General features: G+C 33.4%; 66 protein-coding genes and 1 other annotated feature (1 of these 67 running past the window's edge). Of the genes, 22 read left to right on the top strand and 44 right to left on the bottom strand.

Features of this window, described 5'->3' with window-relative positions:
* Positions 1-166: 166 nt before the first annotated feature.
* The 3 genes from CN946_RS04350 to CN946_RS04340 all read right to left on the bottom strand — a co-directional run bounded on the left by CN946_RS04350 (position 167) and on the right by CN946_RS04340 (position 2,531).
* The gene (locus tag CN946_RS04350) at positions 167-1,033 is read right to left on the bottom strand and encodes an alpha/beta fold hydrolase (protein ID WP_176547203.1); all 867 of its coding nucleotides are present in this window, start codon (positions 1,031-1,033) and stop codon (positions 167-169) included.
* Positions 1,034-1,217: 184 nt separating this feature from the next.
* On the bottom strand, positions 1,218-1,907 hold the full coding sequence (locus CN946_RS04345; RefSeq protein ID WP_098860054.1) for a DUF975 family protein: 690 nt from the start codon (positions 1,905-1,907) through the stop codon (positions 1,218-1,220).
* Positions 1,908-1,985: 78 nt separating this feature from the next.
* Positions 1,986-2,531, bottom strand: a complete 546-nt coding sequence (locus CN946_RS04340; protein WP_098860053.1) for an NUDIX domain-containing protein — start codon at positions 2,529-2,531, stop codon at positions 1,986-1,988.
* A gap of 90 nt (positions 2,532-2,621) precedes the next feature.
* On the opposite strand from CN946_RS04340, the gene mciZ reads away from it, so the two are divergent.
* Together mciZ and CN946_RS04335 are read left to right on the top strand one after the other, a co-directional pair.
* Complete coding sequence (mciZ, locus tag CN946_RS23115) at positions 2,622-2,771, top strand: Z-ring formation inhibitor MciZ (RefSeq protein ID WP_129688645.1); 150 nt, start codon at positions 2,622-2,624, stop codon at positions 2,769-2,771.
* A 37-nt stretch (positions 2,772-2,808) separates the two neighbouring features.
* Positions 2,809-3,720, top strand: a complete 912-nt coding sequence (locus CN946_RS04335) for an aldo/keto reductase (RefSeq protein WP_098860052.1) — start codon at positions 2,809-2,811, stop codon at positions 3,718-3,720.
* A gap of 28 nt (positions 3,721-3,748) precedes the next feature.
* Here CN946_RS04335 and CN946_RS04330 read toward each other — a convergent pair whose 3' ends face one another.
* On the bottom strand, positions 3,749-4,246 hold the full coding sequence (locus CN946_RS04330; RefSeq protein ID WP_098860051.1) for a GrpB family protein: 498 nt from the start codon (positions 4,244-4,246) through the stop codon (positions 3,749-3,751).
* Between the two features lie 361 nt (positions 4,247-4,607).
* Here CN946_RS04330 and CN946_RS04325 point away from each other — a divergent pair, with 361 nt between their 5' ends.
* From CN946_RS04325 to hcp, 4 genes are all read left to right on the top strand, one after another.
* Entirely contained in the window at positions 4,608-5,084 is a 477-nt protein-coding gene (locus CN946_RS04325; RefSeq protein WP_098860050.1) for a MarR family winged helix-turn-helix transcriptional regulator, read from the top strand.
* Positions 5,084-6,601: an MDR family MFS transporter gene (locus tag CN946_RS04320; RefSeq protein WP_098860049.1), complete on the top strand. Its 1,518-nt coding sequence runs from the start codon at positions 5,084-5,086 to the stop codon at positions 6,599-6,601. The genes CN946_RS04325 and CN946_RS04320 overlap by 1 nt, the downstream gene beginning before the upstream one ends.
* Positions 6,602-6,776: 175 nt before the next feature.
* Positions 6,777-7,856: a glycerophosphodiester phosphodiesterase gene (locus tag CN946_RS04315; RefSeq protein ID WP_286133812.1), complete on the top strand. Its 1,080-nt coding sequence runs from the start codon at positions 6,777-6,779 to the stop codon at positions 7,854-7,856.
* 303 nt (positions 7,857-8,159) lie between these two features.
* Entirely contained in the window at positions 8,160-9,449 is a 1,290-nt protein-coding gene (hcp, locus tag CN946_RS04310; protein ID WP_098860048.1) for a hydroxylamine reductase, read from the top strand.
* A gap of 175 nt (positions 9,450-9,624) precedes the next feature.
* On the opposite strand, the gene moaA is transcribed toward hcp, so the two are convergent.
* Positions 9,625-10,632 (bottom strand): GTP 3',8-cyclase MoaA, encoded by a 1,008-nt coding sequence (moaA, locus tag CN946_RS04305; RefSeq protein WP_098860047.1) that lies wholly within the window; start codon positions 10,630-10,632, stop codon positions 9,625-9,627.
* Between the two features lie 312 nt (positions 10,633-10,944).
* Between moaA and CN946_RS04300 the strand changes: the two genes are divergently transcribed.
* From CN946_RS04300 to CN946_RS04285, 4 genes are all read left to right on the top strand, one after another.
* Positions 10,945-11,661, top strand: coding sequence for a Crp/Fnr family transcriptional regulator (locus CN946_RS04300; protein WP_098860046.1), 717 nt, complete (start codon positions 10,945-10,947; stop codon positions 11,659-11,661).
* 298 nt (positions 11,662-11,959) lie between these two features.
* Positions 11,960-12,406 (top strand): hypothetical protein, encoded by a 447-nt coding sequence (locus tag CN946_RS04295; protein WP_098860045.1) that lies wholly within the window; start codon positions 11,960-11,962, stop codon positions 12,404-12,406.
* Positions 12,407-12,533: 127 nt separating this feature from the next.
* Positions 12,534-14,042: a nitrate/nitrite transporter gene (locus tag CN946_RS04290; RefSeq protein WP_098860044.1), complete on the top strand. Its 1,509-nt coding sequence runs from the start codon at positions 12,534-12,536 to the stop codon at positions 14,040-14,042.
* Positions 14,043-14,261: 219 nt separating this feature from the next.
* A complete protein-coding gene (locus CN946_RS04285; RefSeq protein WP_098860043.1) occupies positions 14,262-14,798 on the top strand; it encodes a hypothetical protein in 537 nt (178 codons plus the stop codon).
* Positions 14,799-15,113: 315 nt separating this feature from the next.
* Here CN946_RS04285 and CN946_RS04275 read toward each other — a convergent pair whose 3' ends face one another.
* From CN946_RS04275 to CN946_RS04260, 4 genes are read right to left on the bottom strand one after another with little or no spacing between them, the layout of a single operon-like run.
* Positions 15,114-15,647 carry a QcrA and Rieske domain-containing protein gene (locus CN946_RS04275; protein ID WP_098860041.1) on the bottom strand — a complete coding sequence of 178 codons (534 nt, stop codon included), beginning with the start codon at positions 15,645-15,647 and terminating at the stop codon, positions 15,114-15,116.
* Positions 15,648-15,676: 29 nt separating this feature from the next.
* Complete coding sequence (locus CN946_RS04270) at positions 15,677-16,219, bottom strand: 4Fe-4S dicluster domain-containing protein (protein ID WP_098860040.1); 543 nt, start codon at positions 16,217-16,219, stop codon at positions 15,677-15,679.
* Positions 16,220-16,241: 22 nt separating this feature from the next.
* Positions 16,242-18,368 carry a formate dehydrogenase subunit alpha gene (fdhF, locus tag CN946_RS04265; RefSeq protein ID WP_098860039.1) on the bottom strand — a complete coding sequence of 709 codons (2,127 nt, stop codon included), beginning with the start codon at positions 18,366-18,368 and terminating at the stop codon, positions 16,242-16,244.
* Entirely contained in the window at positions 18,365-19,543 is a 1,179-nt protein-coding gene (locus tag CN946_RS04260) for an MFS transporter (protein ID WP_176547202.1), read from the bottom strand. Before CN946_RS04260 ends, fdhF begins: the two co-directional genes overlap by 4 nt.
* A 171-nt stretch (positions 19,544-19,714) precedes the next feature.
* On the opposite strand from CN946_RS04260, the gene CN946_RS04255 reads away from it, so the two are divergent.
* Positions 19,715-20,455: an Mrp/NBP35 family ATP-binding protein gene (locus CN946_RS04255; protein ID WP_098860038.1), complete on the top strand. Its 741-nt coding sequence runs from the start codon at positions 19,715-19,717 to the stop codon at positions 20,453-20,455.
* Positions 20,456-20,543: 88 nt separating this feature from the next.
* On the opposite strand, the gene CN946_RS04250 is transcribed toward CN946_RS04255, so the two are convergent.
* The 14 genes from CN946_RS04250 to asnS form a co-directional block, all read right to left on the bottom strand.
* Positions 20,544-21,263: a YwiC-like family protein gene (locus tag CN946_RS04250; protein WP_098860037.1), complete on the bottom strand. Its 720-nt coding sequence runs from the start codon at positions 21,261-21,263 to the stop codon at positions 20,544-20,546.
* A 181-nt stretch (positions 21,264-21,444) separates the two neighbouring features.
* Complete coding sequence (locus tag CN946_RS04245) at positions 21,445-21,627, bottom strand: tautomerase family protein (RefSeq protein ID WP_098860036.1); 183 nt, start codon at positions 21,625-21,627, stop codon at positions 21,445-21,447.
* A gap of 6 nt (positions 21,628-21,633) precedes the next feature.
* Complete coding sequence (locus CN946_RS04240; RefSeq protein ID WP_098860035.1) at positions 21,634-22,404, bottom strand: 2-keto-4-pentenoate hydratase; 771 nt, start codon at positions 22,402-22,404, stop codon at positions 21,634-21,636.
* Positions 22,405-22,420: 16 nt separating this feature from the next.
* Positions 22,421-23,440, bottom strand: a complete 1,020-nt coding sequence (gene dmpG / locus CN946_RS04235) for a 4-hydroxy-2-oxovalerate aldolase (RefSeq protein ID WP_098860034.1) — start codon at positions 23,438-23,440, stop codon at positions 22,421-22,423.
* Positions 23,441-23,470: 30 nt separating this feature from the next.
* A complete protein-coding gene (locus CN946_RS04230) occupies positions 23,471-24,352 on the bottom strand; it encodes an acetaldehyde dehydrogenase (acetylating) (RefSeq protein WP_098860033.1) in 882 nt (293 codons plus the stop codon).
* A gap of 14 nt (positions 24,353-24,366) precedes the next feature.
* Complete coding sequence (locus CN946_RS04225; RefSeq protein WP_483295369.1) at positions 24,367-25,143, bottom strand: 2-keto-4-pentenoate hydratase; 777 nt, start codon at positions 25,141-25,143, stop codon at positions 24,367-24,369.
* A gap of 29 nt (positions 25,144-25,172) precedes the next feature.
* The gene (locus CN946_RS04220; RefSeq protein WP_098860031.1) at positions 25,173-26,645 is read right to left on the bottom strand and encodes an aldehyde dehydrogenase; all 1,473 of its coding nucleotides are present in this window, start codon (positions 26,643-26,645) and stop codon (positions 25,173-25,175) included.
* A 56-nt stretch (positions 26,646-26,701) separates the two neighbouring features.
* The gene (locus CN946_RS04215; RefSeq protein ID WP_098860030.1) at positions 26,702-27,163 is read right to left on the bottom strand and encodes a RidA family protein; all 462 of its coding nucleotides are present in this window, start codon (positions 27,161-27,163) and stop codon (positions 26,702-26,704) included.
* On the bottom strand, positions 27,132-28,169 hold the full coding sequence (locus CN946_RS04210) for an amidohydrolase family protein (RefSeq protein ID WP_176547201.1): 1,038 nt from the start codon (positions 28,167-28,169) through the stop codon (positions 27,132-27,134). The genes CN946_RS04215 and CN946_RS04210 overlap by 32 nt, the downstream gene beginning before the upstream one ends.
* Entirely contained in the window at positions 28,154-28,693 is a 540-nt protein-coding gene (locus tag CN946_RS04205) for a 3-hydroxyanthranilate 3,4-dioxygenase (RefSeq protein ID WP_098860121.1), read from the bottom strand. Before CN946_RS04205 ends, CN946_RS04210 begins: the two co-directional genes overlap by 16 nt.
* Before the next feature lie 52 nt (positions 28,694-28,745).
* Positions 28,746-29,492 (bottom strand): IclR family transcriptional regulator, encoded by a 747-nt coding sequence (locus CN946_RS04200; protein WP_098860029.1) that lies wholly within the window; start codon positions 29,490-29,492, stop codon positions 28,746-28,748.
* 59 nt (positions 29,493-29,551) lie between these two features.
* Entirely contained in the window at positions 29,552-31,051 is a 1,500-nt protein-coding gene (locus CN946_RS04195; protein WP_098860028.1) for a 4-hydroxyphenylacetate 3-hydroxylase family protein, read from the bottom strand.
* Between the two features lie 269 nt (positions 31,052-31,320).
* On the bottom strand, positions 31,321-31,575 hold the full coding sequence (locus tag CN946_RS04190) for a YqkE family protein (protein WP_098429303.1): 255 nt from the start codon (positions 31,573-31,575) through the stop codon (positions 31,321-31,323).
* A 179-nt stretch (positions 31,576-31,754) separates the two neighbouring features.
* On the bottom strand, positions 31,755-33,146 hold the full coding sequence (gene asnS, locus CN946_RS04185) for an asparagine--tRNA ligase (RefSeq protein ID WP_098860027.1): 1,392 nt from the start codon (positions 33,144-33,146) through the stop codon (positions 31,755-31,757).
* A gap of 51 nt (positions 33,147-33,197) precedes the next feature.
* Positions 33,198-33,436, bottom strand: a binding site (T-box leader).
* Between the two features lie 763 nt (positions 33,437-34,199).
* Here asnS and CN946_RS04175 point away from each other — a divergent pair.
* Both CN946_RS04175 and CN946_RS04170 read left to right on the top strand, forming a co-directional pair.
* Entirely contained in the window at positions 34,200-34,445 is a 246-nt protein-coding gene (locus CN946_RS04175; protein ID WP_097974694.1) for a zinc ribbon domain-containing protein, read from the top strand.
* 17 nt (positions 34,446-34,462) lie between these two features.
* A complete protein-coding gene (locus tag CN946_RS04170) occupies positions 34,463-35,383 on the top strand; it encodes an alpha/beta hydrolase (RefSeq protein WP_098860026.1) in 921 nt (306 codons plus the stop codon).
* Between the two features lie 38 nt (positions 35,384-35,421).
* Here CN946_RS04170 and CN946_RS04165 read toward each other — a convergent pair whose 3' ends face one another.
* Together CN946_RS04165 and CN946_RS04160 are read right to left on the bottom strand one after the other, a co-directional pair.
* Positions 35,422-36,585: an iron-containing alcohol dehydrogenase gene (locus CN946_RS04165; RefSeq protein ID WP_098429306.1), complete on the bottom strand. Its 1,164-nt coding sequence runs from the start codon at positions 36,583-36,585 to the stop codon at positions 35,422-35,424.
* Between the two features lie 58 nt (positions 36,586-36,643).
* Positions 36,644-37,231 carry a GNAT family N-acetyltransferase gene (locus CN946_RS04160; protein ID WP_098860025.1) on the bottom strand — a complete coding sequence of 196 codons (588 nt, stop codon included), beginning with the start codon at positions 37,229-37,231 and terminating at the stop codon, positions 36,644-36,646.
* Positions 37,232-37,427: 196 nt separating this feature from the next.
* Here CN946_RS04160 and CN946_RS04155 point away from each other — a divergent pair, with 196 nt between their 5' ends.
* The 3 genes from CN946_RS04155 (at position 37,428) to CN946_RS04145 (ending at position 39,467) form a co-directional block, all read left to right on the top strand.
* Positions 37,428-37,637: a CDGSH iron-sulfur domain-containing protein gene (locus tag CN946_RS04155; RefSeq protein ID WP_069033382.1), complete on the top strand. Its 210-nt coding sequence runs from the start codon at positions 37,428-37,430 to the stop codon at positions 37,635-37,637.
* Positions 37,638-37,778: 141 nt separating this feature from the next.
* Complete coding sequence (locus CN946_RS04150; RefSeq protein WP_098860024.1) at positions 37,779-38,843, top strand: processed acidic surface protein; 1,065 nt, start codon at positions 37,779-37,781, stop codon at positions 38,841-38,843.
* Between the two features lie 3 nt (positions 38,844-38,846).
* Positions 38,847-39,467 (top strand): class D sortase, encoded by a 621-nt coding sequence (locus CN946_RS04145; protein WP_098860023.1) that lies wholly within the window; start codon positions 38,847-38,849, stop codon positions 39,465-39,467.
* Positions 39,468-39,527: 60 nt separating this feature from the next.
* Here CN946_RS04145 and CN946_RS04140 read toward each other — a convergent pair whose 3' ends face one another.
* The 3 genes from CN946_RS04140 to CN946_RS04130 form a co-directional block, all read right to left on the bottom strand.
* Complete coding sequence (locus CN946_RS04140; RefSeq protein ID WP_176547200.1) at positions 39,528-40,427, bottom strand: aminoglycoside phosphotransferase family protein; 900 nt, start codon at positions 40,425-40,427, stop codon at positions 39,528-39,530.
* Between the two features lie 173 nt (positions 40,428-40,600).
* Positions 40,601-41,095, bottom strand: coding sequence for a DinB family protein (locus tag CN946_RS04135; RefSeq protein ID WP_098860021.1), 495 nt, complete (start codon positions 41,093-41,095; stop codon positions 40,601-40,603).
* A gap of 176 nt (positions 41,096-41,271) precedes the next feature.
* Positions 41,272-41,718 (bottom strand): BclA C-terminal domain-containing protein, encoded by a 447-nt coding sequence (locus tag CN946_RS04130; RefSeq protein WP_098860020.1) that lies wholly within the window; start codon positions 41,716-41,718, stop codon positions 41,272-41,274.
* Between the two features lie 704 nt (positions 41,719-42,422).
* Between CN946_RS04130 and CN946_RS04125 the strand changes: the two genes are divergently transcribed.
* Positions 42,423-42,719, top strand: coding sequence for an antibiotic biosynthesis monooxygenase family protein (locus tag CN946_RS04125; RefSeq protein WP_098860019.1), 297 nt, complete (start codon positions 42,423-42,425; stop codon positions 42,717-42,719).
* A 578-nt stretch (positions 42,720-43,297) separates the two neighbouring features.
* On the opposite strand, the gene CN946_RS04120 is transcribed toward CN946_RS04125, so the two are convergent.
* The 10 genes from CN946_RS04120 to CN946_RS04075 all read right to left on the bottom strand — a co-directional run bounded on the left by CN946_RS04120 (position 43,298) and on the right by CN946_RS04075 (position 50,657).
* The gene (locus CN946_RS04120) at positions 43,298-43,834 is read right to left on the bottom strand and encodes a hypothetical protein (RefSeq protein WP_098860018.1); all 537 of its coding nucleotides are present in this window, start codon (positions 43,832-43,834) and stop codon (positions 43,298-43,300) included.
* A 17-nt stretch (positions 43,835-43,851) separates the two neighbouring features.
* Positions 43,852-44,163: a hypothetical protein gene (locus tag CN946_RS04115; protein WP_098860017.1), complete on the bottom strand. Its 312-nt coding sequence runs from the start codon at positions 44,161-44,163 to the stop codon at positions 43,852-43,854.
* Between the two features lie 382 nt (positions 44,164-44,545).
* Entirely contained in the window at positions 44,546-45,019 is a 474-nt protein-coding gene (locus CN946_RS04110) for a DUF2975 domain-containing protein (protein WP_098860016.1), read from the bottom strand.
* A gap of 793 nt (positions 45,020-45,812) precedes the next feature.
* Positions 45,813-46,223, bottom strand: a complete 411-nt coding sequence (locus CN946_RS04105; RefSeq protein WP_286133811.1) for a hypothetical protein — start codon at positions 46,221-46,223, stop codon at positions 45,813-45,815.
* Positions 46,224-46,644: 421 nt separating this feature from the next.
* The gene (locus tag CN946_RS04100) at positions 46,645-47,046 is read right to left on the bottom strand and encodes a nucleoside 2-deoxyribosyltransferase (protein ID WP_098860015.1); all 402 of its coding nucleotides are present in this window, start codon (positions 47,044-47,046) and stop codon (positions 46,645-46,647) included.
* Between the two features lie 206 nt (positions 47,047-47,252).
* Entirely contained in the window at positions 47,253-48,092 is an 840-nt protein-coding gene (locus tag CN946_RS04095; protein WP_098860014.1) for a Cof-type HAD-IIB family hydrolase, read from the bottom strand.
* A 347-nt stretch (positions 48,093-48,439) separates the two neighbouring features.
* Positions 48,440-48,655 (bottom strand): DUF2922 domain-containing protein, encoded by a 216-nt coding sequence (locus tag CN946_RS04090; protein WP_056475532.1) that lies wholly within the window; start codon positions 48,653-48,655, stop codon positions 48,440-48,442.
* 17 nt (positions 48,656-48,672) lie between these two features.
* Complete coding sequence (locus tag CN946_RS04085; RefSeq protein WP_098860013.1) at positions 48,673-48,897, bottom strand: DUF1659 domain-containing protein; 225 nt, start codon at positions 48,895-48,897, stop codon at positions 48,673-48,675.
* Between the two features lie 79 nt (positions 48,898-48,976).
* Positions 48,977-49,309, bottom strand: a complete 333-nt coding sequence (locus tag CN946_RS04080; RefSeq protein ID WP_056475525.1) for a YolD-like family protein — start codon at positions 49,307-49,309, stop codon at positions 48,977-48,979.
* 85 nt (positions 49,310-49,394) lie between these two features.
* Positions 49,395-50,657, bottom strand: coding sequence for a Y-family DNA polymerase (locus tag CN946_RS04075; protein WP_098429314.1), 1,263 nt, complete (start codon positions 50,655-50,657; stop codon positions 49,395-49,397).
* Between the two features lie 164 nt (positions 50,658-50,821).
* On the opposite strand from CN946_RS04075, the gene CN946_RS04070 reads away from it, so the two are divergent.
* Entirely contained in the window at positions 50,822-51,016 is a 195-nt protein-coding gene (locus tag CN946_RS04070; RefSeq protein WP_098860012.1) for a YqzH family protein, read from the top strand.
* A 46-nt stretch (positions 51,017-51,062) separates the two neighbouring features.
* Here CN946_RS04070 and CN946_RS04065 read toward each other — a convergent pair whose 3' ends face one another.
* From CN946_RS04065 to CN946_RS04055, 3 genes are all read right to left on the bottom strand, one after another.
* On the bottom strand, positions 51,063-51,362 hold the full coding sequence (locus tag CN946_RS04065) for a DUF2653 family protein (RefSeq protein WP_098860011.1): 300 nt from the start codon (positions 51,360-51,362) through the stop codon (positions 51,063-51,065).
* 22 nt (positions 51,363-51,384) lie between these two features.
* Entirely contained in the window at positions 51,385-51,813 is a 429-nt protein-coding gene (locus CN946_RS04060; RefSeq protein ID WP_098860010.1) for a hypothetical protein, read from the bottom strand.
* Positions 51,814-51,890: 77 nt separating this feature from the next.
* Positions 51,891-52,493, bottom strand: coding sequence for a metal-dependent hydrolase (locus CN946_RS04055; RefSeq protein ID WP_176547199.1), 603 nt, complete (start codon positions 52,491-52,493; stop codon positions 51,891-51,893).
* A gap of 333 nt (positions 52,494-52,826) precedes the next feature.
* Between CN946_RS04055 and tatC the strand changes: the two genes are divergently transcribed.
* Entirely contained in the window at positions 52,827-53,555 is a 729-nt protein-coding gene (gene tatC / locus CN946_RS04050; RefSeq protein ID WP_069033400.1) for a twin-arginine translocase subunit TatC, read from the top strand.
* Positions 53,556-53,610: 55 nt separating this feature from the next.
* On the opposite strand, the gene CN946_RS04045 is transcribed toward tatC, so the two are convergent.
* Both CN946_RS04045 and CN946_RS04040 read right to left on the bottom strand, forming a co-directional pair.
* Positions 53,611-53,928 (bottom strand): hypothetical protein, encoded by a 318-nt coding sequence (locus tag CN946_RS04045; protein WP_056475504.1) that lies wholly within the window; start codon positions 53,926-53,928, stop codon positions 53,611-53,613.
* Positions 53,929-54,217: 289 nt separating this feature from the next.
* Positions 54,218-54,607: an FtsB family cell division protein gene (locus tag CN946_RS04040; RefSeq protein ID WP_098860008.1), complete on the bottom strand. Its 390-nt coding sequence runs from the start codon at positions 54,605-54,607 to the stop codon at positions 54,218-54,220.
* 429 nt (positions 54,608-55,036) lie between these two features.
* Here CN946_RS04040 and CN946_RS04035 point away from each other — a divergent pair, with 429 nt between their 5' ends.
* The 3 genes from CN946_RS04035 to CN946_RS04025 all read left to right on the top strand — a co-directional run bounded on the left by CN946_RS04035 (position 55,037) and on the right by CN946_RS04025 (position 56,544).
* Positions 55,037-55,381, top strand: coding sequence for a YojF family protein (locus CN946_RS04035; protein WP_056475499.1), 345 nt, complete (start codon positions 55,037-55,039; stop codon positions 55,379-55,381).
* A 16-nt stretch (positions 55,382-55,397) separates the two neighbouring features.
* On the top strand, positions 55,398-56,078 hold the full coding sequence (bshB2, locus tag CN946_RS04030) for a bacillithiol biosynthesis deacetylase BshB2 (protein WP_098860007.1): 681 nt from the start codon (positions 55,398-55,400) through the stop codon (positions 56,076-56,078).
* 85 nt (positions 56,079-56,163) lie between these two features.
* The gene (locus CN946_RS04025) at positions 56,164-56,544 is read left to right on the top strand and encodes a VOC family protein (RefSeq protein ID WP_286133810.1); all 381 of its coding nucleotides are present in this window, start codon (positions 56,164-56,166) and stop codon (positions 56,542-56,544) included.
* A 53-nt stretch (positions 56,545-56,597) separates the two neighbouring features.
* Here the strand turns inward: CN946_RS04025 and CN946_RS04020 are convergent, their stop codons facing one another.
* Positions 56,598-56,959: the final stretch of an ABC transporter permease gene (locus tag CN946_RS04020; RefSeq protein WP_098860006.1), read on the bottom strand. 784 nt of this gene lie beyond the right edge of the window; the window shows 362 of its 1,146 coding nt (coding positions 785-1,146); its start codon lies beyond the right edge, outside the window; the stop codon is at positions 56,598-56,600.

The raw sequence follows: 56,959 nt of genomic DNA, 5'->3' as shown, positions 1-56,959 counted from the left end.
GTAGCTCTTTTTCCTATTTTATGGAGAGGTGTGATCATTTCCGTTCCAGGATGTTCGCTTTTTCGTGGGGCGAACATCTGATTGTGAAATTTAATTATTTCAACAATTTTTTTGAAAAAACATAAAAAAGCTGTTAAAGTCAAGCAACGACTAAAACAGCTTTGTTTTAATTTAATAATTCAATTTGTTTTTTTATGATTTGACCGATTGATTTTGCATTTTCTTCATTATTTCCACAAATAGATGAATGTGTGTAACCTTCTAATGTTTGACGGTTTCCTTGATTCGTTGTTTCACAATATTCATAATGATATTTTTCAACTTGATGTAGTAATTCCTTTTTTTTCTTCAGGTTAAGCTGTAAGCCACTTTGATTGGAAGCTGTTAATACTAGTAAAGGAATATTCATTTTTATTTTCAATGCGTCCTTTATACGTAAATTACTATAATTTAGGTTCTTCCATTCACTGACAACAGTCTTCCAATGCTTATAGCTTTTAATTGCGCTAATCATTTCGAACTGATTATCTGGGGCAGTTTTCATTATTTTATTAATTAGTTTATTTGGAATTGCCTTAGTAAGACTAAATTGATTCGCACTCTTCATCATTAACGCAAATTGATATAGTAACTTATCATATAATTTCTGCTCATGTTCTTCTAGAGTCGGATGTGTTGGGTCGAGTAAAATCATTGATTGGATAGCATTTGGAAAAAGCCGAGACAATTGGAATACAATATATGCACCTAGAGAATGCCCTACAGCTATTAATGGACCTTTAATATTTAATGCTAATAAAATATCATAGCATTCAAAAGCTTGTTGCTCAGTTGATCGTTCTGTCGTCCATATTCCACTTTTTCCATAACCTAAACGATCGTATGTTATTACTTTGGCATATTTACTCAACTCTTCTTGTAAATACTTCCATTGATGAAGAGTATGCATCATTCCACATTCTAAAAGAACTGTGACTTTGCCATCCCCTTTTACTCGAACGTGATATGTGCCAAGCTCACCATTAACAAACAATATTCTCACCTTCATTGTATTTGATTAGTTTTCTTATTGTATTCATTTTCCCTGTTTTCTATTTTATCTTTAATTCTTTAATTTTTGGTTAATAAAAATGCTGTTTTTCAATATAAGCATTAAAAACGTTAAAAAAAAGACGTTAAAAAAATTAACGTCTTTAGTCTCAATAGAATCATATTATTTAAATTGTTTCTTTTTTTCCTTCGTAAGCTTCTTTTACTTCTTCATAAAATTGTGCTTGAGTTGCAGAAAAATATGGTGCTACATAAAACAAAGCTAGCCCAATAGTAATGATTATTAATAGCAGCCAACCGATGAATGAAAGCCATAATAAAAATAATTTCCATTTATACCCATCCATCATTCTTCTACTTAGTGTAATGGCATCTAATGCACCCATTTCAGGATGATCTTTTAAAATATATCCAACTTGTGAATAAGCGATTGATTTAATTATACCAGGTACTATTAATAAAATAAGCCAAAGGATTGTAAATAAAGCTACTAAAAATCCAACGATTATTCCTCTTATAAATTGATGTCCACTTTTAAAATAGAAAAATAAGTCCGATAAATTTTTTTCCTCATCACGAATAAGGTTTAAAAAGTAAACAATTAGTCCAAAACCTAGTAATGTGTTTACAATCCAAGTGATAATATCAATGACTGTTTGCACTCCTGCAGGAATTATTACTTTATCATCCATTGGATCTAAAAATAAATTCCCACTGTAATGGTAATTGACTGGTCCATTAAGAACCATATGAATAAGTCCTTGTATTACCCAAAAAACTACAAGCGTTAAAATCGCTTTTCCCCAATTACCAGATAGACGACTTTTAGCTGTTTTTTTAATTGACGAAATTCTCATCTACTCATCCTCTCAAAAAATGTCACTTTATTTTACCATGTTTATTACCATATTTTGAGATTTATTTTTAATTTTATTTTAATTTTTTTGTAATAATTGTAAATATTGGACTGCAAAACATGTTTTTGCATCATGGATTGAACCTTTTTTTAGCTCTTCTAGACAATCGTCTAATGTTAGCTCAAAAATTTCAACAAATTCATCTTCATCTAAAGCAGCACTATTTTCTAATTTCTTTAAACCTTTTGCTACATATATATGTATATACTCGTCTGCAAACCCCGGTGAAGTATAAAAAGATTGTATGTGTTCCCACTCGGCTGCTTCATATCCAGTCTCTTCTTCTAGCTCTCGTTTAGCTGTTACAAGTGGCTCTTCGCCTTTTTCTAATTTTCCTGCTGGAATTTCTAAAAGACTTCTTTCTAGTGCTTTTCGAAACTGCTCTACAAATACTATTTTTCCTTCATTTGTAATTGGAATAACAGCCACTGCGCCGGGATGCTTTACGATTTCACGCGTACTTGTATTTCCATTCGGTAATTCTACCTTTTGATGATAGAGAGATATAACTCTTCCTGTGAATACTTTTTCTTCTGCTAGTGTTTTTTCTTCAAATTTTTTCATTTTTTTCATCACCTTGTTCTAATTTATATGGTTGTCACATACATTTTATCATTTATTTCATTAAAATACTTTCTGAAATGAGGTAGTCTGATGAAAATGTGTATGACGGAAAATTCTGTTGTCCTTGTGGGCTCCAAAACAGAAATTTTAAAAACCCTCGAAGTTATTGGTATGCAATATAAAACCGTTCAAGAATGGATTCAAAACTCCAATGGTAAGCTTCTCTATGTTGTAAAATAATTCTCTTTTCCCTACAATTAAATTTGGAGGGATTTATATGAAAAAACGTAAGCTTGGTTCTACTTTATTAGAAATATCTGAAATTGGTTTAGGTTGTATGTCTCTTGGGACAGAAGAAAATGAGGCGATTTCAACTATTCATGCCGCAATCGATGCTGGAATCAATTACTTTGATACAGCTGATTTATATGATTTTGGTAAAAATGAAGAAATCGTTGGAAAAGCTTTAAAAGGTCGTAGAGATCAAGTGGTTATTGCAACGAAAGTCGGAAACCGTTGGAATAATACAGATGATAATAAATGGTATTGGGATCCGTCGAGAGCATATATTAAAGAAGCTGTAAAAGACAGTCTACGTGGGCTAAATACAGATTATATCGATTATTATCAACTTCACGGTGGGACAATCGAGGATCAATATGAAGAAACTATTTTTACTTTTGATGAACTAGTAAAAGAAGGCTTAATTCGCCATTATGGAATTTCTTCAATTCGTCCGAATGTTATTAATCGATTTGTAAATCATTCATCTATACAAGGTGTTATGATGCAATATAATGTATTAGAGCGTAGGCCTGAAGAATTCTTTCCGCTTTTCGACAAACATAATATTTCTGTCATTGCACGCGGTTCCGTAGCAAAAGGGCTATTAACAAGTAAATGGGAAAAGAAACTATCTAACAATGGCTATATGTCATACTCAGAACAAGAATGTAATAAAATAATCCAAAAACTTCTCCAACTTCTAGATGAGGAACAATCCTTACATAGCTTAGCTTTACATTATGTTCTTTCTCATAAAGCAGTTTCATCGTTGGCTGTTGGAGCTCGTAATAAAGAACAATTACTAGATAATATTAACGCTTACTTTGCAAAACCATTAAATTCGCAACAAATCGCCCAAATAAAAGAAATTTCACTTCTTACGAAATATGAGGCACATCGATAAGCCACTCCTTCCTTCTATGGAAGGAGTGTTATTTCTTCCATTTACTTGCTTTTCGATCGATTTCATCTAAAAATTCTTTTCGTCCCCTTTTATATTCTGATTTGTTTTTAGCAAGTTCCTTTTTTAATTTTATATATTCCATTGCTTGATCCGTATGCGCGATCATATATTCCCTAAATGCAATATTTCGTTCAACCGCAGCATTTCCATTTTCGTATACTTGAATATGGAAGCTACAATTATCATCACATTTGATAAAAAATCTTCTGTCTTGCTTAGATTGATCTCCCATTTGTTCGTAATCTAAGGTTTTTAGAACATCACTATACTCATCAAACTTTTTTAAGCATTTTACTACAATCATTAAGTCAATGATTGGCATCGCAAACATATTCGGAATTGAAGTACTCCCTATATGATAAATTGCTGCTTTCTCCGGTAATAATAGATCAATTGCCTTTTTTTCCGACTGGAAATCTTCTTCCCAGGAAGTACGATAAGGTACAAATTCAATTTTCTTCTTCACTTTAGAACACCTACACTTTTTTCATTAATTTCCTTTTATAGCATTCGTTAAAGGACACTTAATTATTGAAAAAATAAAATGGTGAAGTAAGTGCATGAAAAAATCTGATATCATCGTGACTTTTTACCTATCTCCCAATCCCTAGAATTAAACTATTTCTATTTAAATAACTTAATCCCTTTTCCCTAAAACATACTTAAAAAATGTTCAAAAATCATATTTTAATACTAAATTAAATTTTGGTTAAAATACTCACAATTTCTACTTTAATTGGTTTCTTTGAATTATAATTATTTTAGTTACTAAGATATTTAGTTACGTTAACTTTTTATAGTACTTCCTATTTTAAGGAGAGAATGAAATGTCAGAAAACCCAATCATTCGAAGTGAATTTATTCCATCTCTAATTATGGAATTTAGAAAATTTAACACTTCAATCGTTCTTTTTAACGAAGGGCTTGCCTCAAACCTTCATTTAAATGCGACTGATTTACGATGTCGAGAACTACTTTGCCACACTGGTCCGATTACAGCTGGAAAGTTATCTCAATTAACACATCTATCTACTGGTGCTATAACAGGGGTTATTGACCGACTTGAAAAAGTCAACTTTGTTGAACGTATTCAAGATCCTAATGATCGTAGACGAGTAATTATTCAACCTGTATATGAACGTGATGATGAATTAGCAGAGCTTTTTAAACCATTATCTGACTCTCTTTCTAATATTTTTAACCAGTATGATGACAAAGAGTTAACACTATTATTTAAATTTTGGAACGATATTAATGAGTTGATTCCAAAAGAGACTAAAGAATTAAATAAGGGGGAAACTTAATGGTTTCAAAAGACAGTAAGGTTGGCTTTGTCGTAGCAGGTCTATTATTAGGAATGCTCATGGCGGCTATGGATAACACAATTGTTTCAGCTTCGATGCCGACAATTGTTGGAGAACTAGGTGGTTTAGACCAATTTATTTGGGTAACCTCTGCATATTTGGTTGCTACTATGGCAAGTATGCCGATTTTTGGAAAGTTATCTGATATGTATGGACGTAAACGATTTTATTTATTAGGACTTTTAATTTTCTTAATTGGTTCTGCATTATGTGGAACAGCAAATAGCATTGTTCAATTAAGTGTTTATCGTGCGATACAAGGAATTGGTGGAGGTTCACTAATGCCAATAGCCTTTACAATTATTTTCGATATTTTCCCTCCTGAAAAACGAGGAAAAATGACTGGTTTATTTGGTGCAGTTTTTGGTCTTTCTAGTGTATTTGGACCACTTTTAGGAGCATATATTACTGATCAAATTGATTGGCGTTGGATTTTCTATATTAACTTACCTTTAGGTATTATTTCTTTATATTTAATTTCTCAGTTTTATAAAGAAAATCTACATCTTAGAAAACTTAAAATCGACTGGTTTGGTGCAATTACACTTGTTGGTTCAGTTGTCAGTTTAATGTTTGCACTTGAACTGGGTGGAAATGAATATGATTGGAATTCCGGTCCAATTATTTCCTTATTTGCCATCTTTGCAGTATTGTTTATCGCATTTATTATAATTGAAAGAAAAGTTGAAGAGCCAATTATCTCATTTAGCTTATTTAAAAAGCAGCTATTTGCGGCAACTCAAGGTGTTGCATTTTTCTACGGTTCTGCTTTTATTATTACGACTGTATTAATTCCACTTTTTGTTCAATCAGTTTATGGTGGTACAGCTACAAATTCTGGTATCATTCTTATTCCGATGATGCTTGGTTCAGTTGTAGGTAGCCAAGTAGCAGGACAATCGGTACGTAAATTTAGTTATAGAAGCATCATGTTAGTTTCAGTTGTTTTATTCTTTATTGGTATGTATTTATTAAGCACATTAGATACTGATACAGCTCGATCAACAGTAACGTTTTACATGATTATCGCTGGTCTTGGAATGGGTTGTTCATTCTCACTATTGAGTATGGCAACTCAACACAAAATCGAACCTCAAAAACGAGGCATTGCTACATCAACAAATACTTTCTTTAGAACATTAGGTATGACAATTGGTGTTACTATTTTTGGTACAATTCAAAACCACGTATTTAAAAATAAATTAAGTGATTTACTTGGTAATTTAGGTGGATTTGGAGGGAAAGTTGACTCACGTGCATTATTATCCGCTGATGCTAGAGCTAAAATTCCACCAGAAGTACTTCATAAAATCTCAGAAGCAATGGCTCACTCTGTTGCGACTACATTTAAATGGACACTAATTCCAATTACTTTAGGTTTTATCGCGATTATCTTAATGGGTAAAGAAAAGTTAACTTTTGAAGTAAAAGAAAATCGAGCGAAAAAAGCTCAATAAAAATAAAGCCAAATCCGATTTAAAATGGATTTGGCTTATTTTTTTCTCTAAAAAACTAATTATTTTTACATTTTTCAACATTTATTTACTTTTATTTATTATTTTAATCATTTCAACTTAAAATTCGTCAACTATTCTTATAGTGTAATAGATTTATATGAGGAGATGATTAAAATTGAATAGGAAAAAGTTAATTTTAGCAGCAATGACATCACTAATGGTATATTCAGGAGTTAGCCAAGTTTCAGCACAAACAATATCTGTGCACCAGAATACGTTTAAGTCATTTGGACCAAAAGGATTTGACCTTCAAGCACACCGTGGAGGACTGGGGCTTACAGTTGAATCAACTATAGCTTCATTCTCACATGCACTTGAACTCGGAGTAAGTACCCTTGAGCTTGACGTACAAATAACTGAGGATCATCAAGCTGTTATAACGCACGATCGTAAGATTTCAAGTACAAAATGTTCTGACACGAAACCAGCATTCGTTGGTGATTCGGAGTACCCATACGTTGGAAAATACATAAAAGATTTAACGCTTGCTCAAGTAAGAACGCTCGATTGTGGTTCAAAAGGTCTACCCCAATTCCCTGGTCAGCAACTAAGTCCTGGCGCTCGTATGCCACTGTTGTCCGAGGTATTTGATCTTGTAAAGAAATACAAAGCTAAAAAAGTGTGGATGAATATCGAAACGAAAGTTGAGGCTGGAGCACCAGAACAAACAGCTCCTCGAGAGGAATTTGTTCAGATCGTTGCCAAACAAGTACGTGAAGCTGGGATGTTGAACCAAGTGTCAATTCAGAGCTTTGACTGGGGTTCGCTCAAGCTTATGAATGAAGTTGAACCACGATTGCCTCTTGTTGCGCTAACGAACGGACCAGAATTTCTACAACCAGGCAAACCTGGTAAATCACCTTGGTTAGGCGGAATCGATATAGATGATTTTGATGGAAATCTCGTTGCTGCGGCTCATTCATTAGGTGTAGATGCAATTTCTCCAGTCCATGGATTCCCACAGGATGGCAAAATTAATGATTCAAACTACACGCCTTATATTACTAAAAGTATGGTTCAAGAAGCTCACCAGTACGGTATAAAGGTCATCCCATGGACAGTTGACGACCAACCTACAATGCAAAAGCTTATTGATGATGGTGTTGATGGAATCATAACAGATTATCCTGACCGACTACGTGATGTGATGAATCAGAATCATTTTAAGTTACCTAATAGCTACTCTGCTAAGTAATTCATAAATTTAAATTTATTGTATTATACTCTCATTATATAATTTTAAAAAAACAATGTTTTGTTCAATCTAAATGATGATTTTTGAAAAAAAAGGTGTCTATTTAGGCACCCTTTTTTTAATTATTAGATATATATACTTCCAGCTCTCTATTTTTTTTCTATAGATCTTATTTAATTTTATATCTTTTTTATTCGAAATAAATAATTTATGAGTTTAGAGATTTCATGTGATTTAAGTCACAAACAATGATTATATCCCCCCATATAATGAAGTTAGTAAAAATTGTTAGGGGGATGAAGGATGTTTTGTAACCAATGTGAACAAACTCCGGTTGGTGGTTGTAAAATTGTAGGTGTATGTGGAAAAGACGAAACAATTGCAAGTTTACAAGATACGATGGTTTATGGGTTAAAGGGAATTGCAGCTTATCGAACACATGCAGCTCAATTAGGGTATACCGATCCATTTGTTGACCAAGTAACACATGAAGCTCTATATATGACTTTAACAAATTCTAATTTTAACTTACAAGAACACATAGAAATGGCAATGAAAGTGGGTCAAGCCGCAATTCGTGTAATGGAGCTTTTAGATGAAGCTCATATAAAACATTTTGGAATTCCTGAACCTGTACAAGTTTCTTCTAATAAAATCGAAGGAAAATGCATTGTTGTAACTGGTCACAATTTATTTGCATTAGAAGAATTGTTAAAACAAACAGAGGGTAAAGGTATACATATTTACACTCACTCTGAAATGCTACCGGCTCACGGTTATCCAGCATTGAAAAAATATCCACATTTAAAGGGTAACATTGGAAAAGCTTGGTTTGATCAACGTCGTTTATTTGAAAAATTCCCAGGAGCAATTTTAGCAACTACAAACTGTGTGATGCCAATAAAGGGAAGTTATGCAGATCGCTTCTACTCATATGAAGTGGCGGGATTAGAAGGAGTAACAAAGGTTATAGAGGAAGATTTTTCACCATTAATTCAACGTGCATTAGAACTACCAGAAGCAAATATCGAATCAGAAGAAGTAATGACTACTGGATATCATCACGAAACAGTTTTGTCGATTGCTCCTGAAATTGTAGAAGCTGTAAAAAATGGAAAAATTCAACGTTTCTTTGTTGTAGCAGGTTGTGACGCCCCGGGTAAAGGTGGAGAATATTATCGTGAGCTTGTAACTTCTTTACCAAATGATACAGTAGTTTTAACAACATCTTGCGGTAAATTTCGCTTTAATGATGTAGACTATGGTACTGTAAATGGTACAAATATTCCTAGATTTATAGATTTAGGGCAATGCAATAATTCAATTTCTACAATAAAAATTGCGGCTGCATTAGCGGATGCATTTAATTGTAGTGTCAATGAATTGCCAGTGAGTATTATACTTTCTTGGTTTGAGCAAAAAGCCGTTGCTATTTTATTAGGATTATTTAGTCTTGGAATCCAAGATATTCGAATCGGACCAAAAGCACCTGACTTTATTAATGAAGGCGTATTAAATGTATTAGTTGATACATTTGGTTTAAAATTAATTACAAATGCACAAGACGATTTAAAAGCAATATTACAAGGATAATGTCTTAATGCATAAGGAACTTCTCTTAAAAGAGAAGTTCTTTTATTTATTTTTCAGTTCCATTACCAATGAATGCTTAGAGTTTGTTCAATCATATCGAACGTATTTTTCTGTGTTGCTATATATCATGTTTCAAATACAAATAAAAAAACAACTATAGATAAATAGTTGTTTCTTATCCACCAATATAAGACATTTCAATTTTACGATTTTTATTACTTTCTTCTGTACGAATCTCAGAGTATCTGTCATCTCGTTTTTCCCATATTGATTGAATTGTTGTGGAAATGTATTTATCTGTAACGCCAGTACGTAACATTTTTCTTAAGTCATACCCTTCTGAAGTGAATAGACAGGTGTATAGCTTTCCATCTGTAGATAGGCGGGCTCTCGTACATGAACCACAGAAGGTTTCTGTAACTGATGAAATAAATCCAACTTCAGTATTCGTTCCTTTATATCGATATCGTTTTGCTACCTCGCCAAAGAAATCCTGCTCTATGGGCTCCAACTGATATTGATCTTGGATCATATCGAATAATTGCTTCTTTGAGATAACGTCTTTAAAATTCCATCCATTTGTACACCCTACATCCATATACTCTATAAAGCGTAATGTAATATTTTTCTCTTTAAAAAAACGCACCATTGGTAATACTTCAGTATCATTTAAGCCTTTCTTTACTACCATATTTACTTTGACTTCTAGCCCTGCTTCCCTAGCTGCAAAAATTCCGTTTAAAACTGTGGAAACGCTCATATTCATATTATTTATCTTCATGAAAACTTTATCATCTAAAGAATCTAAGCTCACATTTACGCGGCAAATTCCAGCTTCTTTAAGAGCTTTGGCGTTTTTTGCCAAAAATACACCATTTGTTGTTAAAGTCACATATTTAATTCCTTCAATTTCTAAAAGACGTTTAACCAGTATTGGTAGATCTTTTCTTAAAAGAGGTTCCCCCCCTGTTAATCGAATCTTTTCCACACCTATTTTTGCAAATAATTTTGCTAATCGTACAATTTCCTCATAGGATAGGATTTCATCTTTACTCATAAAGGGATAGTCAACTCCAAATATCTCTTTAGGCATACAGTAGCTACATCTAAAGTTACAACGGTCTGTGACAGATATTCTTAAATCTCGTAATGGTCGATTAAGGGTATCGAGAATATTCTTCATTTTTTTCCCCCTTACTTTTTGTACGATTATATTAGCATACAAAATTATTTCACCGTATGATGTATGTCACAACCTTGTTAAACTATTAGTATTAATGTTCTAGAATGCCTTGATGTCCGAGTAACTTATCAAATTGCCACATGCAAGTTTAACCCGCTACAACAGCAATCTTTTCATATTCTATCTCCTTAGTGTTCTATGCTATTCAATAGCATGGTATTATAATAATAAATGTAATACCTAAAATACTTGTTTTCTTGATAAATACATAAAAACATTAGTGTTCAACTATAACGGAGCGGAGATACTTTGATGGAAAAAAATAATAATAGAAAAAGTGACCTTTCAATCGTTTCTAAAGACTTGGCTTCCTTATTACAGTCAATCGGATCAACTCGTTCAGTAAAAAAAGGCACCTTCTTATTTCAAGAAGGAGAAGATGCTAAAGAATTGTATCTAATTAAATCAGGAATGATCCAAATAAGTAAGCTAACTCTAAATGGTGATGAATTAAATCTTCGCATTTGTCAAAAAGATGACTTAATTGGAGAATTGACTCTCTTTTCAGAGAATGCAAATTATATGCTTAGCGCTTACGCAATAGAATCAGCAGAAGTGCAGGTCATTCCTAAAGACATTTTGGAGAAAAAACTAATTAACCATGCTCCATTGACATTTGAATTTATGAAATGGATTTCTACTCACCTTAGAAAAAATCAATCTAAGATTCGAGACTTAGTATTAAATGGTAAAAAAGGCGCACTTTACTCCACACTCATCCGTATATCAAACTCTTACGGGGAATTAATAGAAAACGGAATTCTTCTTAATATTCATCTTACCAATCAAGAATTAGCTAAATTTTGTGCTGCTACTAGAGAAAGTGTTAATCGGATGTTAAGTGATTTAAAGAAAAAAAATGTTATTAGTTATTCTCCCGATGGAAAAATTATTATCCAAGACTTACAATTTCTTAAAAATGAAATTGGTTGTGATAACTGCCCAAAAGATATTTGTAACATAGATTAGTTCTCTATCAGACTATTAAAATATTTTAGCTGATTAAACTTGCCTTTACGTAATATTATTAAAAAATAAGTAACCTTAACTTAGGCTCTAAATAGTTAAGGTTATTTATTTTATTACTTTACTAGATTGGTCAGCCATAGATCCCACTTATATAATCACTCCCCCTCCTTATAACTGATTTCAAACATCTTATCGCTATTATTTGAGCTAGTTGTGTGAAAAGAGTCACAGTTTGGCTCAAATCGTTTTTATATAATGATGAAAATATAAGGTCTTGTAATATAAGGAGAGAAAAAAATTGTATAAACCTGATTATTTACTTTATTTGAAAAGCCTCTGTTTGTTTCAAGATATCAATCATAACCTCTTAAAAAAAATAGTTGATGCATCCAATCTATACTTTAGAGAAACAAATGAAAATATACCTATTCACAATGAACAGAATATGATTATCATTTTAACTGGAAAGGTAAATGTTCATATGAAAGAATCGAGTGGCCTTCAATATAAAATTGGCTCCTTAAAATCAAGTGATGTTTGCTTGCCCAGTCTTTTTCTGCATACTCATGTTAACAATTCCATTAATCTTGAAGTTATCCAGTCTCTGTCATATTTAGAAGTTCCATTTTTATTTATAAAAAACTTGTCTGTTAAAGATCCTGTTTTAAAACGTAATATTTTGCGCTCTTTACATAAAAACCTTCTAAGTACTTACGAAGAAATTTTCAATTTGATGAACGAATAGTTTAAAATAAGTTGTTCATCCTTCCGCCCCCCATTTGTGTGATATAGTTCACAACATTACTTTCGATTGATTGGTAATATTTAGTTAATAAATTTTATTATTGATCCATTGAAAGGGGCATCATTATATGAAAAGTTCTAAAATCCAATTACCTCTTCAAACGTCAAGTCTCATCGTAGGGTTCATGGTATGGGTACTCATTTCTTCACTCATGCCAGATATTCGCCAAGATATTGAATTAACAAATGGGCAAGTCTCTTTAGTAACTGCCATCCCTGTTATTTTAGGAAGCATCCTACGTATTCCAATCGGATATTACACAAATCGATTTGGAGCAAGACCCATTTTCACCATCTGTTTTCTTGCACTTTTATTTCCTGTATTTTTCATTAGTCATGCTGATTCACTTTTAGATTTAGTTATTGGAGGATTGTTTGTTGGTATAGGTGGTGCAGTCTTTTCAGTCGGAGTAACTTCACTACCAAAGTATTACTCCTCAAAAAAACATGGTTTTGTGAATGGAATCTATGGATCTGGTAATATTGGTACAGCCATTACTGCATTTTCGGCACCTGTTTTAGCTAAATCATTTGGTTGGGAAACAACAGTCAGATTTTATTTAGTATTACTAATTGCGTTTGCGCTATTAAATTTTCTGTTAGGTGATAAAAATGAGAAGAAAGTAAATGTTCCGATTGTAAAGCAGGTAAAAGAGGTTTATCGTAATTCAACTTTATGGTCACTTAATTTATTCTATTTCATAACTTTCGGATCGTTTGTTGCATTTACAATCTATTTACCAAATTTCTTAGTTAATAATTTTAATTTAAGTCCGGTTGACGCTGGTTTACGTACCGCTGGATTCATTGCTCTAGCAACACTTTTCCGACCAATCGGTGGCTTCCTTTCAGATAAATTCAATCCTTTCAATATTTTATTGTTTGTCTTTGGTGGACTAACATTATCAGGAGTTCTTTTATCTTTTTCGCCTACTATTAAACTATACACAGTAGGGGTTTTATTGGTAGCAGTTTGTGCAGGGATCGGAAACGGTACAATCTTTAAATTAGTACCACTTTATTTTACAAAACAAGCTGGAATTGTAAATGGATTAGTTGCTGCTATGGGAGGTTTAGGAGGCTTCTTCCCTCCATTAATATTAACATCCGTGTTTAGCTTGACAGGACATTATGCGATTGGATTTATGGCATTATCTGAATTTGCGCTTCTCAGTTTTGTTATTGTAGTATGGATGACTTTCCGTGAAAAATTGAAAACGGAATATAAAATATTAGAAAATACAGCCCAAGCAATGATGGTAACAAATGAACAAGGAGTAATTCAAAAAGTAAATCCTTTCTTCACTAAAGTAACTGGCTATAATAAAGAAGAAGTTATTGGGAAAAAGCCAAGTATCCTTCAATCTGGCCATCACAACAAAGCATTCTATTCACAACTTTGGAAACAGCTTAAAGAACAAGGTAACTGGCAAGGTGAAATTTGGAACAAGCGTAAAAACGGTGAAGTTTATTTAGAATGGCTGACAATCACTCAAGTGTGTAACGATAATGGCAAAGTTATTTATTATATCGGTCAGTTTAGTGATCTATCTACTAGTAAGATTAAAATAAATTAACATTAAATGTATTTTTTCTATATCTATAACTTGTGAAAAACATGATGTTTTACATAGAGTGGTCCTATTAGTAGGGACCACTTTCTTTTTGTGTGATGACCTAAGTTTATAATACTCCCCCACCCCTGTAATAAATGTCACAGGAGCTTTCTTCGTTATCCTCTATAATAAGGAATGAATCGATTATAAGCGATAAAGTCATAGGAGGAGATATTCATCATGTTAACTGTTGAATTACACGCTATTAGCCCTGATTTATCTATAGAGCATATTCTTCATATGAAAGGATTTAGAATCCAAGAAGGAACGTATTTTTATTCAAATGGTAACATTCAATTAGAAGGTGTCATAGGTTCTGATAAAAGATCTTTAAAAATCAATATTCCCCCACAATTAAATCTAAAACAATATACAATCGTACACCACCTTATTAAGAATCTTATTCTAATTCTTAATGCTAAATATAATGATTCTCAAAGTTTATTAGGCTATTTAACAAACGGAGAAGGAGCATACATCATTACAAATTGGGAAGATTGGGTTACCTTTCTTCAAAAAGCGAAACTAGGTAGTTTAGAAGGAAAAAAAGTACAAGTATTCGATGAAACAAATAAAGAAATTGCCTCTGGTCTGTTTATAAGCTACAAGATGGATGAACAATCATCTAATATTATCGAATGTATATTGATTACACATTTTGGTGAGAGAACCTTTAAAGGAAGCAATTTATTAATTGAAGCAACAAACGAGTGGTAACTTAACAATACTTAACCTATTAAACACGCAAAATCCGATTAATAATCATCACTAGAAATCCCCCAGTTTTTTAAAAACCGGGGGATTTCTATGATTCCTTCTAAAGCATACACTCTATCAGTTAACCTTGATTATTTTTGATATTCTTTCTTTCTCCATTTTAAGTAGGTAAGAAAGCAAACGATAGAAGAAAGAACTCCTATAACAGTATATAGCCTAACATGTTCATATTTTTCTCCATAAAAAGACTCAATCGTCCATTGAAGCATCACTACGTTAACAATTAAGGTTATAAATATGATTATCCAATATTTTTTATGCACCATGACGAACTTTCCTTCCGACTGCGTAAACAACCCCATCTATTACTTCTAATTCAATTAGTGGTAATTCACGCTGAGGTGGGCCAGCTAGTGGCTGACCATTGTCCACACTAAAAAATCCGCGGTGACAAGGGCACAATAGCTTTGATTCTTCCTTATCATAAAAAACAGGGCATTGTAAATGAGTGCATTTATTATTATAGGCTTTTAGATTACCATCTTTTGTGTGTACTAGTATTGCAGGTTCATCAGCTGTTGGATAGTTAAAGTTTATTGAACTATCTTTTGGTAAGTCTTTCAACTTTATAATCTTTTGTCTGTTTAAATCTTCTTTCTTGTTAGTAAGGGCAATAGCTGAAAATGGAACCGTTGCTAATCCAAGAGTAACAGAAGCACCTACAACGGATTTCAGAAAGGATCTTCTGTTTAATTTTAACTCTTCATTTCTGTTTAAATTATCGATTAAGTTAATCATATCATCATTTGTTTCTTTTATATTTCGTTTACCTTTATTTTCTTGTGGCATAGGTACATCTCCTTTCGCCTTATAAATACTTAATCTGTATATACTCCAAAGAATTCTGGAACATATTCCCATTTATTTCCTTCTTGTGGTTTTTTACCTTCAACGAGATTCATCTGAGATCTTTTTCTACGCAGTTGTTGTATTTCATCAAAGTCTATAAAACGAATCGCATCACTAGGACATACGGAAGCACACATTGGTGCAATATCGTATTTTGAACGATCGTAGCACATGTCACATTTGTACATTTTATTTTCTTCAAAATCGAACTTCGGAATACCGAACGGACATCCAAAAGTACAATTCCTACATCCTATACATTTCTCTTCCATAGCTGAAAGAACTACACCTTCTTCTGTTATTTGAATGGCATTCGCGGGACAAACTCGTGCACAGGCTGGATCTTTACATTGCATACAAAGCATCGGATAGGTTTGTCGACTTTCCATGAAATCAACATATTCTACATAGTTTCTTTCTTTTGCGTCATGATCACCGCATTCTCGGCAAGCTGCTTGACAAGAACGACATCCAATACATCGCTCAAATTCTAAATACATGATTTTATTCATCGATCCCGACTCCCTTCAAAAGTTATTTATATTTCTCAATCTTCAGTGAGCATACTTTAAATTCTGGCATTCTCGAAATCGGATCTAAACATGGATTGGTTAATTGATTGACCGCTAATTCTTTTCCCCAATGATATGGAACAAACACCGTATCTCTTCTCGTAGCTTTTGTTAATTTCGTTTTTACAAGCATATGGGAGCGCGGTGTGATCAACTTTACAATGTCACCATTCTCCAATCCATATTGGCTTGCAAGTGCCGGATGCATCTCAGCAAATGGCTCTGGACATTGTTCCATAAGAAATTTGACTCTTCTTGTTTGAGCACCAGATAAATAGTGAAACACTACCCTTCCTGTCGTTAAGAACAAAGGATACTCCTTCGTTGGAGTTTCTCCTGCTTCTTTCCATTCAACACATGGGAGATTAGCTTTTCCGTCTGGCGTTCCAAACTGGTCTATAAACATCGTTGGAGTTCCTGGATGGTCTTTTGAAGGACAAGGCCAAAACACTCCGTCTTCTTTATCAATTCGATCCCATGTTATTCCGTAGTAATCTGCTTTCCCACCTTTAGTGGCTAAGCGAAATTCTTCAAAAACTTCTTCAGCATTTTTGTATGGAAAATATTTACCTTTGCCCATTCGTTCGGCAATTAAGCTAACAATCTCCCAATCTGGCTTTGATTCACCTAATGGTTCACGTACTTTACGGATTCGAATCACTCGCCCTTCTAGATTGGTTGTTGTTCCATCATCCTCTGCCCAAGTAGTGGCTGGTAATACTACGTCTGCAAACTCTGCTGTTTCAGATAAGAAGAAATCACTGACAACTAAGAAATCAAGTTTCCTAAACCCGTTCCAAATATGTTCAAGATTCGGCGCAGAAACTGCGGGGTTACTACAAATAACATGCATACCTCGAATGTTGCCTTTTTGAATTTCATCAAACATTTCATAAGCAGAAACACCAGGCTTTGGCATTTCGCTTGGATCGATTCCCCATACTTTTGATACATACTTCACCGCTTCTGGATCTGTTAGCTTCCTGTATCCTGGTAAAAGATCGGCTTTTTGTCCGTGCTCTCTTCCTCCTTGACCATTTCCTTGACCTGTAAAAGTAGCAACCCCCGATGCAAATTTACCTATTTGTCCCCTAAGCAATGCCATCGATGTATAAAGCGAAACATTATCTACACCTTTTGACTGTTGCTCTACACCTCTGGCAAACATAACAACTGATTTTTGAGATAGTCCATAAATATGAGCAGCTTTCACGATTTTTCCAACCGACACGCCTGTTATCTCTGAAGTATATTCGGGTGTAAACTTTTCAACTGTTTTCTTTAGTTCTTCAAAATTATTACATCTTTCATTTACATAGTCTTGATCTACATAGCCATTTTTAATGAGTAGATGAAGCATTCCGTTCGCCAATGCAGAGTCTGTACCCGGCTTTAGATCCAAATGTACATCTGCAACTCGTGCTGTTGGAGTCTCTCGCGGATCTGCCACAATCAGTTTAGCTCCCTTGTCCTTTGCTCTCCACAACCATTGAATACTCGTAGGATGACACTCAGCTGTATTTGAACCAGCAATAAAGAAACAATCCGTATGTTCTAATTCAGGCCACGGAAGGGTTGAACCTCTGTCAGTTCCTAGTGTCTTAAGGAATCCACCTGCAGCAGAACTCATACAGAATCGACCATTATAATCGATAAACCTTGTACCAAGACCCACTCTCGCATATTTACCTACTAAATAGCACTTTTCATTCGTCATAGATACTCCACCAAAAACAGATAAAGCGTCTCTCCCACTTTCTTTTTGGATTCGTTTAAAGTTTTCTTCTATAAGGTCTAGCGCTTCTTTCCAAGTAGCTTCTACAAATTCACCGTTTTTCTTAATAAGTGGTGTAAGGATTCGTTCATCGTGCTCAACAGTTTGGTATGCAGTTACTCCTTTTGGACACATTTTCCCTTTTGTAACTGGCCAATCATATCTTGGCTCTACCCCAACTACCTTTCCTGTTTTCTCATTCACACGTATATGCATTCCACACTGCATACCACAATAGCAGCAATGGGTAGTAATTAATTTTTCTCCTGGTTTTTGAAGGTTTTTAACACCTTCTTTGACGATGTATTGGCTCATTCTTCACGATCCCCTTTTTTATATTGATTAATATCTTTTTGTACTTCCTCTGGAAAACGATAATAGTCATCTGATCTTTTTTTGCTAAACCCAGACATTTGAATTCCATTTAATGTAGATATTGGATCACTGCTTTTAAGATGTGGCTCTGAATTTAGCTGTTTCATAACTCTGATTCTTCTTCGACATGGTAAACAATAGTCTGAGAGATAACTTCTATCTTCAAGTTGTAAATCAAAGCTTTGGGCAGCTAATATATCTTTTACATCGCTAATTTGATCATCAGAACTATAGGGTGTCCCACATCTTTTACATGGCCTTGTATCAACCTTAAGTTCTTGTTGATAGTTCATTGGAACTGCTGTTGCTAATGGACGGATCGGTAAATGAAATAACTTTCCGAATGGAAAATAGATAAGTAAAATTACGACTGAAACTTGGTGAATAAGTGTTAAGTAATGATGCATCCAACCATCTAAAAGTACATATGAAACAGTTAATAAAAGTCCCGTCACTGTGACAGCTAGTAGTAAATATAAAGGTAATAAATCAAATTCAGCTCGTTGTGTCACCTTCACATCTTGACTCATAATTCTTCTTACGATTGCCATAATTACACCAATAAGAACCATACTAGCTGTTATGTTTAGCCCGTTGTAAACCATTTCAGCGAAAATACCGTGTGCCGCCATTGTAATTGTATCTACACCCATAACGACAATCGTATATGTATTTGGATCAACGAGCTCAAAGTGCATCCATCCAAATGTCAAACCAAAGGTGATTGCAAATGAACCGATGCATCCCCAAGAAATTAGAAAATGCTGTATACCTCTATAAATACCCCTTTTAAAGATAAATTTCTGTAAGAAAATATTTTCAAACGCTGTCTTGATGATCGATACTAGATTACGTTTTTTTCTAGAATTTTCTTTTAAATTTTTCAAACTACGCTTTATAACCTGATGTGTTGCCGGCCTGATTAGCCATGCTGACATCCTGATTGTTAAACCTACGGCAAAAACAATCGAAGAAATAAAATACCCCATTAATGCCATATCAAAGTGTAAAAATCGGTCCGTCCCAACCCATGTTGTAAAAAGTAAAAATAAAATAATGAAAAACGAATACTTACTGCTTTTTGAGTAAAATGAGCGCTCGAGGGATTTTCTCATCTCATGTTCAACCTCCATGTGACTTTTTTAACATCGAAGTGCCTGATTAATTGATAAAATTGGGTACATGATGAAGTCTTCTTCTTTGTCATAATTGTACAGAAAGACTAATTCCAAGACTGTGAAGTACATCACACAATAGACCCTTAAAATTTTAAAAGAGGTGTGAACATGTTATCAGGTAATGTAATCGCTATAACGAGTGGAAAAGGTGGGGTAGGAAAATCAACAGTATCAACAAATCTTGCAGTTTCACTTGCAAGACAGGGCAAAAAAGTTGCTTTAATTGACTTAGATATTTATGGATTTAGCATTCCTAGAATGATGAATATTGTCATCAGTCCAAAAACTTTTAACGGAAAAATTATCCCTGTGGAGTCACACGGTGTAAAAATTATATCGATGGGTTTTTTCATCAAAAATAACGATCCGGTTGTTTGGAGAGGTCCTATGCTAGGAAAAATGGTTGAGCATTTCAGTAAAGATGTCATTTGGGGGGAATTAGACTATTGCATTCTAGACATGCCTCCAGGGACCGGTGATATTGCACTCGATATGCATCACACCATTCCTCAAAGTAAGGAAATCATTGTCACCACCCCTCATCAAACAGCATCGATTGTTGCTGAGAGAGCAGGAACGATGGCCCAAAAAGCAAATCATGAAATTCTTGGAGTAGTTGAAAATATGTCTTATTTCCAACCTATAGATCGTTCCGATAAGTACTACATATTCGGAAAAGGAGGTGGCGATTTATTAGCCGACCGATTAGGAACCGAAGTACTTGCCAAACTTCCGATTGAGGAAGTTATCGAGAATTCACCTACTCCGTCCATATACGAAGAGAATACTAGATTATTTCATCATTATGAAAAGTTAGCTACAACTATTAATCAGAAATTTAACGCTTAAAATAATGTTATAAGGGATTAAAATAGCGACTTCAAATAGCAGAAGTCGCTTTTGTATGTTGAACCTTTGAATTATAAATAAACTAAATCTACAAAAACAGCATGCTAGTTACCACTAAGAATATGACAGAATTAAGAATCTCAATAATCCCTAATTGCATTATAGTAAGTTTTTTATTGTACAAGGAAATTGCTCTTATTAAGCTAGGAACAAAAGGTAGAATCCAAAGCCAAGAATCTTTTAAAGTAAAAATTAATAATATGGCAATAAAATGGTATCCCCATGAATACCAACGGAATCTCTTATTCTTTTTTTCTCGAATCATTGATTTGACAAAAAATGTACTGCCTAAAAAGAACAAAAATACTAAGAGTGCTACACTCCAGCCTTCGCTTGTAAGTGCCCCCTTCCCTATATAAAAACTAGCCAATCCACCTATACAAAAAACGCCAATCGCAACAATGTCATTCGTAAAGGCTCGTTCATTTTTTCTTTTAACGAAGTATATGTTTAATAAAAATAATGGAATCATAGCTAAACCGAAGTAAATCAATCTCCACTCAGCAATCATCACGGGTGCTAAAAATACGAATGAAATAAAAAAATAACCTATCGCCCAATTAAAATAAAATGACACTTGCTTCCCTTTAATTACCATAATTAATGGATAGGTTGCAAGGTATAGAAAAAACCAGCCTATAAATAAAGGGATATGAATTAAACGAAACGAACTCGCGACAGCTCCAAGTATACAAGGAATTAAAAGCATTGCCCAAGCACCGTGTTGGTTTGGAACTACTATTTTCACAATATAGCACCCACTTTCCTTATTATTTCTACATCATACTGAAACAATTATGGGTTTTCTGTGATTTAGTTCACTATCTTTTTTATATTTGAGAATTTCATACAGCTCCATTTACTTTAATAGAAGCTAAAATATAAAACTATTCCCAACAAAAAAAAGCCCCTTAAAAAAGGGACTTTTTTTACTCATCCTTTGCAACTCCACCAACGGACCAATTTTCTTTTTCGAATTCATTTATTAAAATTCTTACCTGTGCTGGGTGAACATCCAATATACGACAAACAACTTCATTTATTTCTCTCATTAATTTTTTTTTAAATTCTGTACTTCTACCTTCAATCAGTTGAATTTGGATGATTGGCATAAAGTACTACCTCGTTACTTGTAGTGACATTGTCTCGATTCCATCAAAACGCGCTTCAACAATATCGCCCTCTTCAACGTGGATCGCTTCTGTAATACCACCCGTTAAGATAATCATCCCTGGCTCAATTTGTTCACCGTTTTTACTTAGCATCTGCACTAACTTTACGACAGACTCTACAGGATGATCTAGTACATCAGAACTTACTCCACTTTGTACTTTTACGCCATTTTTATATAATTCAACATTAATTTCATCCCAAGAAGTATATGTAGGTGAATATTGTTGTTTACCAATGATAAATTTTGATGAAGATGCATTATCTGCTACTACATCTGTTAGTGTAAATGAGAAATTTTTATATCGACTATCGATTACTTCTAATGCAGGTACAATATACTCAGTTGCTTCCCATACATCTTTTGCAGTTACATCATGTCCAAATAATGGCTTGTTAATCATAAATGCGATTTCTGGCTCAACCCTAGGATGAATTGAACCTTCCATCGTTAATTCATTTTCTTCTAATTCCATCGATTTTGTTAAGCGTCCATAAATCGGCTCATCAACATTAACAGATTTTTGTTTAGCAATACTTGTTAATCCCATTTTCCAACCAATTAATGGATCACCATTTTTAATCGCATTATCAATACTTAACTTTTGAATTTCGTAAGCATTATTAACGTTTAATTCTGGATGTTCAATCGTAATTTTATCCATTTCTAGACCGTTTTTTTGGTGCATATATATTTTATTCGCGATTTCAGTTATCATTAAGTCTCGTCTCCTCTCAAAAAACAGACAATTTTTTATTTGCTAACATACAAGCAACTTCTTGAATCATATCCTCTTGCCCACCGACTACTTTTTGTTTTCCTAATTCAATTAAAATATCTCTTGCATCAACATTCCATTTTTTAGCTGCTCGATTGGCATGTAATAGAAAACTAGAATATACTCCTGCATAGCCTAAAATTAGACTACCTTTTGTAATCTCTTGTGGTGTTTGAAGAATTGGTGCAACGATCTCCTCTGCTAAGTCCATCATCTTATAGAAATCAATTCCTGTCTTGATTCCTAATCGCTCTAATACACCAATTAACACTTCTGTTTGTGTATTTCCCGCACCTGCACCTAAGCAACGTACACTACCATCAATTCTAGTAGCTCCTTCTTCAATCGCTACTAGTGTATTGGCCATCGCTAGAGAAAGATTATTATGTGCATGGAAACCAACTTCAATATCAATAGAGCCTCTTAAAGCAGCAATACGTTCTTTTACTTCATGTGGAAGAAACGCTCCTGCAGAGTCAACCATATAAACGACATCAGCACCATAACTTTCCATCAATTTGGCTTGTTCTACTAATTTTTCAACAGGTGCCATATGGGACATCATTAAAAATCCGACAGTTTCTAATCCAAGCTCTTTAGACATAGAAATATGTTGTTTCGAAACATCAGCTTCAGTAACATGTGTAGCTATTCTAGCCATTTTTGCTCCGATTTTTGCTGCCGTTTTTAATTCTTTTACTGTTCCAATACCAGGTAATAGTAAGACAGCAATCTTTGAGTGATTACATGAATTTACCGCTGCTTCGATCAATTCAAATTCATTTGTTGTTGATAAACCATATTGTAACGAAGAACCACCTAAACCATCTCCATGTGATACTTCAATAAAAGGCATTTTTGCATCATCAAGAGCCTTCGCAATTCGAACGACTTGATCTACTGTATACGAATGAGCTATTGCATGACTTCCATCTCGAAGTGCTACTTCAGTTACAATAACTTCTTTTCCAAACATTGCACTCCCTCACTTTCTTTAGGCACTTTTTTAAACAGTTTTTACAACTTCATATTGTGCAATCTCTTCAGCTACTTTTACTGCTGATGCAGTCATAATATCTAAGTTTCCAGCATAGCTAGGTAAGTAGTCCCCTGATCCTTGAACTTCTAAATAAACAGTTACAGTTGAATCTTCTATGATTGGATCCATTCTTAAACGGTATCCTGGCACATACGCTTGAACTTTTTTGACCATTTGTTTAATGGAATGAATCATGCTTTCATGGTTAAAATCTTCATTCGTAACTTTACAATAAACTGTATCTCTCATCATAATTGGTGGTTCTGCCGGATTTAAAATAATAATCGCTTTTCCTTTTTTAGCTCCACCAATTTCTTCAAGTCCTCGAGCCGTTGTTACAGTAAACTCATCGATATTAGCACGTGTACCAGGACCGGCACTTCTTGAGCTAATTGTAGCAACAATTTCTGCGTACTCAACTTCTGCAATTTGACCTACCGCATGAACGATTGGGATTGTTGCTTGCCCACCACATGTTATTAAATTGACATTGCTTTGGACTATATGTGAACCTAAATTTACAGGTGGTACGACAAATGGCCCAATTGCCGCTGGCGTTAAATCGATCACGCGCTTCTTTAATTCACCAAGTACTTTTGCATGATGAAAATGAGCTTTTGCGGAAGTTGCATCAAACAATAAATCAGCCAGTTCTTTTCGTTCAATGAATCCTTGAATTCCATTATCGATTACTTCAATTCCTAATTCTTTTGCACGATTTAACCCATCAGATTCTGGATCAATTCCAATCATCGTTGTTAATTCTAGAAATGGATTATTCTGTAATTTCATCATTAAATCTGTTCCAATATTCCCCGAACCAATGATCCCAACTTTTAATTTATTCATAATTACCACCTCATTTATTTAAATGAAATCGAGACTTCACCTAATAATGGAAACTTCGCAGTAAATAAGTCCCCAGCATTTGCATTAATTGCAGCTGATAAAGCTCCTGATAAAATAATTTCTCCTGCATTTAGAGAGATTCCAAATTCACTTAATTTATTTGCTAACCATGCTACACAATGAATTGGGTTTCCTAACACTGCTTCTCCCTTACCTGAATTCATCAATTCTTCGTTACGATATAATTCCATCGTAACATTCGGTAAGTCAATTTCCTTTACATCGAAACGCTCATTGCCAAGAACAAATAAGCATGATGATGCATTATCGGCAACTGTATCCTCTAATCGAATTTTCCAGTTTTCGATTCTACTATCAACTACCTCTATTGCTGGCACAATATAATCTGTTGCATTAACTACATCCTCAAATGTAATATTTGGACCGATTAAATCCTTTTTTAAGACAAATGCAATTTCAGCTTCTACTTTTGGTAAAATCATATTTGCAACTTGCACTTCACCGAAATTAGGAATATTCATATCTGTTAGTAAGTGACCATAATCTGGTTCATCTACCCCTAATAACTCCTGCATGGCAATCGAAGTTAATCCAATTTTTTTCCCAATAATTTTCTGCCCTTTTTTCAATTTTCCTTCGATATTTGTTAATTGAATTTGATAGGCTTCTCTTTCAGTTAATCCAGGAAAAATCTCAGTTAAAGCTTTTATACTAGCTCCACTCTCTTCTGCTTCTTGTAGCAGAATCGTTAGCTCGTCTACACTAGTAATCTTCACTTTCTTTTGCCCCCTTTTTATGCTTATAATTTAATCGTGATATTCGATAATTCACTATAAAACTCAAAGCTATGAATTCCACCTTCACGACCTAAACCGCTTTGCTTCATACCTCCAAATGGTGTTCGTAAATCTCTTAAATACCAAGTGTTAACCCAAATAATTCCTGCCTCAATTTGATGAGCAACACGGTGGGCTCTGCGTAAATCATTTGTCCAAATTGTAGCTCCTAAACCATAATGAGTGTCATTTGCCCATTCAATCACTTCTTCTTCCGAATCAAAAGGCATAACTGTTACGACTGGACCAAATATTTCTTCTCTTACACATCTAGAATCACTGTTTAATCCTGTAATGATTGTCGGTGAGATAAAGCATCCTTTTTCAATTGATGCTGGTCTACTGCCACCCGTTAAAATAGTTCCGCCTTCTTCTTTTGCAATCTCGATATAAGATAATACTTTTTCGTAATGTTCTTTACTAATTACCGCACCGACTTTTGTACCTTCTTCAAACGGATCGCCAATTTTTAATTCCTTTGTTTTTGCGACAAATTTATCAATAAATTCATCAAAGATTGATCTCTGAACATAAATTCTAGATCCACATAAACAAACTTCTCCTTGATTCATAAAAGATGATTTTAAAGTTGTTTCAATCACTTCGTCTAAATCAGAATCAGCAAAGATAATGTTTGGATTTTTTCCACCAAGCTCAAACGATAATTTTTTTAACGTTGGAGCTGCCGCCTTCATTATTGCTGAACCTGTTTTTGTTTCACCAGTAAATGTGATGGCATCAACATCGCTGTGTTCTGTTAAAGCTGAGCCTGCCGCATTTGCTCCAAATCCGTGTACAACATTCACAACACCGTCAGGTACGCCTGCATCTTTACAAATTTCAGCTAAGACTGTAGCTGTCATTGGTGTCCATTCTGCGGGCTTCATAACCGCTGTATTGCCAGCCGCTAAACAAGGTGCAAGCTTCCATGTTAATAGTAATAAAGGTAGATTCCATGGGTTAATCATTCCGACGACACCAACAGGCCTACGATATGTATAATGTAAGGCAGTTTGATCTTGCATATGAGATTCAGAGCTTAACGTTGTAATATAATCAGCGAAAAAATAAAAATTGTGAGCCGATCTAGTAATATCAACTTCTAAAGCAAGATCATATGGCTTTCCAGTGTCCATTGCCTCTAAAGCCGCTAATTCTTCCTTTCGAGCTAATATTCCTTCGCCAATTTTTCTTAATACTGCTGCTCTTTGATTGCTAGTAAATTGTTTCCACTCACCTTTTAATGCTCGTTTTGCTGCTTTTACTGCTAAATCAATTTCTAACTCGCCGCCTTCAGAAACAGAACCTAACACTTCTTCAGTCGCAGGATTAATATTTAAAAAAGTTTTTTGATTAAAAGAAGGAATCGATTGTCCATCAATAAAATGCTTACAATCAATCGGTAATGTTTTATTTTTCTTCTCTGTAACTTGCATAATAGACACCTACCATTCTAATAGAATAAAAGGTGACACGAGTGTCACCAAATTTTTCAATCCTCTATTTCTACAACCATTTCAATTTCGATCGCTGTATTATGTGGAAGCTGTGCCATCCCAACAGCTGATCTAGCATGTTTGCCTCTTTCACCAAACACTTCTACTAAAAGGTCAGAAGCTCCGTTCATCACTTTCGGATGATCATAGAAATCTTCTGTACTATTTACAAAGCCTAAGATTTTGACAATTCGTTTTACTTTCGAAAGTTCACCTAATTCGTACTTTAATACACTAATTAAATTTAACATTGACTCTCTAGAAGCAGCATATCCTTCCTCTAGCGTCAACTCTCGTCCAACTTTGCCATGGTATTCATCTACACCTTGACCAGATGTAAATAGTAAATTACCTGTACGAACAGACTTTACATAATTACCTGAAGCCTGTCTTATTGGTTTAAGTGCATAACCTAAACTTATTAATCTATCTTCTGGAGTCAATACTTTGTTTTCCATGAACTAAATCTGCCTCCTTAATATTTAAAAATTTCAGGGCATTTTTTCCTAAAATCGCTTCTTTCATTTCTTTATTAATATCCATTTGATTAATCACTCTTCCAGGTGGCGTTTCTCTCAATAAGAAAGGATAATCCGAGCCCATCACAATTTTGTCATAGCCAAATCGGTTAATTAAAAATTGAATATTAATAGGATCATAGTGAAGAGAATCAAAATAGAAATTACTTACATAATGACTTGGTGGATAGGCAGTTTTACGCAAATGAGGCCATACCTTCCATCCTTGATCTAATCTAGGTAGAATAAATGGGAATGAACCTCCGCCATGTGCAAAACAAATCTTTAATTTTGGATATTTTTCAATCACTCCACCAAATGTTAAACTAGCAGCAGCTAAAGCTGTTTCACTCGGCATTCCAACCGTGTACATAAAGTTATGATCGGGTGTACGATCCTTCGCTAATATTTCCCACGGATGAATAAACAATGGGACATTCCATTTTTCAGCCATTTCAAAAAATGGACTAAACTCGTCACTATCTAAATTTGTTCCATTTACATTTGTACCAATTTCCAGTCCACTTAATCCAAGTGTATGAATACAGCGATCCATTTCTTGAATAGCTATTTCAGCGTTCTGCATTGGTACTGTCCCTAATCCAATAAACTTTGAAGGATTCTTTTTAACTGTATTTGCAATGAAATCATTTTGAATTTGAGCCATTTCCAATGCAGCTGGAGCTGGTGCCCAATACGAAAAGGTAACTGGAATTGGCGACAGCACTTGCATTGTTACATCTTCATTATTCATGTCCTCAATTCTTTTTTCGGGACTCCAAACTTGATCAGTTACTTCTCTAAATACTTTTCCAGCAACCATAATATTGGCACCACATGAACATGTCGGTTGTAAAATTGGCCATCTTTCATGACCGTATTTTTCAAAAAAATTCGGTAAATCCTCAGGAATTATGTGTGTATGAAAGTCTATACGCATACCCATTCATCCGCTTCCTCTTTCATGACATGACCACAGTTTTTACATGTTCTTAATTCAAGGCTAGCATTAAATTGTTCAATCGCTTCTTTTACTTGCGTACCAATATCCGTTAATTGAACTGTCGTTTTATGCATCTCTTCATTACACTCATCACAGAACCAAACAAAGCTTTCTAATTCACCTTCTGCTCTTTTTCGTTCAAGCACAATTCCATATGAATCTTTTACTCTATGAGGTGAATGTGGAACAAAAGAAGGAAGCATAAAAATTTCACCTTCTCCAATTGTTACAACTTCACGCTTACCATCCGGTGTAATACACTCAACATAGCAATTGCCTTTAATTTGAAAGAAAAATTCATCTGCAGGGTCGATATGGAAGTCTCTACGTTTATTTGGTCCTCCAATAATCATTGCAGCATACTCTGAATCTTCCCAAATAACTTTATTATTAACTGGTGGTTTTAATAGCTCTTTATTATCCTCAATCAATTTGAAAATATTAAAAACTCGACTTTTAAGATTCATCTCTAATCCTCCAATTAATTCATTTTTATTTGAACTTAAGTAAGCGCTATCATTACGCATTAATATAACCAAGCTGATTTGAGACTGTTTTAGCAGTTTTCACAACATCCTGAATCATTCGACCAATGTCTTGGCTCATCATATACGAAACTGGTCCAACCATATTTAATGCTGCAAAAGTTTGACCAGTATATGTTTGAATTGGCGCTGCAATTCCGAATAATCCTAGATCATTTTCATTGTTACTAATGCTATAGCCATTCTCTTTAATCGCAGTCATCTCTTTTTTTAATGCATCAATAGTCGTAATTGTATTTGTTGTATAAGCTTTAAAGCCTTTTTCAATCGTTGTTTTTAAGTATGCTGGATTATATGATAGTAGAATTTTACCGGTACTCGTACAATATGCAGGCCGTTTAGCTCCTATAAATGTTGGGACAGGTATCGAATGTTTAGAGGAAACTTTTAAGACAAATCTTACGTCCCCTTTATCAAACATTCCGATATGAACGGTACTATCATAATTTTTCAGTAAATTTTCTAATAATGGAATGGCTTCACTATATATGTCTTGTTGATACATAACGTGATTACTCCATTCAAGCAGCTTCCAACCAAGTCGATACTTTTTCTTACTATCCTGAATTAAAATCCCTTCAGCACAAAGCGTTCGAACTAAATGATGGACCGAGCTTGCATTCATATTTAACTTTTCAGCTATTGCTAAATTTCCTAGGACTGGTTCTTCTTCTGTAAAGCAATCTAATATTCTAGAAATCTTTTGAACTGAAGAGATCATTAGATCCCCTCCTCTTTGATGCTAAAAAATCTCATAAAATCCCTGCTTTCTAAAATTAATCAGTTAACTTTAGAATTCGCTAGATTAGTCGATACTCCTTTTAAGTTTTTTGCTCCGTTTAATGCATCGTCCACCATACTAAACGTTTTCTTACGTTTCATTTGGTTATAGTAAATGGCTCTTTTTCGAATTGGATCACCAGTATAATATCTTTCATATTGAAGTGCTCTTTGTCCAAAAGCTTCTCCACATAAATCCCATGCAAGTTTGAATAATTGAACTCGGTCTAAAGAGGATACCCCTTCACGTCCAACATAGTATTTATCCATAGCATCTCTTAGCTCAGGATGTTCAAAGTCTGCTTCTGTTGGTGACATTAATAAGCCACCTGCACCAATTGTTTGAATCACTTCAATTGCTCTTGGGTACATAGTTGGAAGCAAGCCACGAATCGTCTCAAGTGGTTCCCATGCCGGTCTTACTTCGCCTGAAGGTAATGTCTCATACTCTATTTCGGAAACTCGAAGTAAAGCACGAATTGTTTCAACTGATTGTAGTAATTCACCTAAGTCATTTTGGACATTTAAATAAACATCTACTCCAATTGAATCAGCTAACCTGCATGCTACCTCTACTGCAAAAGCTAATTTTACGTAGCCTCTTACGCCAGACTGGTGAGCAGGCTGTTGTGCAATACCTGTTTTTGGATATAGATTATTTGCAGCTTCAACATTATTATGAATAAATACACGATTCCAAGGAATTAACACATCTTCAAATACAAGGACAGCATCCATTTCTTCGAATCTAGATGCTAATGGATGATCAAAAAATGATCTTTTACCATCTTGCATTTGCTCTCTACATAAAATCTTTAATCCCGGCGTGTCAATCGGAAGTGCAAATGCTAAAGCATATCGCTCATCACCTTCGTGGAATCCAGGGAATGAATAAATAATGACTTCATCTGTAATTGGTGCTAATGTTGCAAGCATTTTAGCCCCTCTAACGACTAATCCATCAACCGTTTCTTCAACAGCACCTAAATGAGTAAATAAATCTTTTTGTTCATAAGATGGCTTGCTACGATCATTTTGTGGGTTAATAATTGCGTGCGTTAAGAAGATGTCGTTATCACGAACAAATTTGAAATAATTTTGGACATTTTTTGACCACTCTGGATTATATTTATCTAAAAACCATGAATTACTTGCCATTGAAGTTAAAACAATGTTCAAGAAATCTGGTGTTCTTCCCATTAAACCAAATGTTGACTTTGCATATGCTTCGAACAAATCTCCACGCTTTTTAATATCTTCAGATGACTTAGGCACTAAAAATGCATTAGAAATTCGCTCACCAGTTTCTTCACAAATATGTGTGATTTTGTCTTGATAAGCTGGATCGAACTGCATATCATATAATTTTGCAATCTCTAGAATCGGTTGTTTGAAAACTGGATGGTTTACGATATCTTCTACCTTTTCTCCACCTAGCCATACTTCTGGCTTCTTAGATCTTAGTCCATCAATATATTGCGCTCCTGTACGAATACCCATTTAATAATTCCTCCACTCCGATATGTAATTTTTTGAACATTTTTTTTAAATCGAATTCGGAAAATTTTTAAAGCGCTTTCAAAAAGAACGATTTCACGATCTTAAATTATTTACACCACCTACTACCTTTTGTTTAACTTAATTTTACTATAAAAAATTATAAAATTTTGAACAATCAAAAAATTTCACAATGTGAAATTTCTTATAAAAAAAATGATTAAATTAATTTTTTACACATGCAAAAAAAAAATAAGACGTCATTTCGCGTCTTATTTAAAGTCCTTCCAAGAGATATTGCTCTCGTTTAATAACTCTTCGAATGATTTATTTTTCTCACGTAATCTCTTTTCTTCACGAATACGTGCTTCTTCTTCCTCCTTTATCTTCGTTTCATTTTCTTGCAATTGTTTTTTTGTATTTTTTAATTTTTGAAGAATTTCTTCATTCATTAATGATCCTAATGATATTTTTTCCTTCTGTTCATACGCCGGTTTTACAGGCTGCTGTGGTTTTCTTTTTTTCATTTTATTTCACCTTCCATTTCCATTATTTTATCATTAATTTATAGTAGAAAGAGAAGTATTTCATCTTTGCTTTTATTATAAAACTACTATTTCTCTTTTTTCAAATGCTAAAACTCAGATTCTTTTGGTTCTTCATAAAAACAATAGGATGCCGCAGCATCCTATTGTTCATTTTTATATTAAAAATCTGCATTTCCTGGTGTACGTGGGAATGGTATTACATCACGGATGTTTTTCATTCCTGTTAAATACATAACAAGTCGCTCAAATCCAATTCCATAACCAGAATGTTTTGTACCGCCGTATTTTCTAAGCTCTAGATACCACCAGTAATCTTCTTCATTCATACCAAGTTCTTTGATTCGCTCTACAAGGACGTCTTCTCTTTCTTCACGTTGACTTCCTCCGATTAATTCGCCAATACCAGGAACTAATAAGTCGGTCGCAGCTACTGTTTTGCCATCCTCATTCGCTCTCATATAAAATGCTTTAATTTCTTTCGGATAGTCAGTTACGTATACTGGACGCTTGTAAATTTCCTCACTTAAGTAACGTTCATGTTCAGTTTGTAAATCTGTTCCCCATTCTACTGGGTAGTCAAACTTTTTACCAGAGTTCTGTAATAATTCAACAGCTTCAGTATAAGTAACTCTACCAAAGTCAGATTCTAATGCATTCTTTAATCTTTCAATAAGTGTTTTATCAATAAAGCTATTAAAGAAGTCCATTTCTTCAGGTGCATGTTCAAATACGTAATTAATTACAAACTTAACCATGTCTTCACCAAGATCCATGATATCTGGTAGTTCTGCAAAAGCAACTTCCGGCTCAATCATCCAGAATTCTGCGGCATGTCGTGCAGTATTTGAATTTTCTGCTCTAAAAGTCGGACCAAATGTATACACATTACGGAAAGCAAGGGCATAAGCTTCACCATTTAATTGTCCACTTACAGTTAAGTTAGTTTCTTTGCCGAAGAAATCCGCGCCGTCATCCACTTTTCCACCTTCAGCTTTTGGAACTTGGTTCAGATCCATTGTAGTCACACGGAACATCTCTCCTGCGCCTTCTGTGTCACTTCCAGTAATAATCGGTGTATGTACATAAACATATCCTTTTTCTTGAAAGAATTTATGAATGGCATATGATGCAAGTGATCTTACTCTGAAAACCGCTGAATATGCATTCGTTCTTGGACGTAAATGTGCTATTGTTCTTAAATATTCAAGAGAATGTCTCTTTTTTTGTAATGGATAATCTGTATCTGATAATCCTTCAATCACAATTTTTGTTGCCTTAATTTCAAAAGGTTGTTTCATTTCCGGAGTTGGAATAAATTCACCTTCTATTAAAACAGTAGAGCTAATCGGTAACTTCGTAATTTCTTTGAAATTATCAAGATTGTCCTCAAATACTATTTGTACACTCTTAAAGAATGTACCGTCGTTTAACTCCATAAAACCAATTGTTTTAGAATCACGAAGAGTTCGAATCCATCCTGAAATTTGAACGGTTTTGTCTTTAAAATTTTCTTGATTTCTGTATAAATCTTTTACTACAGTCTTTATCATAATTAGCCTCCTTATGTTAATTTTCCAATAAAAAAAGCCTTCTATCCCTATAAAAGGGACGAAAGACTAACTTCCGCGGTACCACCCAAATTGTCATAATATGACCAACTTTAAAGCTAACACTGCTTATCCCAGTTAATAACGTGCTGGTAACGTCTAAGCCTACTTAAGAGATCCCGTTCGGTTAGAACTCAAAGGTGTTCTTCATTCATGCTTCATCACTAGGCTTCCACCGTCCCTAGCTCGCTATCGAATATAGCAAAAACTACTTTCCTTTTCATCGATTTAAAATATGTAGTTTTTAAAGGAATTTTTCTTGTATAATTTATCATAAATTATAATCTCTTGTCTAGTTGTCCCCTAAAATATATTCATTTGAATCTCTACTTTTAAACATCTTAAATTAATTGAATCTATTTGACACACAACATTTCCCACTTAGAGCCTTTACAAAACCATTCTTAACAAGTGCAAATTACATTTTTTCCAGCGACATTCTTCTCTCGGTCTTGCATTTATATTAACGTTTGTAGAATATACACTTGCCACTGCATAGTCGATCGCTGTTAACAATGGATTACCAGTGGCTAACCCATTGTCTGTAAAATAAAGCGTTGCTACACCATTGCATCATGTTGCTTGTCCATACACAATTCGCTTTACTTTTTTAGGATGCGATTCTCCTGCTTTCAACACTTGAAAAGCTGTTGGCGATAGTGAAAAAAATTTAACGCTCATATCGATTCCCCTTGTAATAATTTGATATCTATTACAAAAACAAAATTTGCTGATATTTGTATCATTCAAAGATACTCAGTTAGTAAAAAGAAGGATTGTCCAAAGTATATCTTCCCTTTTTACTTCCTCATAGACAGCTTATGGGTAATCAAACTCCATTACTCATGAATCTGTTATATCATGGGAGGATTTTTTATGAACATTAAGCGATCAATGATCAATTTTCAAACTTATCATTTTTGATTTAATTGTCAAAATCCATTTAATAAATTTTCTTTTTCCTATGATACACTTTACTAAAAAGGAGGGTTTTTTATGGCTAGAGCAGAAGAATTGTTAAAGGATAAATTTGTTTGTTCGAAATGTAAACATACACACGCTAAAACTAAAGAAGTATCAATGTCTGGTTCAGGTTTAAGTAAGCTACTTGATATTGATTATAATCATTTTTTATTTGTTTCTTGTTTAAATTGTGGTTTTGTTGAGGTTTATAATCCTTCAATTTTAGAAGGTAAAACCCGTGGTGAGTTAACTACAATTCTTGATATTCTTTTTGGATAGAGAGTGATGGTTCTATTATGATGATTTGGCTTGTTGTAGCTGTTCTTTTTCTCATTTATTTTATTGGAGTTGGCTATTATTTTACGCAGCAAGTTTTGTTTATGAAAACAAATTCACTTGAGTTTATTTATCAGCGCGAGTTGGAAAATTTCCGATTTGATGAAGGATTGTATCGTTCTGTTCAAAAACAACCCTTTTCTATTCAATCTCGTTATGGGTATGAATTAAAGGGATACTTGTTTGAGGCCTTTGATACAAATAATTGGGTTATTATTACACATGGTATAACGGTTAATAAGAATAACTCTATTAAATATGCTGAGCTATTTTTAAAGCTTGGTTTTAATGTACTTACTTATGATCATAGGCGACATGGGGAGTCAGGTGGACAAACAACTAGCTACGGATATTATGAGAAATATGACTTACAAACTGTGGTTCAATATTTAAAGGATTTAAAAGGTGAGATTGTTCTTGGCATTCATGGGGAGTCAATGGGAGCTTGCACAATGTTACAATATGCTGGTTTTGTTGAGGATTCTGCAGCCTTCTATATTTCAGACTGTGCGTTCTCTACATTTGAGGAACAGCTTACATATCGTTTGAAAATGGATTATAAACTTCCTAAATGGGCAATCCTTCCAGTTTCTAGCATTTGGTTAAAGCTTCGGAATGGATTTTTCATTAAAGATATTTCCCCTTTACTGGCAACACATAATATTAAAAATCCCGTTTTATTTGTTCATAGTAAACCAGATCCTTATATTCCATTTACACATACACTTAAATTATTTGAAGCGAAAAATCAAAATAAGAGAGAACTATTCATTGCTGAAAATGGTGCTCACGCTATGAGTTTAAATGAAAACAAAGATGATTACTATTCTATTGTTTCATCTTTTTTAAATAATATTGGCGTTAACCATCATTCAATATAAAAACTGGACAGAGTTATTTCTCTGTCCAGTTTTTATTCTTAAAGAGCTGCCTCTAAAATTTTCAATGCATCTTCTTGATCTAATTTTTTGAAGTAACCGAATGGACCGTATTTAACCGTTTTAGCAGCCATTTCAGGTAGTTGCTCTTTTGTAATACCGTACTCACTTAAACGACTTGGCGCACCTATCTGGTTCCAGAATGTACGTAAAGCTTTAATACCAGCTAATGCCCATTCTTCTTTTGACATTGATTCTTGCCTAATATCAAATACTCTATCTGCAAATTGACAGAAACGATCAACATTTTCGCTCATTACATATTCCATCCAATGAGGGAAAATAATGGCTAATCCTCCGCCGTGTGGAATATCTGTTACTGCAGAAACTGCATGTTCAATATTATGTGTAGCCCAATCACCTTGGACACCCATACTTAAGATCCCATTTAATGCCATCGTACCACTATATAATAGCGTTTCACGCGCTTCATAATCATCCAATTTCTCTACTGCGATTGGAGCAGTTTCAATTACTGTTTTTAAAATCCCCTCACAGAAACGATCTTGAATTTTTGTATTCGTTCCATGGTGGAAATATGACTCAATAACATGTGACATTATATCCACTGATCCGTAAACTGTTTGATCACGAGGAACTGTAAACGTATTTTGAGGATCTAGAATTGAAAACGTTGGGTAACTAAATTTACTTCCCCAACCTAATTTTTCATTTGTTTCCCAATTTGTAATAACTGACCCAGCGTTCATTTCTGAACCCGTTGCTGCAAGCGTTAATACTGTTCCAAATTTTAATGCATCTGTTGGGAATGCTTTACGAGTAATAACATCCCAAATCTCACCATCAAATTTCGCTCCAACTGCGATAGCTTTTGTACAGTCGATTACAGAACCACCACCAACAGCTAAAACAAAGTCAATATTTTCGTCTTTACAAATTTGTATACCTTTATGAACTGTTGATAATTTCGGATTTGGTTCAACTCCGCTTAGTTCATAAACTGTTTTATCAGCTTCTTTAAGAATGCCTACTATTTGATCGTATAGGCCATTTCTCTTAATACTTCCACCACCGTATACAAGTAAAACATTCTTTCCAAAGCTAGCAGCCTTTTCTTTTAACTTTTGTACACTATCTTTACCAAATATTAATTCTGTTGGATTTGCAAATGTAAAAAAATTCATATGTATCCCTCCTATTGTTCAAACTTAATTTTAACTTAAACAATCGAAAGGATGCATCTTAAACGACTTTTGTTTCGAATATTTTTTCATTTATTGGGAACACTAAATAATCGTATGAATGATTCATAATAAATCTAACTTTCTCATATTTAAATCCCACTTTTTCATATAGTCGGCGAGCAGAAGGTTTGTCTTGATCTACATTTAATGAAACTCGTGAAATCCCTTTGTTTTTGGCAAAAGAAAGTAATCCTTCTAATAATTCAGTTCCAATTCCTTTGCCTTGATAATCTGGATGCACTGACAATGTATCAATATAAAAATCTTCATCATCTGCTTCCTTATCTACTTTTACATTTTGAATATTTAAATTACGACTTATTATTTCAAGCATTTCACGATCAAGTACTGATAGTTCCATGGAATGGTAGGCTACAATCACTCCTACTACTTTTCCTTCAATTTCTTTAACTAAGCAATTATGGTAACTTAGTCGATTTTGTTCAGATTGAACATAATATTCTAAAATTGGGGTTGCTTGTTCGTATGATGATGTCCCTGTTAACATAAATACAATATCTTCAATCGCTTGTACAATTAGAGGGACAATTTGTTTGGCATCTTCTTTTTTTGCTATTCGAATCATGAATTGTCACTCCTTAACTTAAATTTTTCTTAGTTTATCTTTAATATTTTTTAGGATAAAAAAAAACAACCTTTTCATTTTATAATAAATCCATGCTAATTTCATGTTAAAAATTAATACTTTATTAAATTACCCCATTTATTTTAACATAAATGTAATATATAATAATTCTAAGATGTGTAGGAGGAAAATTAATATGTCTGATGTTCAAATTAAGGTTTTAGATAATGGTCCTTTACGTGTCACTGGCACGGTTGAGTTAGTTGATGCTGAAGGGAATACATATCCGCAAAAAGCAGCTTTCTCATTATGCCGCTGCGGCATGTCAAGTAAATTACCATATTGTGACGGTACTCATAAAGGAAAATTCGAATCTGTCGTTCGAGCTCCTAAAGAATCAGAATAATTTTATTTTTCTGGCGCCGATTATTGAGCAATTTTAAATAATCGGCTTTCTTATGCCCTCATACCTTTATTACCTTTGAATCATTCATAAAACCGATCTAATCACATTTACATTTAGGGAATGTACTAAGGGGGAAACAATATGAAAAAGGTATTAGCTTCAGTCGTTTTATCTGCAGCATTAGTATTACCAGGTGTAACTGCATATGCAGCACCAAATGCAAATGAATTAAAATCTTATTTAGTTAGTATCGACCTAACTCAACAACAATTAGAGGATTATTTAAATTCTTACTACGGTGAGTCGATCTCTGATTTCGATTCAGTTGATGAGTTGAAAGATACTTTAGGTGAAAGACTTACACAAAAAACTTTAGACGATCTTTTAGATGAGTACGGTTACACTGAAGATGAAATTATCGATCTAGCAGTTTACTATGATGATATGGACAAAAATGCATCATTACTAGATACGTATTATTTTACTTCTGATATCGAAAACTTAATTTATTTAGATGAAGATGAGTCAGGTAGCGGTAGCGAAGATGATTTCCCTTCTATGGATGATATTTCTAGTGCTCTTACTGAGTTTGGAATTACTCAAGCAGAAATTACTAACCTATCTGCTTATATAGAAAAAGTTGTGAATGACGACCCTGCTGTTGAAGCAAAATTAGAAGCATTAGGAGAACGTGCATCTGCTTTAGAAGAAAATTATCCTGAATTTTTCTCAATGGATACTGAGACTGCTCCAGAAGAATTACCAGCTGAATTAAAAGTAGAATTAATGAATATCGTAAAAGAGCTTCAATCTACTTTAAAAATTGATATTAAAGTTGCAATTGAACAAAATGGCGTTAAAACTCCTTTAACTTTTGCTAAATTACTTACTATGGATGATTCTATGGATTCTATGGAAAATATAAAAGTATATTTAGAGATTTATGATAACGCTGGTAATCTATTATTAGACGCTTTATTTTCACCAGATGAACTTATTGGTGATGACGAAATAGTAGATATCGTTAAAGATACTCAAAAAGCAATTAAAAACCCAAAACCAACTAAATCAACTGTTACAGTAAGAACGGAAAATGGCGGTAAACTTCCAACTACTGCAACTCATACAACTGAATTGACAATGGTTGGTATGGTAATGATGTTAGCTGCTGTTGTTTTACGTAAAAAGGTAATTGTTAAACGATAAGCTATGAATCGTAAACGAAAAGTTATACTTATTTTTTCAGCACTCCTTTTTATTGTCGGATTATTTTTTGCTACAACAAATGCTTATTCTTTAATCAAAACCTATGTGCTGTACAAACAGTCTAAGGATGATTTCAAAAAAGAAATCAAAACAGAAACAGCAACTAAATTGAAGCAAATTAAAAGAGACGAACCGCTTTACAAGACTTATCCTAAATTTGGCGATGAAATGGGTACATTAACGATTCCTCGAATTTCTGCAACTCTACCAATCTTCCACGGGACAGATGAGGATGAGCTTGCAAAAGGAATAGGTCATTATGCTAAATCTGTGATGCCAGGTGAACGAGATAATAGTGTTCTTGCTGGACATCGAGATACTGTATTCCGTGAGCTTGGCAAAGTAAAAGTGGGCGATCCGTTAATAGTTAAAACTTCGGCTGGTACATTTACTTACAAAGTTCATAAGATTCGCATCGTTGATAAAGATGATCGCACTGTTATTATCCCAAAACCAAGACCAACTTTAACGGTAAGCACTTGTTATCCGTTTAATTTTATTGGACATGCACCACAGCGTTATATACTTGTAGCTGGTTTAGTTAAATCAGAAGTAAATAAATAAACAAAAAAATGCTTACTATTTAATAGTGAGCATTTTTTTATTACTAGTTTCATATTTTCATTAATTTTCTAGTGCAGCCCAAAACTTTTCGTTATTTAAATTACGAACACTCCATTGGTAGTGTCCATCACTGCAAGTTTCCGAAAAGAAATTTGCCGAATAGATACTATAAAAGAGAACGTACAAATGTATTGTAATTCTAACCTCTTCGCCTAATCGATTAACTACTTTATTTAAATATTTTTCTAGCTTTGTTTCACCCAATTCATCATATAAATCAAATAAAATCCAGCTTAATGCAACATCAAATAATGGGTCTCCATATAACGTCATTAATCCGAAATCAATTACACCATTAATTTGTCCATCTGCATTTACTAATAGATTTGATGGATAATAATCACCATGTACTAATGCATATTCCCCTTCATATCCAACCGAAAATGCATCCATTAATCGTTTTAATTTCACTTCGTAATCTAATACATCTCTTCTCAAATAATGATCTACTTCTGTATTCTTTCTTAGTAACGATTGTTTTAAAAAATCGTTCCAGTCCTTTGAAGAAATTTCATCATAATCACTTAATAATTTGATACCTTTAAATTGTTTTTCTAATTCAATCCTTTGAATACTTAATATTGTAGATAGATAGTTTTCAAAGAATAGATCTAATTCTTGCTCATCATAATTTGATAAATCCTTTTGAATATTTCTACCTTCAATTCGTTTTTCAATCGTTAAAACAACGTCCTTCTCTTTTATAATCTCGTGAATTTTTGGTAATTCAAAATTTGCATCACTAGAGTTCATTGACTCATAAAATTGCTTTAATATTTCTAGCTTTGAATAGGCGGTTGGTTTATATAATTTTAAGACTCTTTTTTGATCATAAGAGTAAACTTCTGCTTCTTGTCCCTTTCCTAAAAAATTCGCTTCGCTTATATTGTACTTTTTCAAAATGTAACCCCTAACATTTTGTGTGATCATCTTTTCTTCCCCAATTTCCCTTATTTATCTTTTTTTCAATTCTATTTCCATTAATTCCTACTTCTTCCAAAATAGCCTACTATTTCTTATACGGCAATATTAATTATTTAATGATTTGTCTGTTTATTATCCATATTAGCTTCCTACTCTTCTTTTGATACCCATGAACCTTGTGCTTTTCGTATGTAGAGGATTTGCCCGATATGATAAGCATTATGAGTACATAGATTAGATAATGCTCCCCACCAAATTGCATCTACTGGAAAATTTGGAATTTGTTCATAAAGCCTGGATTCATCTGCTTCTTTTATAGCTTGCTGCCAATTCGCTAAATTTTCATCTAACCGTTTAACAAGCGCCTGCCAATCTTCTTTTGTTAAATTTTCTATTTCCCGAAAAGTTGAGGCATTACTTTCAATTACTTCAGTTGGTATTTCTCCTTTAAATCTTCTCAACCACCGTTCATTATAGAAATACAGATGGTATACGATTTCACCAATCGTATGAGTAAAATCATTTTGTCTCCAACTTATATCATCTAAACTTAAATTCTCCAATGCAACACTTAAAGGCTGAATCCAACTTTCAACATTTCGGCAGACTTCTAATTGATCTAATAGAAACTCTTTTTTACTCATAGATCATTCTCCCTTGTTAATTTTATACTTTACGATATGTACTTTCGTGGTTATTACTAGATTCACCTTTATTACTTTATGATTTTAACTTATTAAAAAATGCACTACTTTTTAAAAGCAGTGCATTTTTGTAACAGAATAGGGAATTTTTTGAGGAGTAATGATTAAATCTTGTACTAATGAACTCTGAATAGATTGATTGTTGCCCCAGCGCCTTGTAACAACTTAACATCTCCAACAAAGTCAAACAATTGAAGTGAAATTGTATCTCCAGCGTCTAATGGTAAGATCAATTGGCTACCGTAAATGGATCTATTCACTTCATTTACGATTGCTGATGCATTTATAGGTCTACCATTTACTAATAGTCTTGTAGATACGTCTAATAGTGCATTTAAATTCACTGTGTAAGTAATAAAATAATTACCTGGTACCTCAACTGTTAGTCGATCATTTGCTTGATCAATTGTAATTCCTTCACCTAAATACTGAAATGATGGAAAAGTTACAATTGTACCTTCTTTTATAACGGAAACTGTTCCACCACTATTCGTAACAAATGCAAAACTTTCGCCAGGAGGTATTGGTGGAAAATGATGTCTTGGCGGTCTTGGATGTCTCATACTATCACCTTTTCTTATTATTAGACATAATTCCTCTTAGGAGTAACATATTAAAGGCTTGTCTATATATTTTATTAATATGAAAGTTTTTTCTTTTCGTTACAGCATGTCCACTAGTTTTTTTATTTTTTTTCAATTTTATTAGATTAAAAAAAACTTAGCCATCATCAGACTAAGTTCTTTTAAAACATATGTATTGCAAAAGTCTATGACCTCTCTAGTACATTTACAATCCGATTTAATAGTTCATTTTGCTTCTTTAATTCCTCGTTTCGGATTTTAAATAGTTTATAGAAGTAGTAGATTACTATTATAAGACATACAGGAATTGCTACGTAAAAAAGCAACATAATGATTGGAATTATACTTAAGGTTGCATCCATTTTAACCTTCCACATCCTTTATAGTTTATATTTAGATTATGTTAGTCCACACAATCTTTATGTCTATAAAATAGGTTGAAGGAAAAATTTGGATACAAAACAAGCTTTATCAATAAAATAATCAAAATGTTTGCAGTTCTTCACCGACAAATCGTCGATCATGTAATAAATTATTGCATGCATTAGTTGAAGATCACGAGCCACTGTTGTGGCTTATTTTTATTAAAGTAAATGGCAGGATATTGGAATAAGGATACTTAAAGGTGAATAGTAAAATTTGTTGAATAATATACTTTGAATCTAAATAATTGGGGTGATGTAATGATATTGGAAGCTGTTATGCTATATGTTAAGGAAGGTATGGAAGAACAATATGAAGAAGCTTTTCGAGGTGCATCAAAAATTATTTCTTCCATGAAAGGGTACGTATCACATGAATTACAACAATGCATGGAAGTAAAAGGGAAGTATTTATTACTGGTGCAGTGGGAGACATTGGAGGACCATACAATTGGTTTTAGGCAATCTTGTGAATACCAAGATTGGAAAAAGCAACTTCATCATTTTTACGACCCATTTCCAACAGTGGAACATTTTGAAATGGTGAGAATTTTATAGATGTTTCTTCAACTACCATGGAAGTGCATTAAAAACTCCCATTCACTGTTGTGAATCTGAGGATTCATGTTTGGCTAACGCATGCTTTAGTTGTTTAATGCGTGGAAAAATTTCTAAAAAAGGCGTATGACTAAAACAATTAATATTAATTTTTATATTAGAATATTACATTTCTTGTTTTAATTTTTTACCAATATCACCTATTTTTTTGAGAAACTTATTCTGTGAGTTTCTCTCTTTTTATAAGCTTGTTTGTCTTTGCCTAAAATATAAATTAACCCCAAAAAGAGAATCCCTTGCTGGAGGATTCTTTGTCCGGCATCCTAAAAAGATGCCGGACTATAGCGTCTCATGTTTAGTACTTAAATCGTACATGTAGATATCAAAATTCCCTTTTTGCTCACCCTCCCAAAAAATTCTGTTTCCATTAATATATGCAATAATTTGATCGAAACTATTTGTCGTTATTCAATTATTCTCCATCACAACTTTGTTTTTAGATTTATTCGGTTTATTTACGTATCTAGCAATGTCATCGCCTCTTTGCTCTGCTACCAAATTTCCTTTACTATCGAATATTAGTTCCGGTCGTCTAAGAATGACTTAAATACCAATAATGCGTAATGATCTTTCACTTCCATAACTTTATAGTCATCATGATTAGCCCTAGCTTCACCCAGCGAGAACTGATCATGTTTCGATTGATTGGCAATAGCGATATATTGAATTTGAGAAGATTTAGCGGTCTGGATGGCAAATATATATTGCTCTTTACTATCTACGTAACCGCTGTATACGAAAGGACAATCCTTATTAATCACAAAAGGAGAGCTGGCACTATCAAACTGATACAGAAAACCCTGCTTTTTTTTGATTAAAGCAACACCAAACCCTTCATTCTCTCCACCCTCTTCAGGTCTATATTTTAATTTAAACTTATACAATATGACCTCTCGACCATCTCCAATCTCTTGGGAGCGGATGATTTTATCAGAGCTTGCTAAACCTGCTGCATTTTTCTTATTGAAGTGCAAATCAAATACTCCCCCTGTATAAGGCTCTAATAATAATAAAAAGGGAAGATACAGACAAGCTATCAAAATAACTTTTTTCATTCTGATTCCCCATTTTGTTATTTATTGTTTAATTCTAAAAAAACAATCCAGAAGATCCCCCAGAAAATCCAAAAGAAAGGTATTACATTTAACCATCTGATAATCTTATATTTACCAAGTCCAAAGCATATCCATGAGATTACTGCGAGTAGTACAAATGTTAGAATAAAGCATGGATATGAATAGTAAGCGAAATAAATAGGCATCGTTATAGTAGCGCCATCGAAATAGAATCCAGTTGCCATTGATGGATAGAATCCGATCAAAGCTAATATGACGTATATAGCGTGCCAAAGAATCATTCTCTTTAAGACCTTTCCATTTCCCATCTCCCTCTCCTTCCAATAATTTTTCATTTCTTTCTATTTTAATATTTGATATTCCTTTGCTAAGAGAAATAGAATCTCAGATAATAATTACATTTTTTTACCAACAATGCGCCTCTAAGACGATGTTTTTTATGTGCTGAATATATTCTTCTTCCTTGAAAACTTTCTTAAGTAACTTTTATTATTTGCTCATAAAAAAAGAAGCACTAAGGGCTAGAAAGTGCTACTTAAAGTAGAAAATATAATTTATCCTTATTGAATTTTAGTACAATAAAAAAGACCGCCGAATGATATTATCCCCTATTAATTTTCCAAGGAAAAAGAATACAGTTCCATTATCATTTTTTGCTCATTGGTAGAGAAATTAATAATAAAGTTATATCTATTTTTTATCTAGGAAATTTTTTAATGGCTTTTGAAGTACGTCCACAATGGCTGTTATGATACTTGTTGCTAAAATACCCATCAGACTTAGCGATATAGGACCTGCTGCATCATCTCCTGTTATTTTAGAAATCATCTTTAAGCTTATTATCATTAACACAATGAAGAAAATGGCTGTAAAAGCACACTTTTTTATAACCTTCAAAGATTTAAGAGATAACTCGGAGAAAGCGTTGTTCTTTTCGATATAGGTTAATAGTTTATATACTTGATACAACGTAAAAGAAAATGTAATACAGATTCCATAAGCACATACTAAGAGGGGATATAGCGAGTAATCCCCACCTGGATGTGCTTTTATATCTTTAATGGTTAATACAGGCATCCAATAAATACACAAAGTAAACACTGCAATTCCAACCAGAAAAATAATGACCTTTAAGAAAGTGGCAGAACCTCTTCTAACATTCATTTAAAACACCTCACTTGTAATAATAATACGACTTTAACGCATGTTTTATTGTTTTACAATAAATTTATATCTTTTTTTATTATATTATTATTGTTATTGAATATCTTTTAATTTTAAACCAAAATAAAAAGCATTTCTCATTACAAGGAAATGCTTTTACTTTAAAATATAAAATTTACAATTTGTTAACAAAACTGCTAAATACAGAAATAGGAACTAATTGATCAATTAGCTCCTAAGTTTTGCTTTTTGCCAAATCTCAGTAAATGTTACTTGATATGCTTTTTCATTATTTATGTTCTATCTGTTTATTTTTTCTAATTCGTTTCTTATTATTTTGTTTGTCTAAAATAAATAAACAAAAAATGGCTAAAGCATTAATTATAATTGCAACAAATAAAAATATAATATAATTCATATATACTCCAATAATTTTTCATCCGAATAATAATAAATAACTTATAAATTAATCTCATATTTCCATATTTTCACCTTAAATTATAATTTTTCCAAACAATCATAGTTGAAAGATGCTAAGATAAAGATTAAAAATTTGTGATTTTCTATAAGTTCCTTTTTACCATATCTTAATTTCATTATAATTAATAAATTTTACCAAGAAAAATTAGATATTCTTATTTTTGAATAAGGAAGTACTTTAATACTAACCACCTGATATTAAAATGGGAGCCGAAAGATCATCGGCTTCCTTGATTTGTTCAACTAGCGCATGCGTTAGTTGCATAAGGTTTTCACGTTTTGTTTTTGAATTTATTATTATCAAATTTAATATTTAAGAATTTCCCCTAACCATTTCTTCAACATAAATTAAGAAATTTGGATAGGCTGAGTTTCCTTCTAAGAATTGTGATACCACTAATAAAGGTGATATAACTACATCTCTTTTTTTAGAGTAAAGAACAGTTTGTGGTTTGAAACAGCTATATACTCCATCAAGTATGGAAGAATGATTTATAACAGAGTCAAATTCATACCAGTAAAAATCCTGTTTGATTTTAACTTTAATGACTTTACCTATATATGCACCTATTCGAAATACAAAATTGTCTAAATGCTCAATCAACAGTTCATTTCCCACTTCAGTATTCATTAATCTTGTAATATACAAATCAATATAACGAATGCTTTCGATAGAGAAATCTAAATTTTTTTTTAGTAAGGTTCTCTTTGTCCCAATAATCATCTGAAACATCCTGATACATTAGTTTTGCGATTCCTTTTAGATCGTCTTTTACTAATTTTGATTTTCTAATGAAACTAATACCCGTAATTCCCAAAGAAAAACCTAATGCCACAGAAAAGGATGTAAAGACATTTAAACCATCTTTAAAAATTGCGTTTATTACTAAATCCCCTATAAATAAAACCAAAAAATACATTAAAAAACTATATAACCGTTTCATTTTTATCCCTTCTGAGAAAAAACTTAGCATCATAATTTTGTAATTTAATATTATTCAATTCTCAATTTCAACAGAAATTTCTCCATAATTTCTAAAGTAAATAATCCCATTTCCTATGCAACCTTGTTCAACTAAACTGCCATTTTGTTCAATAATAAACGAGCCACTTTTGTGATTCGTGATCTTCAACTATCGCATGCGTTAGTTCAATACTTTTTTTGATTTAGACTCTATACTTGTCACTAAATCTTCTATTGTACCAAAGCATTTTTCGATTTCAGGCAAATGGTAAAATGTACTCGTAGTTTCAAAATTATCTACTTCTTTGTTTGGTGAATATAAATAGACTTTTTTACCACTTCCAAGAGCGATACCTAATTCAATATGGCTTCCTTTTCCTGCTGGAAACAAAACAACAACAAAATCAGCTTTAATTACAGCTTCCTTCTCTTTTTGACCTATTACTTTTAGTTCTTCAAGTGTTGTAACGTTTTCATTTGTTGTCCAATCATATGTATTAATGAATCCTTTTTCTATTAAAATTTTACTAACATACCTAACCAATTCCATATTTTTAAGACTTGATGCAAGATAAAACTTCATTATTTCCCCCTCCTTTTTATTCTAAATTTTATCATAAATTCGAATAACTCTTTTTAAACTATCCTGCCATTTAATTAGATAAGGAAAATCAACATCGACTTTAGCAGAACCAAAGAAAATCAGCAAAATATCCCATAAAAAAAGGGAGTTCAAAAGTACCTTGACTTTTGAACTCCCTCTATTGCCGGTCAACAAACTGAATTTAATTAACTTTGCTTCAATTTTTGTTTTTGATCTAAAAAATGATAGATTGCATGGGCTACTCCTGCTTCTTCATTTGTTTTTGTAACAAATGTACAGTAGCTTTTTAGTTCTTCTTTCGCATTTCCCATAGCTACTGGAAAACCTACTCGATTAAACATAGAAACATCATTAAAACTATCTCCAATTGCCATGCTCTCATTTAAATCTACTCCAAGGATTGGTGCAAGCTTTAATAATGCCGCTCCTTTACTTACATTTGCTGCATTAATTTCAACGTTATTTGAGCCCGACGAAGTAATTAGTAGTCCCTCTTCTTGCATTAGTTTTTGACGAATGCGACTAATAACCTCTTCATTCTTGGAAAGAAATAATATTTTATATACATCAAGATCATTAAAATCTTCAATAGAAGAGTAAGTTCGAACCTTTCTTAAAGTAGCTGTCACTTTGTGTGTCTTGCCAGTTTGCTTATCAGTAAAAAATTCATCATATAGTGTATCTCGACACTTTGTAAATGATCCTTCACTAGTACTAATAATAAATGTTTTATTTTCCGCTTCACATATGCTTAAGGCTTTCGCAAAAATTTCTTTATCCATTGAATCGTTGTGCAAAATTTTCGCTTCATAGTCATATATTTGAGAGCCATTTAAACAGACAATTGGACAAGTTAGACCAGCTTCATCTAATACTTCCTTTGCACTTTCATACATTCTACCTGTAGAAATGACAACATGGATTCCTTCCTTTTGTGCCGCCCTGATGCTTTCAATATTTTCCATTGGTATTCCATTCTTACCATTTACCAGTGTACCATCCATATCAATTGCAATTAGTGCCATGTCGTTCTCTCCTTTTCTACTATTCTCTTATAATCTGAATGCTAACTATTCCCCAATTCTACTAAAGCATTCTTATTACAATTTAACTATTTTCTATTTTATGATTTCATTCTTTATTATTATAACGCAAAAAAAGACCTTCTGCATTCAGAAGGTCTTTAGACTGCCCGCCAACCGCTCGCTTTCTTCGTTACTTCGCCTGTCTGCGGTGCTCATTACCGTCTATGGTAACTCCGCGCCTCGAAAGACAAGCGCTTGCAATCAGTCTAATTAAGTTTTTTGTAATTCATCTACATAAATTTCAGAAGGTCTAAAAACTGACTACAAAACTCTTTCCCTAATAGAGCTTATAACTCTATCTCAATAATCTCCTTACCAACCAAGCGTGCGCCTTGTTTGGCTACGACAATTCCACTTGTAGAGGTGAATACGTTGTTTGCTACAATTTTATCCATTACTTGATTGATTAGTGTTGGATTAACTGGAATTGTTGGATTGTCTACTGTTAGCGTAACAACCTTTTCGTTTTCATTCAAAAATTTGAGTTCTAATGTTTGAATCATATCGCTTTCCTCCTTTTTTATAAACTGTTTAAAAGTAGTCCATTGCTTAATACTTCTAGCTCTACTAACGGTAGATCTTGCAATGATGCTAAGGCATTACCGATTTCACTTAGCTTCACTAAATCAATATCAACTCGGACATTTTTATATGCCTTCCTCTTGATAATGATTTTTCCTTGTGCATCTTTTCCTGCATGTAAATTTACATACAATGTTAGTTGTTGAGTAGCAATTTGTGCCATTTTCAACTCCCCCTTTCGATGTATATGTACTTAAAAAAGGGGGGATTTTCGTTAATGGTTAATTATTTTTTTGGACTGTTCAAGATCCAATCTTCACATCCACAATATCACTTAATAACAGCTCCATATATCCAGCTTGTTCTTCATAAATAGATAACCTATTTTGGTGTAAATTAATTTTCCCTATTTTTCCTTTTACATTATGGTGATAGTGGTCTTTATAATAAGTAATTTGTACACTTTCATCTTCGTGAATTGCCTGTTGAAGATGACGGTTCATTTCCTCTAATAGTTGTTCATCTACATCTTTTTGTTGTTCATAATTTTGTGATACTTTCCAATCACGAAGCATTTTTACATGTTCTGGTAACATCATTGACGTCCATTTAATTGTGCCACGGTCACGAATCATCGGCATTCTTCTCCTTTTCTTCTCTTTTTACCTTAGGTAGAACTAGTGGCTTTCACTTGCAGGGGAAAAGGACAAAAGGAAATTTTTAACCTTTATGTCCACCTACCAGCTTGCTTCGGGCAAGTGCTGTTCCTCCTTCCGCATAAGAAACAGCCCAGAGGAGCGAAGATGATCCGTATTTTTTTCGGACTGCGTCCATCACATATCCTAAATTGCGCTTTTGAGGTTTTTTCTGATCAAACAAATTTAACTGCATGATTTCATCACTTACAATATTCGAAAGAGAAATGAGAATTTGCCGAACTGTCTTCCCTTCATAATATCGATCAAATAGTTTTGTACAGATTTCATACAAATCTGAAGTAATATTTGTAGGTTCATCCATTGTAAACGCATGTGAAAATCCTCCACCGAATTCTTCCCGACTATATCCAATTCCTAATGTAATCGTACGCCCTGCCTTTCTAGCATTACGAGTTCGGCGTGCAACCTCTTCACACATTTCACGAATAACAAATTTAATTTCTTCGACTTTCGTATAATCTCTCATTAATATTTGGCTTTTACCAAAGCTAATTTGTCCGTTCATTATTGGCGCACCTAGCTCAGATAGATCTACTCCCCACGCATGATGATATAGTTGATTTCCCATCACTCCGAATTTCTTCTCCAGCAAATGAAGAGGATATTTCGCTAACTGTCCTACGGTAAAAATACCCATTGTATTTAAAGTTCGTTCGGTTCTTTTACCGATTCCCCACATTTCACTAAGAGGACTCACCTGCCATAGTTTTTTTTCTACATCTTCATAAGTCCACTCCGCTATCCCATCTTTTTTTCCTTCTAAATCTAAGCAGAGCTTCGACAAAAGCATGTTCGGTCCAATCCCAATCGAACAAGGTAATTGAAATCTTGCCATAATCTCAGTACGAATTTTTTCGGCAATCTCCCATGCATCCCCCCATAATCTCTTCACTCCATCCACCTTTAAAAAACATTCATCAACACTATATACATGTAGATCCTCTAAAGGTGCAAATTCATTTAATAACTTTACTATGTTCGTTGAGATTTCTAGATATTTTGACATTGAAGGATTTACAATTTTGATTCGCGGATCTTTTGGTATTTCAAAAACCCTTGATCCTGTTTTAATCCCAAATTCCTTTTTTAATCGCGGAGAAGCTGCAAGTACGATACTTCCTTCCCTCTCCACATCTCCAACAACTGCTAAATAACATTCTAATGGATCTAATTCGAGCATGACCGCAGAACAACTTGCATAAAAGCTCTTCATATCGATGCATAATATCCGATGATGTGGTAACTCTTCATAACAAATGCTCATACATATCACTCCGATTTTCCAAAAAATAGCAGAACTAATGTTCTTATTTTTATTATAAACATATATTAAACGAATATACGTTCGATTTCAATAAAATTTTTTCGCTAGGAACAATACAAAATTTTAGCTATACTAAAATTAGCTTAAGGGAGGAAAGACTAAAAGTGGATGGACAGTTTGTAAAGCAGATGATTAAACGAGCGTTAATGCAATATAGAGGAGAACACGAACAGTGGATTACAGCTGATATGCTAGATAAACTGTACGAACAAATCGTTACCGAACAATTAAATGATGACCGTGAATTACATGAATTAGTACAAGATATTGTTTACGAATACGTAACGAATTATGTCTAAGCAATCGAAAAAACCCGAGAAAGAACAGGACGTTCTTTCTCGGGTTTTATGAATAGATAAATGATATTTCACTCGTAATTCCATCTTCTTCATCAAAACCAATAATGATTTCCATTGCATAGGATGAAAAACGATGAATCTCTTCCAAGTAAAAACCAATTGCGTCAGATATTTGTTGCTCAAAATACAATACGTTCCGATAATTGGCCGAGACTTGGCAGCTTACCCCGTCATTCTCATCAAATTGAAACTCAATTTGCACACTTTCTGGGCGAATCCCTTCTAAATCAGCCACATATACACAAATTGCATTGGCAACATCTTGTTCATCAAAATAGATCTTCACAAGTCACCTTAAAAGGGGAGAGTTAATATCGGTTTCTACGAAAAATTTTCTTAATAAACCAAATAATCACTATTATTACTAAAAAATCTAATAGTAATCCAAAAAATGAAAAACCAAACTGCTGACCACCATAGTAGCCACCAAATGGGTTTAGCATCGATCCAAAAAGCGAGCCTAACCCAAATGCACCTGCATACCCTAAAAAATTCCTTCCTGGACTTCTATACGATCGATAGCTCGACCTAGGTGCTGTTGGTCGATAACTTCTATTAGAACGATACGATCTCCTAATTGCAAGATGCGTTGATGGTTGTTTGCTAGAAACAAAGGAATTAGTATTTACTTTAATACGTTGATGGTTATACGTATTACTACTTGCATCAACCGGGAGTGACAAAGCAAGCATAAAAAACAAAATCCACATGGATATTAGAGAATTTATTTTTTTCAATATCGACCCTTCTTTCATCATCACATCTTTCTTAGTATGGATCTTTTTTAATAAAAAAATGTGACAATTAAAGAGGTCTATAACCACTTAATTCTTTGTTTTGTAAACAACTGATCCGCTAATAGGTGAGAAAAATAACCGACTGTACCAGCTAACCATAATCCATTTATCATTAAGTCTTTTTGCAGCAAATAACAAATTCCACTCCAAACTGCTAAAAAGTAAAGAGAATGAGTAGGTCCACGATGCTTTAATCTCGAAGAAACAGCAATAAATAATCCAAGCGCAAAGATTGACCAATAACCATAAAAGAAAAACCAACCAATAATTGCAATTAATATGCCTGTTAACATTAATATTGTTTTTAAATTCCGTAACCAGCTAACACAAACAATAAATAATATGAGAATACCTACTGCATAAATCCATGATCCAGAATAAATTAACTTCCCTGTCTTCACAACAATAAATAATGTAACTGCTAAAAATAATAAGCTGAAAAGAACTTTTAGCGGCATTGAAACTTTTTTTGTTAATGAACCATTATGATGATCTAAATCAGGAGCCAAACTACTGATTGCACCAACTATAAGTGGCACGGTCATAGAATCATTTTTTGTTGCATACATTGTGACACCAGTTGCAAATAATCCTACAATTACATGACTTTTTCCATCCAAAACATATACCATCCTTATCTTACATACTCATACTTTTATTATAGTCGGATAAGGTTAGTTTTCATATGAATAAATTAACAAATGATGGTAATTTAAGAATAATTAATGTCTTTATATTCATTGACGATTGTTCTTTTTTCTGACAAAATATAGGAAGCTCAATATTATAGAAACTAGTCGATTGGCGAGCCTTTTAGGCGAAGACTAAAGACGTAGTTGCACCTACACTTTATTCCTAGAATTGGCTACTATATCGAGTAATCGACATCGCTAGCTAATTAATGCTTTTTAAAGTGTAATAAAATACTTTCACAGTTTGCTTTGGGGGAAATTATGCAAGAAAAAGAAATGAGTGTCATTGACCATTTAGATGAGCTTCGAAATCGAATAATAAAAGTTATTGTTGCATTCGTTATTTTTTTAGGGATTGGATTATATTATACGAAAGCTATATTCAATTTCCTTGTTCAAGATTTGCATGGAAAGCTTCTAGCGCTTGGTCCAAGTGATGTCCTTTGGATTTATCTAATGATTGGTGGAGTATTCGCGATCGCGTGTAGTATCCCTGTCATAGCTTACCAAATATGGGCGTTTGTAAAGCCGGCCTTGCATGTAAAAGAACGAAAAAGCACAATGCTTTACATACCAGCTTTATTCTTATTGTTCGTTTGTGGATTAGCATTTGGCTATTATTTCATCTTTCCAAACGTTTTAAAATTTTTACAAGACATCGGAGAAGACTTAGTAACAGTTACATTCACAGCTGAACGCTATTTTAGTTTCTTATTTAACTTAGTTGTTCCTTTTGCGTTTTTCTTTGATTTACCAGTCATTATACTATTTTTAACAAGTATCGGAATCGTATCACCAGCATTTTTAAGAAAATCTCGACGATTTGCATATTTTATCCTTATTATTATCGGAACAGCAATTTCACCGCCTGATTTTGTATCTGATATGATGACAAGCTTACCATTGTTAGTTATATACGAATTAAGTATTCTTGTTTCATCAATTGCATATAGAAGACGTATTAAACGCCTACAACATGAATCGGAATAAAAATAAAAAAATGGACAGCAATTAGTATGCTTGTCCATTTTTTTTTGACTAATCCTTATAACAAAATATGTGATGTATACAAAGTAACAACTAAACCTGAAAAACTATAAATTAACGATGCTTTAATAGCAATTTTTCTTTGAAAATCTTTATGTAAGTCATTAAATTCTAATCCAGCAGCACGCAACCATTGATACCGCTGCAGAGGAGTATAACTTACTTTTTTAGCTGTTTTCCAGTAAAGGAAGACCGTCGTAACGAATCCTACCATAATAGCAATATTACTAGCCGATGAATCCGAGAGAACACTAACAAGGAACGTCAAAATTACTTGTACAATTAAAATAGCAAAAACGTAAATGAACTTTTTCATGTTAATCCTCCTTATTTAAGCTTATTTAAATTATAACAAAGATGTATTTTTCAGAATAGTAAAAATTTTGTAGAATCCATGGGTAATTAGAACTGAATAGACAACAAAGTGATAAGAGAAAGAGTCTGTTTATAAGAGAAAAATGTAAATTATCTGAAAAAAACCTATACCCTTCTTCCTATTTAAGTTCGTACGTTCGACTTTAAATTTGCATAAATCGAACGTTAGTTCTATAATAAATATAGAAAAAAGATTCCCACGTATATGAGAATCTTTAAGTTATTAATTGTTAGTTTGAGCTGATATCATCTTTCGATTTCGGCACAATGATGATTGTTTCTCCTTTTTTAGAGAACATGTATTGATCACGAGCATAGTTTGCTATGAAATCCGGATCATTTAATAGTCTAATCTGTCTGTTTAAATCTTTTTCAGTTTTAGCTACTTTTTTTTGTTCAACATGTAATGTTGAAAGTTCATGTTGCTTTGCCGAAGCGATCTTGTTTTGACTATACATATATATTCCAGATGCGACAATTAAAGACAAAAATAATGTTGTCAAAATGATTCGATGGATTCGTATTGTTTTTCTTTTTTTAGTCTGCGGAAATTGATTACGAGAAGGCTTGTTTAATTCTTCTCTTTGTGGATTATATAGTTTTCGCGCTTCTGCCTTCACGTTAAAAACCTCCTTTTAAAAATATTATTCTACTCTAGTTTAACAAGTAATATCTTTTTAGAAAAGAAAAAAAAGGTAAAACAAGTAAAAATTTGACTATTTTACACTAAAACTCGTCTTTTTTGTCGAGTTCTAGTCACATATATTATCAATAAAAAAGGATACCATTAATTACCTCATTTTCTTATTTTTCGAATATTTTAAATTTTTTTAACAAAAGTGGTTGACGAATATTTTCCCATCATGTATATTAAATATAAATTAACTGAATATTTAAACAGTTAAATTTTAGTAATCATGTTATACACATCCCCCCAATCCCTATCACCCAATTAGATAGGGATCTTTTTATGTTCAAAATCACAAGCCAACAAATTACCAATTTAGGGAAAGTTGGATTATAATACTTTTTAAAGGAGGTACGAGAAAATGCAAAAATTAGAAATTGGTGCTGCTCAAGATGCACTTCAAAATTATATAAATCAAACAGTCTATTTACATTTAGAAACTACAAATGGTGCATATGCTAATCACTTTAATGAAAAAGTAATGACGGTAAATGCCTTTATCAGAAATACGAAAGTAATCATTAGCCGTGCTACGATCACAGGTAAATACCCATACCGTGTCGGATTAAAGCTTGAAGAAGGCTGGGTTGTTGCAGAAGGATTAACTGATTTTGAAGTTGATGACCAAGGTCGCCTCCTACTAGCGGGTCATAATGAGGATGGAAAGCTTGCAATCGCTATACATTTAAGCTATACGCCATTTTAAGAGAGGAGCACTAAAAATGAGTCAAAAACAAGAAAAAGTATTACTTGTGTTCCCTCACCCTGACGATGAAGCTTTTGGGGCTGCTGGAACGATTTCGAAGTTTACAAATAAAGGGATTCCCGTTACATACGCTTGTTTAACATTAGGAGAAATGGGACGAAATATGGGAAATCCATTTTTCGCAACAAGAGAATCACTTCCTACAATACGTAAAAACGAATTAATCGACGCTTGTAGAGAAATGGGAATCCAAGATTTAAGAATGCTAGGATTCCATGATAAAACAATTGAATTCGAAGACCCTGAGGATGTAATTAGTCCAATAAAGGAAATCATCGACGAGATTCAGCCAACTTTATTAATTACTTTTTATCCAGAACATGGTGTCCACCCAGACCATGATGCAACTGCAAGAGCTGCTGTTGAAGCAGTTCGACGAATGGATAAAGAAGATCGCCCAACAGTATGGTGTATCGCGATTACAAGAGAACGCTTTGAAGTTTTAGGGAAACCAGATATCGTGAATGATGTAATGGATGTTGCAACCCAGAAACTAAGAACAATGAAAGCACACCGTTCTCAAACAGAAGCGATGCTAAAAGACGTTGTAAAAATCGAAAAATTTGAAGATATACCTGATGATCGATTAAAATCATTTTTTGCGAAGGAATCATTCTATACCTATCAGTTTGAATAAGCACTTGCCAAAGCCAATGTAAGAAGGTAAAAACCTTATATATGTAGAAAGAAAAAGAGATTAAACTATTCTGGAGGTTAATGAAATGTTGAAAATGAGGTATTTAATTTTATATGTTTCAAATCTAGAAAAATCTCTTACTTTCTATACTGAGTCTTTAGGCCTTCCTATTCGTGGAAATCATGGTACGTATGTAGAATTAGATACTGGCAATACCGTACTTGCAATGATTGAACGTAGCAATGTTCAAGAGCTTACTGGATTAAATTATAAAAATACTGAGGCATCCTCCCAAACCTTTGAAATCGGATTTGTAACTGATGATGTGCATTCTATAATAGAAAATTTACGAACAAAAGGTGTAAACATCATCAAAGAACCAATTACAAAACCATGGGGTCAAACAGTAGCATATGTAGCAGATCCAGACGGTCATTTTATTGAAATTTGTAGTTCAATGGACTAATAAAATAACTTAAAAATCCATCTCTGAAATAAAGAGATGGATTTTTTTTATATCTACACAAAATTTCTAGTAGAACTATTACGACTAAACTTATAGATAGCGATTAAGAAAAATGCAGCCGCAAAAACTAGAAGGATTAAAATATTTAAATATAAGCTTCCTAAACTACTTCCTTGTTGCAACTTCGTCAATGTCTCTAACGTCCATCTTTGTGGAAGAAAATCCGCAATTCTTTGTACTGATGATGGCATAATCTCGATTGGCCAGAAACAACCGGAGATCATAACAGTTGGAACAACGATTAAGTTCTGCAATGCTCCAGATGATCTTGAACTATTAGAGAAGGCCACAATCATTAATGAGATTCCGACTGAGACCAAAGCAAAAAGCATCATAACAATTGCCGCTTCCCAAA

Source organism: Bacillus sp. AFS053548 (genome assembly GCF_002575105.1).
Taxonomy (GTDB): Bacteria; Bacillota; Bacilli; order Bacillales; family Bacillaceae_G; genus Gottfriedia.
Note: the sequence above shows the minus strand (reverse complement) of the source record. Positions and strands in the feature narration are given on the sequence as shown.

What these genes read in the sequence shown, in the direction of transcription:
- CN946_RS04345 (WP_098860054.1), bottom strand. Translation starts at nt 1,907, where the DNA reads ATGAGAATTTCGTCAATTAAAAAAACAGCTAAAAGTCGTCTATCTGGT.
- CN946_RS04340 (WP_098860053.1), bottom strand. Translation starts at nt 2,531, where the DNA reads ATGAAAAAATTTGAAGAAAAAACACTAGCAGAAGAAAAAGTATTCACA.
- mciZ (WP_129688645.1), top strand. Translation starts at nt 2,622, where the DNA reads ATGAAAATGTGTATGACGGAAAATTCTGTTGTCCTTGTGGGCTCCAAA.
- CN946_RS04335 (WP_098860052.1), top strand. Translation starts at nt 2,809, where the DNA reads ATGAAAAAACGTAAGCTTGGTTCTACTTTATTAGAAATATCTGAAATT.
- CN946_RS04325 (WP_098860050.1), top strand. Translation starts at nt 4,608, where the DNA reads ATGTCAGAAAACCCAATCATTCGAAGTGAATTTATTCCATCTCTAATT.
- CN946_RS04320 (WP_098860049.1), top strand. Translation starts at nt 5,084, where the DNA reads ATGGTTTCAAAAGACAGTAAGGTTGGCTTTGTCGTAGCAGGTCTATTA.
- hcp (WP_098860048.1), top strand. Translation starts at nt 8,160, where the DNA reads ATGTTTTGTAACCAATGTGAACAAACTCCGGTTGGTGGTTGTAAAATT.
- moaA (WP_098860047.1), bottom strand. Translation starts at nt 10,632, where the DNA reads ATGAAGAATATTCTCGATACCCTTAATCGACCATTACGAGATTTAAGA.
- CN946_RS04300 (WP_098860046.1), top strand. Translation starts at nt 10,945, where the DNA reads ATGGAAAAAAATAATAATAGAAAAAGTGACCTTTCAATCGTTTCTAAA.
- CN946_RS04290 (WP_098860044.1), top strand. Translation starts at nt 12,534, where the DNA reads ATGAAAAGTTCTAAAATCCAATTACCTCTTCAAACGTCAAGTCTCATC.
- CN946_RS04285 (WP_098860043.1), top strand. Translation starts at nt 14,262, where the DNA reads ATGTTAACTGTTGAATTACACGCTATTAGCCCTGATTTATCTATAGAG.
- CN946_RS04275 (WP_098860041.1), bottom strand. Translation starts at nt 15,647, where the DNA reads ATGCCACAAGAAAATAAAGGTAAACGAAATATAAAAGAAACAAATGAT.
- CN946_RS04270 (WP_098860040.1), bottom strand. Translation starts at nt 16,219, where the DNA reads ATGAATAAAATCATGTATTTAGAATTTGAGCGATGTATTGGATGTCGT.
- fdhF (WP_098860039.1), bottom strand. Translation starts at nt 18,368, where the DNA reads ATGAGCCAATACATCGTCAAAGAAGGTGTTAAAAACCTTCAAAAACCA.
- CN946_RS04260 (WP_176547202.1), bottom strand. Translation starts at nt 19,543, where the DNA reads ATGAGAAAATCCCTCGAGCGCTCATTTTACTCAAAAAGCAGTAAGTAT.
- CN946_RS04255 (WP_098860038.1), top strand. Translation starts at nt 19,715, where the DNA reads ATGTTATCAGGTAATGTAATCGCTATAACGAGTGGAAAAGGTGGGGTA.
- CN946_RS04245 (WP_098860036.1), bottom strand. Translation starts at nt 21,627, where the DNA reads ATGCCAATCATCCAAATTCAACTGATTGAAGGTAGAAGTACAGAATTT.
- CN946_RS04240 (WP_098860035.1), bottom strand. Translation starts at nt 22,404, where the DNA reads ATGATAACTGAAATCGCGAATAAAATATATATGCACCAAAAAAACGGT.
- dmpG (WP_098860034.1), bottom strand. Translation starts at nt 23,440, where the DNA reads ATGTTTGGAAAAGAAGTTATTGTAACTGAAGTAGCACTTCGAGATGGA.
- CN946_RS04230 (WP_098860033.1), bottom strand. Translation starts at nt 24,352, where the DNA reads ATGAATAAATTAAAAGTTGGGATCATTGGTTCGGGGAATATTGGAACA.
- CN946_RS04220 (WP_098860031.1), bottom strand. Translation starts at nt 26,645, where the DNA reads ATGCAAGTTACAGAGAAGAAAAATAAAACATTACCGATTGATTGTAAG.
- CN946_RS04215 (WP_098860030.1), bottom strand. Translation starts at nt 27,163, where the DNA reads ATGGAAAACAAAGTATTGACTCCAGAAGATAGATTAATAAGTTTAGGT.
- CN946_RS04210 (WP_176547201.1), bottom strand. Translation starts at nt 28,169, where the DNA reads ATGGGTATGCGTATAGACTTTCATACACACATAATTCCTGAGGATTTA.
- CN946_RS04205 (WP_098860121.1), bottom strand. Translation starts at nt 28,693, where the DNA reads ATGAATCTTAAAAGTCGAGTTTTTAATATTTTCAAATTGATTGAGGAT.
- CN946_RS04200 (WP_098860029.1), bottom strand. Translation starts at nt 29,492, where the DNA reads ATGATCTCTTCAGTTCAAAAGATTTCTAGAATATTAGATTGCTTTACA.
- CN946_RS04195 (WP_098860028.1), bottom strand. Translation starts at nt 31,051, where the DNA reads ATGGGTATTCGTACAGGAGCGCAATATATTGATGGACTAAGATCTAAG.
- CN946_RS04190 (WP_098429303.1), bottom strand. Translation starts at nt 31,575, where the DNA reads ATGAAAAAAAGAAAACCACAGCAGCCTGTAAAACCGGCGTATGAACAG.
- asnS (WP_098860027.1), bottom strand. Translation starts at nt 33,146, where the DNA reads ATGATAAAGACTGTAGTAAAAGATTTATACAGAAATCAAGAAAATTTT.
- CN946_RS04175 (WP_097974694.1), top strand. Translation starts at nt 34,200, where the DNA reads ATGGCTAGAGCAGAAGAATTGTTAAAGGATAAATTTGTTTGTTCGAAA.
- CN946_RS04170 (WP_098860026.1), top strand. Translation starts at nt 34,463, where the DNA reads ATGATGATTTGGCTTGTTGTAGCTGTTCTTTTTCTCATTTATTTTATT.
- CN946_RS04165 (WP_098429306.1), bottom strand. Translation starts at nt 36,585, where the DNA reads ATGAATTTTTTTACATTTGCAAATCCAACAGAATTAATATTTGGTAAA.
- CN946_RS04160 (WP_098860025.1), bottom strand. Translation starts at nt 37,231, where the DNA reads ATGATTCGAATAGCAAAAAAAGAAGATGCCAAACAAATTGTCCCTCTA.
- CN946_RS04155 (WP_069033382.1), top strand. Translation starts at nt 37,428, where the DNA reads ATGTCTGATGTTCAAATTAAGGTTTTAGATAATGGTCCTTTACGTGTC.
- CN946_RS04150 (WP_098860024.1), top strand. Translation starts at nt 37,779, where the DNA reads ATGAAAAAGGTATTAGCTTCAGTCGTTTTATCTGCAGCATTAGTATTA.
- CN946_RS04145 (WP_098860023.1), top strand. Translation starts at nt 38,847, where the DNA reads ATGAATCGTAAACGAAAAGTTATACTTATTTTTTCAGCACTCCTTTTT.
- CN946_RS04135 (WP_098860021.1), bottom strand. Translation starts at nt 41,095, where the DNA reads ATGAGTAAAAAAGAGTTTCTATTAGATCAATTAGAAGTCTGCCGAAAT.
- CN946_RS04130 (WP_098860020.1), bottom strand. Translation starts at nt 41,718, where the DNA reads ATGAGACATCCAAGACCGCCAAGACATCATTTTCCACCAATACCTCCT.
- CN946_RS04125 (WP_098860019.1), top strand. Translation starts at nt 42,423, where the DNA reads ATGATATTGGAAGCTGTTATGCTATATGTTAAGGAAGGTATGGAAGAA.
- CN946_RS04120 (WP_098860018.1), bottom strand. Translation starts at nt 43,834, where the DNA reads ATGAAAAAAGTTATTTTGATAGCTTGTCTGTATCTTCCCTTTTTATTA.
- CN946_RS04115 (WP_098860017.1), bottom strand. Translation starts at nt 44,163, where the DNA reads ATGGGAAATGGAAAGGTCTTAAAGAGAATGATTCTTTGGCACGCTATA.
- CN946_RS04110 (WP_098860016.1), bottom strand. Translation starts at nt 45,019, where the DNA reads ATGAATGTTAGAAGAGGTTCTGCCACTTTCTTAAAGGTCATTATTTTT.
- CN946_RS04105 (WP_286133811.1), bottom strand. Translation starts at nt 46,223, where the DNA reads ATGATTATTGGGACAAAGAGAACCTTACTAAAAAAAAATTTAGATTTC.
- CN946_RS04100 (WP_098860015.1), bottom strand. Translation starts at nt 47,046, where the DNA reads ATGAAGTTTTATCTTGCATCAAGTCTTAAAAATATGGAATTGGTTAGG.
- CN946_RS04095 (WP_098860014.1), bottom strand. Translation starts at nt 48,092, where the DNA reads ATGGCACTAATTGCAATTGATATGGATGGTACACTGGTAAATGGTAAG.
- CN946_RS04090 (WP_056475532.1), bottom strand. Translation starts at nt 48,655, where the DNA reads ATGATTCAAACATTAGAACTCAAATTTTTGAATGAAAACGAAAAGGTT.
- CN946_RS04085 (WP_098860013.1), bottom strand. Translation starts at nt 48,897, where the DNA reads ATGGCACAAATTGCTACTCAACAACTAACATTGTATGTAAATTTACAT.
- CN946_RS04080 (WP_056475525.1), bottom strand. Translation starts at nt 49,309, where the DNA reads ATGATTCGTGACCGTGGCACAATTAAATGGACGTCAATGATGTTACCA.
- CN946_RS04075 (WP_098429314.1), bottom strand. Translation starts at nt 50,657, where the DNA reads ATGAGCATTTGTTATGAAGAGTTACCACATCATCGGATATTATGCATC.
- tatC (WP_069033400.1), top strand. Translation starts at nt 52,827, where the DNA reads ATGCAAGAAAAAGAAATGAGTGTCATTGACCATTTAGATGAGCTTCGA.
- CN946_RS04045 (WP_056475504.1), bottom strand. Translation starts at nt 53,928, where the DNA reads ATGAAAAAGTTCATTTACGTTTTTGCTATTTTAATTGTACAAGTAATT.
- CN946_RS04035 (WP_056475499.1), top strand. Translation starts at nt 55,037, where the DNA reads ATGCAAAAATTAGAAATTGGTGCTGCTCAAGATGCACTTCAAAATTAT.
- bshB2 (WP_098860007.1), top strand. Translation starts at nt 55,398, where the DNA reads ATGAGTCAAAAACAAGAAAAAGTATTACTTGTGTTCCCTCACCCTGAC.
- CN946_RS04025 (WP_286133810.1), top strand. Translation starts at nt 56,164, where the DNA reads ATGTTGAAAATGAGGTATTTAATTTTATATGTTTCAAATCTAGAAAAA.